The organism is Nocardioides sp. URHA0032, from assembly GCF_000620645.1.
Classification (GTDB): Bacteria; Actinomycetota; Actinomycetes; order Propionibacteriales; family Nocardioidaceae; genus Nocardioides.
Genome location: NZ_KK211161.1, coordinates 299578 through 354699, shown reverse-complemented (window position 1 = coordinate 354699; position 55122 = coordinate 299578). Strand labels below are relative to the sequence as shown.

At 73.2% G+C, this 55122-nt stretch carries 59 protein-coding genes and 1 pseudogene (1 of these 60 only partly in view); 32 read left to right on the top strand and 28 right to left on the bottom strand.

Annotated features, from left to right (window positions below):
- On the top strand, positions 1-2767 hold the 3' portion of the coding sequence (gene cydD, locus N538_RS0122940) for a thiol reductant ABC exporter subunit CydD (protein ID WP_028639229.1). 413 nt of this gene lie to the left of the window's left edge; only the last 2767 of its 3180 coding nucleotides appear in the window; its start codon lies off the left edge, out of view; it ends in the stop codon at positions 2765-2767.
- Positions 2768-2771: 4 nt separating this feature from the next.
- On the opposite strand, the gene N538_RS0122935 is transcribed toward cydD, so the two are convergent.
- Together N538_RS0122935 and N538_RS28800 are read right to left on the bottom strand one after the other, a co-directional pair.
- Positions 2772-3233: an SHOCT domain-containing protein gene (locus N538_RS0122935; protein WP_028639228.1), complete on the bottom strand. Its 462-nt coding sequence runs from the start codon at positions 3231-3233 to the stop codon at positions 2772-2774.
- 5 nt (positions 3234-3238) lie between these two features.
- Positions 3239-3409: a hypothetical protein gene (locus tag N538_RS28800; protein ID WP_155992419.1), complete on the bottom strand. Its 171-nt coding sequence runs from the start codon at positions 3407-3409 to the stop codon at positions 3239-3241.
- A 79-nt stretch (positions 3410-3488) separates the two neighbouring features.
- Between N538_RS28800 and N538_RS0122925 the strand changes: the two genes are divergently transcribed.
- Entirely contained in the window at positions 3489-4118 is a 630-nt protein-coding gene (locus N538_RS0122925; protein WP_028639227.1) for a response regulator, read from the top strand.
- A 59-nt stretch (positions 4119-4177) separates the two neighbouring features.
- Here the strand turns inward: N538_RS0122925 and N538_RS26965 are convergent, their stop codons facing one another.
- On the bottom strand, positions 4178-5725 hold the full coding sequence (locus N538_RS26965) for a GAF domain-containing sensor histidine kinase (protein ID WP_051549563.1): 1548 nt from the start codon (positions 5723-5725) through the stop codon (positions 4178-4180).
- An 11-nt stretch (positions 5726-5736) separates the two neighbouring features.
- The gene (locus N538_RS26960; RefSeq protein ID WP_051549562.1) at positions 5737-6177 is read right to left on the bottom strand and encodes a pyridoxamine 5'-phosphate oxidase family protein; all 441 of its coding nucleotides are present in this window, start codon (positions 6175-6177) and stop codon (positions 5737-5739) included.
- Positions 6178-6283: 106 nt separating this feature from the next.
- Here N538_RS26960 and N538_RS27760 point away from each other — a divergent pair, with 106 nt between their 5' ends.
- Together N538_RS27760 and N538_RS0122905 are read left to right on the top strand one after the other, a co-directional pair.
- Complete coding sequence (locus N538_RS27760) at positions 6284-7012, top strand: universal stress protein (RefSeq protein WP_051549561.1); 729 nt, start codon at positions 6284-6286, stop codon at positions 7010-7012.
- Positions 7009-7890, top strand: coding sequence for a universal stress protein (locus tag N538_RS0122905; RefSeq protein ID WP_028639226.1), 882 nt, complete (start codon positions 7009-7011; stop codon positions 7888-7890). The genes N538_RS27760 and N538_RS0122905 overlap by 4 nt, the downstream gene beginning before the upstream one ends.
- A 7-nt stretch (positions 7891-7897) precedes the next feature.
- On the opposite strand, the gene N538_RS0122900 is transcribed toward N538_RS0122905, so the two are convergent.
- Positions 7898-9028 (bottom strand): SGNH/GDSL hydrolase family protein, encoded by a 1131-nt coding sequence (locus tag N538_RS0122900; RefSeq protein ID WP_036571781.1) that lies wholly within the window; start codon positions 9026-9028, stop codon positions 7898-7900.
- A 47-nt stretch (positions 9029-9075) separates the two neighbouring features.
- Here N538_RS0122900 and N538_RS0122895 point away from each other — a divergent pair, with 47 nt between their 5' ends.
- Positions 9076-9879, top strand: coding sequence for an enoyl-CoA hydratase (locus N538_RS0122895; protein WP_028639224.1), 804 nt, complete (start codon positions 9076-9078; stop codon positions 9877-9879).
- Here N538_RS0122895 and N538_RS0122890 read toward each other — a convergent pair.
- The gene (locus tag N538_RS0122890) at positions 9863-10225 is read right to left on the bottom strand and encodes a YchJ family protein (RefSeq protein ID WP_028639223.1); all 363 of its coding nucleotides are present in this window, start codon (positions 10223-10225) and stop codon (positions 9863-9865) included. The genes N538_RS0122895 and N538_RS0122890 overlap by 17 nt on opposite strands.
- Before the next feature lie 176 nt (positions 10226-10401).
- Here N538_RS0122890 and N538_RS0122885 point away from each other — a divergent pair, with 176 nt between their 5' ends.
- The 3 genes from N538_RS0122885 to N538_RS0122875 are packed head-to-tail and all read left to right on the top strand — an operon-like array spanning position 10402 to position 14178.
- Positions 10402-11790: a magnesium chelatase gene (locus tag N538_RS0122885; protein ID WP_028639222.1), complete on the top strand. Its 1389-nt coding sequence runs from the start codon at positions 10402-10404 to the stop codon at positions 11788-11790.
- Positions 11783-12169: an OsmC family protein gene (locus N538_RS0122880; protein WP_028639221.1), complete on the top strand. Its 387-nt coding sequence runs from the start codon at positions 11783-11785 to the stop codon at positions 12167-12169. Before N538_RS0122885 ends, N538_RS0122880 begins: the two co-directional genes overlap by 8 nt.
- Positions 12166-14178, top strand: a complete 2013-nt coding sequence (locus tag N538_RS0122875) for a vWA domain-containing protein (protein ID WP_028639220.1) — start codon at positions 12166-12168, stop codon at positions 14176-14178. Before N538_RS0122880 ends, N538_RS0122875 begins: the two co-directional genes overlap by 4 nt.
- Here N538_RS0122875 and N538_RS0122870 read toward each other — a convergent pair.
- The 3 genes from N538_RS0122870 to N538_RS0122860 are packed head-to-tail and all read right to left on the bottom strand — an operon-like array spanning position 14175 to position 16132.
- A complete protein-coding gene (locus N538_RS0122870) occupies positions 14175-14552 on the bottom strand; it encodes a DUF2695 domain-containing protein (protein WP_028639219.1) in 378 nt (125 codons plus the stop codon). The genes N538_RS0122875 and N538_RS0122870 overlap by 4 nt on opposite strands.
- A 9-nt stretch (positions 14553-14561) precedes the next feature.
- Positions 14562-15437: an ABC transporter substrate-binding protein gene (locus N538_RS26950; protein WP_231496308.1), complete on the bottom strand. Its 876-nt coding sequence runs from the start codon at positions 15435-15437 to the stop codon at positions 14562-14564.
- 20 nt (positions 15438-15457) lie between these two features.
- Positions 15458-16132, bottom strand: a complete 675-nt coding sequence (locus N538_RS0122860; protein WP_028639218.1) for a hypothetical protein — start codon at positions 16130-16132, stop codon at positions 15458-15460.
- Between the two features lie 162 nt (positions 16133-16294).
- Here N538_RS0122860 and N538_RS0122855 point away from each other — a divergent pair, with 162 nt between their 5' ends.
- Genes N538_RS0122855 through N538_RS0122830 form a run of 6 tightly spaced genes read left to right on the top strand, consistent with a single transcriptional unit; the run spans position 16295 to position 19763 of the window.
- On the top strand, positions 16295-17077 hold the full coding sequence (locus N538_RS0122855; RefSeq protein ID WP_028639217.1) for a sulfite exporter TauE/SafE family protein: 783 nt from the start codon (positions 16295-16297) through the stop codon (positions 17075-17077).
- Positions 17074-17706, top strand: coding sequence for a YigZ family protein (locus N538_RS0122850; protein ID WP_197025435.1), 633 nt, complete (start codon positions 17074-17076; stop codon positions 17704-17706). Before N538_RS0122855 ends, N538_RS0122850 begins: the two co-directional genes overlap by 4 nt.
- Complete coding sequence (locus N538_RS0122845; protein WP_028639215.1) at positions 17703-18017, top strand: hypothetical protein; 315 nt, start codon at positions 17703-17705, stop codon at positions 18015-18017. The genes N538_RS0122850 and N538_RS0122845 overlap by 4 nt, the downstream gene beginning before the upstream one ends.
- The gene (locus tag N538_RS0122840; RefSeq protein ID WP_028639214.1) at positions 18014-18751 is read left to right on the top strand and encodes a VOC family protein; all 738 of its coding nucleotides are present in this window, start codon (positions 18014-18016) and stop codon (positions 18749-18751) included. The genes N538_RS0122845 and N538_RS0122840 overlap by 4 nt, the downstream gene beginning before the upstream one ends.
- Positions 18748-19260, top strand: a complete 513-nt coding sequence (locus N538_RS0122835; protein WP_028639213.1) for a DinB family protein — start codon at positions 18748-18750, stop codon at positions 19258-19260. Before N538_RS0122840 ends, N538_RS0122835 begins: the two co-directional genes overlap by 4 nt.
- A 32-nt stretch (positions 19261-19292) precedes the next feature.
- The gene (locus tag N538_RS0122830; RefSeq protein ID WP_231496307.1) at positions 19293-19763 is read left to right on the top strand and encodes a GNAT family N-acetyltransferase; all 471 of its coding nucleotides are present in this window, start codon (positions 19293-19295) and stop codon (positions 19761-19763) included.
- On the opposite strand, the gene N538_RS0122825 is transcribed toward N538_RS0122830, so the two are convergent.
- On the bottom strand, positions 19760-20146 hold the full coding sequence (locus N538_RS0122825; protein ID WP_028639211.1) for a VOC family protein: 387 nt from the start codon (positions 20144-20146) through the stop codon (positions 19760-19762). The genes N538_RS0122830 and N538_RS0122825 overlap by 4 nt on opposite strands.
- Positions 20147-20198: 52 nt before the next feature.
- Positions 20199-21026, bottom strand: coding sequence for a winged helix-turn-helix transcriptional regulator (locus N538_RS0122820; RefSeq protein ID WP_028639210.1), 828 nt, complete (start codon positions 21024-21026; stop codon positions 20199-20201).
- Positions 21027-21079: 53 nt separating this feature from the next.
- Between N538_RS0122820 and N538_RS28795 the strand changes: the two genes are divergently transcribed.
- Positions 21080-22234 carry an MFS transporter gene (locus tag N538_RS28795; protein WP_036571779.1) on the top strand — a complete coding sequence of 385 codons (1155 nt, stop codon included), beginning with the start codon at positions 21080-21082 and terminating at the stop codon, positions 22232-22234.
- On the opposite strand, the gene N538_RS28790 is transcribed toward N538_RS28795, so the two are convergent.
- Positions 22197-23564, bottom strand: a complete 1368-nt coding sequence (locus N538_RS28790) for an ABC1 kinase family protein (protein ID WP_051549560.1) — start codon at positions 23562-23564, stop codon at positions 22197-22199. The two genes, N538_RS28795 and N538_RS28790, sit on opposite strands and share 38 nt — an antisense overlap.
- Positions 23565-23659: 95 nt before the next feature.
- On the opposite strand from N538_RS28790, the gene N538_RS26940 reads away from it, so the two are divergent.
- Positions 23660-24001 (top strand): hypothetical protein, encoded by a 342-nt coding sequence (locus tag N538_RS26940; protein ID WP_051549559.1) that lies wholly within the window; start codon positions 23660-23662, stop codon positions 23999-24001.
- Between the two features lie 8 nt (positions 24002-24009).
- Here the strand turns inward: N538_RS26940 and N538_RS27755 are convergent, their stop codons facing one another.
- On the bottom strand, positions 24010-25269 hold the full coding sequence (locus N538_RS27755; protein ID WP_197025434.1) for an ANTAR domain-containing protein: 1260 nt from the start codon (positions 25267-25269) through the stop codon (positions 24010-24012).
- Between the two features lie 111 nt (positions 25270-25380).
- Between N538_RS27755 and N538_RS0122795 the strand changes: the two genes are divergently transcribed.
- From N538_RS0122795 to N538_RS29415, 3 genes are all read left to right on the top strand, one after another.
- Positions 25381-26412 carry a chemotaxis protein CheB gene (locus tag N538_RS0122795; RefSeq protein WP_197025433.1) on the top strand — a complete coding sequence of 344 codons (1032 nt, stop codon included), beginning with the start codon at positions 25381-25383 and terminating at the stop codon, positions 26410-26412.
- Between the two features lie 13 nt (positions 26413-26425).
- A complete protein-coding gene (locus tag N538_RS0122790) occupies positions 26426-28264 on the top strand; it encodes a CheR family methyltransferase (protein ID WP_028639207.1) in 1839 nt (612 codons plus the stop codon).
- Positions 28265-28384: 120 nt separating this feature from the next.
- Positions 28385-28807 carry a hypothetical protein gene (locus tag N538_RS29415; RefSeq protein ID WP_028639206.1) on the top strand — a complete coding sequence of 141 codons (423 nt, stop codon included), beginning with the start codon at positions 28385-28387 and terminating at the stop codon, positions 28805-28807.
- A 102-nt stretch (positions 28808-28909) separates the two neighbouring features.
- Here the strand turns inward: N538_RS29415 and N538_RS29750 are convergent.
- The 5 genes and pseudogenes from N538_RS29750 to N538_RS28780 all read right to left on the bottom strand — a co-directional run.
- Positions 28910-29140 (bottom strand): annotated as a pseudogene (locus N538_RS29750) (STAS domain-containing protein); the annotation flags it as partial.
- A 127-nt stretch (positions 29141-29267) separates the two neighbouring features.
- Positions 29268-29627 (bottom strand): YciI family protein, encoded by a 360-nt coding sequence (locus tag N538_RS0122780; protein WP_028639205.1) that lies wholly within the window; start codon positions 29625-29627, stop codon positions 29268-29270.
- A gap of 38 nt (positions 29628-29665) precedes the next feature.
- Positions 29666-29881 carry a MarR family winged helix-turn-helix transcriptional regulator gene (locus N538_RS29180; RefSeq protein WP_197025432.1) on the bottom strand — a complete coding sequence of 72 codons (216 nt, stop codon included), beginning with the start codon at positions 29879-29881 and terminating at the stop codon, positions 29666-29668.
- 140 nt (positions 29882-30021) lie between these two features.
- Complete coding sequence (locus N538_RS0122775) at positions 30022-30774, bottom strand: ZIP family metal transporter (protein WP_028639204.1); 753 nt, start codon at positions 30772-30774, stop codon at positions 30022-30024.
- 204 nt (positions 30775-30978) lie between these two features.
- Positions 30979-31128 (bottom strand): hypothetical protein, encoded by a 150-nt coding sequence (locus tag N538_RS28780; RefSeq protein WP_155992415.1) that lies wholly within the window; start codon positions 31126-31128, stop codon positions 30979-30981.
- Positions 31129-31249: 121 nt separating this feature from the next.
- On the opposite strand from N538_RS28780, the gene N538_RS0122765 reads away from it, so the two are divergent.
- On the top strand, positions 31250-31699 hold the full coding sequence (locus tag N538_RS0122765) for a hypothetical protein (protein WP_028639203.1): 450 nt from the start codon (positions 31250-31252) through the stop codon (positions 31697-31699).
- A gap of 187 nt (positions 31700-31886) precedes the next feature.
- On the opposite strand, the gene msrA is transcribed toward N538_RS0122765, so the two are convergent.
- The gene (gene msrA / locus N538_RS0122760) at positions 31887-32531 is read right to left on the bottom strand and encodes a peptide-methionine (S)-S-oxide reductase MsrA (protein ID WP_028639202.1); all 645 of its coding nucleotides are present in this window, start codon (positions 32529-32531) and stop codon (positions 31887-31889) included.
- Positions 32532-32952: 421 nt separating this feature from the next.
- Here msrA and N538_RS0122755 point away from each other — a divergent pair, with 421 nt between their 5' ends.
- The 4 genes from N538_RS0122755 to ilvA are packed head-to-tail and all read left to right on the top strand — an operon-like array spanning position 32953 to position 37976.
- Positions 32953-34116 carry a cystathionine gamma-synthase gene (locus tag N538_RS0122755; protein ID WP_028639201.1) on the top strand — a complete coding sequence of 388 codons (1164 nt, stop codon included), beginning with the start codon at positions 32953-32955 and terminating at the stop codon, positions 34114-34116.
- On the top strand, positions 34109-35434 hold the full coding sequence (locus N538_RS0122750) for a glutamate mutase L (RefSeq protein ID WP_028639200.1): 1326 nt from the start codon (positions 34109-34111) through the stop codon (positions 35432-35434). Before N538_RS0122755 ends, N538_RS0122750 begins: the two co-directional genes overlap by 8 nt.
- A 9-nt stretch (positions 35435-35443) precedes the next feature.
- On the top strand, positions 35444-36769 hold the full coding sequence (locus N538_RS0122745) for an AI-2E family transporter (protein ID WP_028639199.1): 1326 nt from the start codon (positions 35444-35446) through the stop codon (positions 36767-36769).
- Entirely contained in the window at positions 36762-37976 is a 1215-nt protein-coding gene (ilvA, locus tag N538_RS0122740) for a threonine ammonia-lyase (RefSeq protein ID WP_028639198.1), read from the top strand. Before N538_RS0122745 ends, ilvA begins: the two co-directional genes overlap by 8 nt.
- A gap of 141 nt (positions 37977-38117) precedes the next feature.
- Here ilvA and greA read toward each other — a convergent pair whose 3' ends face one another.
- Together greA and N538_RS0122730 are read right to left on the bottom strand one after the other, a co-directional pair.
- Complete coding sequence (greA, locus tag N538_RS0122735; RefSeq protein ID WP_028639197.1) at positions 38118-38621, bottom strand: transcription elongation factor GreA; 504 nt, start codon at positions 38619-38621, stop codon at positions 38118-38120.
- Positions 38622-38800: 179 nt separating this feature from the next.
- On the bottom strand, positions 38801-39199 hold the full coding sequence (locus tag N538_RS0122730; RefSeq protein WP_028639196.1) for a DUF4307 domain-containing protein: 399 nt from the start codon (positions 39197-39199) through the stop codon (positions 38801-38803).
- A gap of 65 nt (positions 39200-39264) precedes the next feature.
- Between N538_RS0122730 and mca the strand changes: the two genes are divergently transcribed.
- A complete protein-coding gene (mca, locus tag N538_RS0122725) occupies positions 39265-40116 on the top strand; it encodes a mycothiol conjugate amidase Mca (protein WP_036571862.1) in 852 nt (283 codons plus the stop codon).
- 12 nt (positions 40117-40128) lie between these two features.
- Positions 40129-40386 (top strand): hypothetical protein, encoded by a 258-nt coding sequence (locus tag N538_RS0122720; protein WP_028639194.1) that lies wholly within the window; start codon positions 40129-40131, stop codon positions 40384-40386.
- On the opposite strand, the gene N538_RS26930 is transcribed toward N538_RS0122720, so the two are convergent.
- Positions 40370-40957, bottom strand: coding sequence for a class I SAM-dependent methyltransferase (locus N538_RS26930; RefSeq protein ID WP_028639193.1), 588 nt, complete (start codon positions 40955-40957; stop codon positions 40370-40372). The two genes, N538_RS0122720 and N538_RS26930, sit on opposite strands and share 17 nt — an antisense overlap.
- A gap of 63 nt (positions 40958-41020) precedes the next feature.
- On the opposite strand from N538_RS26930, the gene N538_RS0122710 reads away from it, so the two are divergent.
- Positions 41021-41455: a hypothetical protein gene (locus tag N538_RS0122710; RefSeq protein WP_028639192.1), complete on the top strand. Its 435-nt coding sequence runs from the start codon at positions 41021-41023 to the stop codon at positions 41453-41455.
- Between the two features lie 10 nt (positions 41456-41465).
- Here the strand turns inward: N538_RS0122710 and N538_RS0122705 are convergent, their stop codons facing one another.
- The gene (locus tag N538_RS0122705; RefSeq protein WP_081790662.1) at positions 41466-42419 is read right to left on the bottom strand and encodes an alkaline phosphatase family protein; all 954 of its coding nucleotides are present in this window, start codon (positions 42417-42419) and stop codon (positions 41466-41468) included.
- A gap of 44 nt (positions 42420-42463) precedes the next feature.
- Between N538_RS0122705 and N538_RS0122700 the strand changes: the two genes are divergently transcribed.
- The 4 genes from N538_RS0122700 to N538_RS0122680 all read left to right on the top strand — a co-directional run bounded on the left by N538_RS0122700 (position 42464) and on the right by N538_RS0122680 (position 45740).
- Entirely contained in the window at positions 42464-42877 is a 414-nt protein-coding gene (locus N538_RS0122700; RefSeq protein WP_028639190.1) for a hypothetical protein, read from the top strand.
- A 74-nt stretch (positions 42878-42951) separates the two neighbouring features.
- A complete protein-coding gene (locus tag N538_RS0122695) occupies positions 42952-43617 on the top strand; it encodes a response regulator transcription factor (protein ID WP_028639189.1) in 666 nt (221 codons plus the stop codon).
- A 65-nt stretch (positions 43618-43682) separates the two neighbouring features.
- Entirely contained in the window at positions 43683-44915 is a 1233-nt protein-coding gene (locus N538_RS26925; protein ID WP_155992411.1) for a sensor histidine kinase, read from the top strand.
- Positions 44916-44957: 42 nt separating this feature from the next.
- Positions 44958-45740, top strand: coding sequence for a COG4705 family protein (locus N538_RS0122680; protein WP_028639188.1), 783 nt, complete (start codon positions 44958-44960; stop codon positions 45738-45740).
- Between the two features lie 57 nt (positions 45741-45797).
- Here the strand turns inward: N538_RS0122680 and N538_RS0122675 are convergent, their stop codons facing one another.
- The 5 genes from N538_RS0122675 to N538_RS26915 all read right to left on the bottom strand — a co-directional run bounded on the left by N538_RS0122675 (position 45798) and on the right by N538_RS26915 (position 54469).
- On the bottom strand, positions 45798-46892 hold the full coding sequence (locus N538_RS0122675; protein WP_028639187.1) for an enolase C-terminal domain-like protein: 1095 nt from the start codon (positions 46890-46892) through the stop codon (positions 45798-45800).
- A complete protein-coding gene (locus tag N538_RS0122670) occupies positions 46889-48679 on the bottom strand; it encodes a thiamine pyrophosphate-requiring protein (protein ID WP_028639186.1) in 1791 nt (596 codons plus the stop codon). The genes N538_RS0122675 and N538_RS0122670 overlap by 4 nt, the downstream gene beginning before the upstream one ends.
- Positions 48676-51648 (bottom strand): FAD-binding and (Fe-S)-binding domain-containing protein, encoded by a 2973-nt coding sequence (locus N538_RS26920; protein ID WP_036571775.1) that lies wholly within the window; start codon positions 51646-51648, stop codon positions 48676-48678. The genes N538_RS0122670 and N538_RS26920 overlap by 4 nt, the downstream gene beginning before the upstream one ends.
- Positions 51645-52646 (bottom strand): SDR family oxidoreductase, encoded by a 1002-nt coding sequence (locus N538_RS0122660; RefSeq protein WP_028639185.1) that lies wholly within the window; start codon positions 52644-52646, stop codon positions 51645-51647. Before N538_RS0122660 ends, N538_RS26920 begins: the two co-directional genes overlap by 4 nt.
- Before the next feature lie 77 nt (positions 52647-52723).
- Positions 52724-54469 carry a glycoside hydrolase family 15 protein gene (locus N538_RS26915; protein ID WP_036571774.1) on the bottom strand — a complete coding sequence of 582 codons (1746 nt, stop codon included), beginning with the start codon at positions 54467-54469 and terminating at the stop codon, positions 52724-52726.
- A gap of 168 nt (positions 54470-54637) precedes the next feature.
- Between N538_RS26915 and N538_RS26910 the strand changes: the two genes are divergently transcribed.
- On the top strand, positions 54638-55102 hold the full coding sequence (locus N538_RS26910; protein ID WP_231496306.1) for a MarR family winged helix-turn-helix transcriptional regulator: 465 nt from the start codon (positions 54638-54640) through the stop codon (positions 55100-55102).
- Positions 55103-55122: the final 20 nt, after the last annotated feature.

Genomic DNA, 55122 nt, shown 5'->3' with positions numbered 1-55122 from the left:
GCCGCTCGTCACCCTCGTCGCGATCGCCACCCAGGACCCGATCAGCGCGCTGGTCGTGCTCTGCACGCTGCCGCTGATCCCGGTCTTCGGCATCCTGGTCGGCCTCGCGACCCAGGACCGCGCGCGCTCCCAGTGGCGGGCGCTGGCCTCGCTGTCGGGCCACTTCCTCGACGTGATGCGGGGACTGCCGACGCTGGCCGCGTTCCGGCGGGCCGAGGCGCAGTCGGCGACGATCCGGGCGATCACCGAGCGGTACCGCCGCCGCACCGTCGAGACCCTGCGCATCGCATTCGCCTCCTCGGCGGTCCTCGAGCTGGTGGCGACGCTGTCGGTCGCGCTGGTCGCGGTGACGGTCGGCATCCGGCTCGCGGGGGGCAGCCTCGACCTCCGGACCGCGCTGGTCGTGCTGCTCCTCGCACCGGAGGCGTACTGGCCGCTGCGCCGGGTGGGCGCCGAGTTCCACGCCGCCGCCGAAGGGGTGGCGACGTTCGAGGCCGCGAGCGACCTCGTCGACGCCGCCGGCGCGGGTCCGGTACGCCGCCCCGGCGCGCTGCGCGTCGAGCACGTGACGGTGCTGCGCCCCGGCCGCGCCGTACCCGCCCTCGAGGACGTCTCCCTCGACGTCCCGGACCGCGGCGTGCTCGCCATCACCGGGCCGTCGGGCAGCGGCAAGTCCACGTTGCTCGCCGTGCTCGCCGGCCTGCTCGAGCCGACCGGCGGCACGGTCCGAGGTCCGGCCCGGGACCGGATCGCGTGGCTGCCGCAGCGGCCGGTGTTCGTGTCGGGCACGGTGGCCGACAACCTGCGGCTGGCCGTCCCGGACGCGAGCGACGATCGGCTGCGGGCGGCCCTGGCGAAGGTGGCGCTCGGCGTCGACCTCGACACCGTGCTCGGCGAGGACGGCGGCACCCTGTCCGCGGGGGAGCGCGCCCGGCTCGCCCTGGCGCGGGTGGTGCTGGCCGGCAGGCCGTACGTGCTGCTCGACGAGCCGACCGCGCACCTCGACGCGGCGACCGAGCGGGTGATCGCCGAGACGGTGCGGGAGCTCGGGGGCACGAGCGGCGTCGTCGTGGTCGCCCACCGGCCCGCGCTGGCCGCCGTCGCCGACCGGGTGGTCGAGCTGAGCGCGCCGGTGCCGGCCGTCCCGGTCCGGCCGGTGTCCGTGGCGGCCCGCCCGGCCCCGCCCGCGGAGCCGGCCGACGAGCGGCGACGAGGCCTCGCGCTGCCGACGATCCTCGGCGGCCTCGCCTCGGCCTCGGGCGTCGCGCTCACGGCCACCGCCGGCTGGCTGATCGTGCAGGCGTCGTACCGGCCCGCGATCCTCACGCTCCTCGTCGCGATCGTGGCGGTGCGGACCTTCGGCATCGCCCGCCCGGTGCTGCGGTACGTCGAGCGCCTCCGCTCCCACGACGTCGTCCTCCGCCTGCTCGCCGACCGGAGGGTCGAGGTGTACGACGCCGTGGTGCCGCTCACGCCCGGGGCGCTGGGCCGGCGGCGTGGCGACGTGCTCGCGGCGATCGTCGACGACGTCGACAGCGTGCTCGACCGGCAGCTGCGGGTGCGGATGCCCGTGCACGGGTTCGCGATCACCGGCGGCCTCGCGGTGCTCGTCGCCGCACTGGTCGAGCCGCCGGCGGCCCTCGTGGTCGCCGGCGTCTGCCTCGCCGGCGGCGCCGGCTACCTCCTCTCGCGGACCGGCGCCGCCCGTGCCGAGCGCGGTGCGGTCGACGCCCGGGCCCGGCTGTCTGACGCGGTCGTCGAGGCGACCCAGACCGCCGGCGAGCTGGCGATGTGGCAGGCCGAGGAGCGCGCGGTCGGTGCGGTCGCGGCCGTGGGCGCCGAGCTCGGCCGGCGTACCACCGCCTCGGCGACCTGGCTGGCGACCGGCCGGGCGGTGGTGCTCCTGTGCTCCGGGATCGGTGTCGCGGTCGCTGCGATGCTGCTCGCCGGCCAGGTCTCCGGGCCGGTGCTCGCTCTGCTGGTGCTGCTGCCGCTCGCGCTCGGTGAGGTCGCGAGCTCGCTCGCCGACGCCGGCGCGGTCGCCGCGCGGACCCGTGCCGCCGAGGACCGGCTCGACGAGCTGGCGGCGCGGACGCCGGTGGTGTCCACGCCCGCCGCCCCGATGCTGGCCGACGGGGACGCGATCACCGTCGACCACGTCGACGCGGCCTGGGGCGACCGGGTCGTGCTCCGCGGCCTCGACCTGACGCTCGCCCCGGGCGACCGGGTCGCGGTCGTCGGGCCCACGGGGTCCGGCAAGAGCACGCTCGCGTCCCTCCTGCTGCGCTTCGTGGACCCGGCCCGGGGCGTGATCCGGCTCGGCGGCCACGCACTCCCCGACCTGGCGCTCGACGACGTACGCCGCACCGTGGGTCTGGTCGACGACGACCCGCACGTCTTCGCGACCACGCTCGCCGAGAACGTCCGGCTCGCCCGGCCCGGCGCCTCCGACGGAGACGTGGACGCGGCCCTGCGCCAGGCGCGGCTCGGCGGGTGGCTGGACTCGCTGCCCGACGGCCTGGACAGCTGGCTCGGCGACGGGCACGCGCAGGTGTCCGGTGGCGAGCGCGCGCGGATCGCGATCGCGCGGTCCCTCCTGGCGGACCAGCCGGTGCTGGTGCTCGACGAGCCGGCGGCGCACCTGGACGGCGCCACCGCCGAGGAGCTCGCCGCCGAGGTGCTGGACGGCGCAGACGGGCGCACGGTCGTCTGGATCACCCACGCCGAGGCGGGCCTGGACCGCGTGGACCGGGTCCTGGCGCTGTAGGCCGCTACAGGCCGTCGATCACGGCCCGGCGGCGCGTGTCGTACTCCTCCTGGGTGATCAGCCCCTGGTCGAGCAGCGACTGGAGGTTGCGCAACCGGTCCGCCGTACTCGCGCTCGGCTGCGGGGCGGGGACCTGGGGGCGCAGGTTCGACGCCAGGTACGTCGCCTCGAACCCGTCGTCGCTGAGCAGCGTCATCTCGGTCGCGTCCCCCTCGTCCATGCCCGAGCTGCGGGCCATCCGGCGCGCGGTCGACACCTTCCAGACCGTCACGCCGACGCCGACGAGCAGGGCGAGGACGAAGACCACCGCGAACCCGCCCATGCCGTTCCCGCTCCCCATCGAGCCGTCGTCGTAGCTGCGGTGCCAGCTGTCGCCGTCCCACGTGCAGGTCGGCAGCTGGCCGTCGGCGTTCGCCTGGAAGCACCAGTCGGGTGGGTTGTCCGGCCCGGCCAGGAGGTGTGCCACGGCGGTCAGTTCCGGTGCTGGAGGTCCGTGCGGCGCGCCCGCGCGTTCGACCGGACGATGACGAGGACGCCGACCACGACCAGCAGGGCGACCAGACCGAGCACGACGAGGGCCACGACGACGAAGGTGCCGTTGGGCACCAGGAAGTTCGACTCGAGGGCGGCGAGCGGGACCATGGCGGCACTCTAGGCCGGATTCCGCACCGGAGGCACCCAGTCCCTGCCGGAGGGCACCGTTCGTTGATAGGAATGGCCCATGATCCGCGTGTACCTCCTCGACGACCACGAAGTCGTCCGTCAGGGCCTGCGCGCCCTGCTCGAGAGCGCTGGCGACATCGAGGTGGTCGGCGAGTCCGGGACCGCCACCGAGGCCACCAGCCGCATCCCCGCCCTGCGGCCCGACGTCGCCGTCCTCGACGCCCGCCTCCCGGACGGCTCCGGGATCGAGGTCTGTCGCGCCGTCCGCGCCGTCGACCCGTCGATCGGCGCGCTTATCCTGACGTCGTACGACGACGACGAGGCGTTGTTCGCCGCGATCATGGCCGGCGCCGCGGGCTACGTGCTCAAGGAGATCCGCGGCAACGACCTGGTCGACGCGATCCGCCAGGTGGCGGCGGGCAACTCGCTCATCGACCCGAGCCTGATGGCCAAGGTGCTCGAACGGGTGCGCAACCCACCCACCACCGCACCGGAGCTCGCGCAGCTCACCGAGCAGGAGCTCAAGCTGCTCGGCTACATCGCGGAGGGGATGACGAACCGGCAGATCGGCGAGCAGATGTTCCTCGCCGAGAAGACCGTCAAGAACTACGTCTCCAGCATCCTCGCCAAGCTCGGCCTCGAGCGGCGTACCCAGGCCGCGGTGCTGGCGAGCAAGCTGCTGCGCTGAGGCCGGCTGGCCGGCTGGCTGGCTGGATGGTCGGTCGGTCGGCTGGCTCGAGCGGCACCTCAGCGCAACGGCACCCGCCAGACGAACGACGTGCCGCGCGGGTGCCGAGGGGTCAGCTCGAGCGAGCCGCCGAGGGCCCGGGCGCGGCGGCGGGCGTTGCGCAGCCCGCTCTCGGCGACGTCGGCGGCGATCCCGACGCCGTCGTCGAGCACGGTCAGCCGCACCTCCCGGTTGTCGGTCTCGAGGGTGATCTCGCCGTGGTCGGCGGCGGCGTGGCGGGCCAGGTTCGAGAGCGCCTCGCGGAGCACCGGCAGCACCTGCTCCCGCACCTCGGCCGGTACGGCGGTGTCCACCGGCCCGACGGTGTGCACGACGGGGTCGAACTTCAGCAGCGGCGCGTACTCGGTCGCCAGCTTGCGCAGGTCGGCTCGCAGGGACGGTCCGCGGCCGACGTGCTGGAGCTCGAAGATCGTGCTGCGGATGTCGCGGATCGTCACGTCCAGCGCCTCGACCGCCTTGTCGATCCGGTCGGCGACCTCGGGGACGCGTGACATGGCGCCGGCGCCCTGGAGCTGCAGCCCGGTGGCGAACAGCCGCTGGATCACCACGTCGTGCAGGTCGCGCGCGATCCGCTCGCGGTCGGAGGTGACCGCGAGCTCGGCACGGTCCTCGATCGCCTGCGCCCGGTCCAGCGCCAGGCCCGCCTGGTCGGCGAAGGACGCGAGCAGCACGCGCTCGTCGTACGGCAGCGGGGTCGTCTCGGGGTCGACCAGGATCACCAGCAGCCCGGCGCTCACCAGGTGGGTGCGCAGCGGCACCAGGGTCGCGGCGAACTCGCCGAGCCGGGTGTCCAGGGGCTCGGAGTCCAGCCGCGGCCAGGGCTGGTCCTCGAGGCCGGACAGGGCCAGCTCGGCGGCCGCGGTGTCGAGGGCGTCGACGGTGCGGACCGGGTTGCCCTCCTCGAGGTGCAGGACGGCGGTCGCGGCCGCGCCGGTCGCCCACCGCGCGACCCGGGCGACCTCGGCGAGGCCCGGACCCAGCTGGATCGGCGGCTGCAGCGCCTCCGAGAGGGTCGCCGACGCCTCCAGCCACTGGCGCCGGCGCTCGCTCAGGCCGTAGGCGCGCGCGTTGTCGATCACGAAGCCGGCGGCGCTCGCGAGGGCCTCGACGAGCTCCTGGTCCTCCTGGGTGAAGGACGCACCGCCCACCTTCTCGGTGAGGTAGAGGTTGCCGAACACCGTGCCCCGGATCCGCACCGGTACGCCGAGGAACGTGCCCATCGGCGGGTGGTTCGGCGGGAACCCCGCCGACTGCGGGTGCTGGGTCAGGTCATCGAGACGGATCGGCTCCGGATGGTGGATCAGCAGGCCGAGGATGCCGCGGCCGTGCGGCAGGTCGCCGATCTGCGCCCGCGTGTCGTCGTCGAGACCGGTCGTCACGAACTCGACCAGGAACGCGTCGTTGCCGATCACGCCGAGCGCGCCGTACTGCGCGTCGGTGAGCTCGGTCGCGGCCTCGACGATCCGGGTCAGCACCGCCCGCAGGTCGAGGTCGGACGAGATCGCGGTGACGGCATCGAGCAGGGAGCGGGTGGCAGCAGGCAGCACGCGGGCCAGTCTCACACGGTGCGCCGGACCGGCAGCGCTGCAGTGAGGTCCCAGCCGCCCCCGATCCTGCGCCCGGAGATCTCCGTCCAACGCAGGCGCAGGTGGAGCGTGCGGGCACCGGACGCCCACGGTCGCGGCTCCCAGGTCTCGCGGATGTGGTCGAGCTCGTCCGGGCGGACGACGGCCTCGGCGCGGCCGCGCGCGACGACGCTCCAGCCGTGCTGCCGCTCGTGGTCGAACTGGTCGACCTCGAAGGCCAGCATGCTGTCCCGGCCATAGGTCCCCAGCACGCTGTACGGCGAGGTCCGGATGATGATCGCGTCGTCGACGACGGAGTGGTTGACCGGCACGATGTGCGGTCCGTTCGGCGAGGCCAGGGCGACCCGGCCGCCGACGCCGGAACGCAGCAGCCGCTCGCACTCGTCGCGGGTCAGGTCGATTGCCTCGTTCATGCACTCCATGGTGCGTGTCCGTCCGGCCCCGGTGCAGGGCCGATGGTCCCGAACGTGGGGGCGTTCGGCGGTACTCGGCGGGCCGGCGGGCGAGGACGGTGGGGACATGGACAACACCGTGATCCCCGCTGGCACCATCGTCGTCGGCCTCGACGGCTCCCCGTCCGCCGACCGTGCCCTGGACTGGGCCATCGACCACGCCCGGCGTGAGCGCCGGCAGCTCACCCTCGTGCACGGACTGGAGCCGATGCACGAGCGGGCGGAGGCGCTGGCCATGCTCGACCGCGCCCGTCTGCACTGCCTCGAGGTCGCACCGGACCTCGCCGTGCACGTGGCCCTCTGGATGGCGGACCCGAGGGTCGCGCTCCTCGACCTCGGACACAGCGCGGCGACCGTGGTCGTCGGCTCGCACGGCCGCGGACCGGTGAGCAGCGTGCTGCTCGGCTCGGTCGGGCTGTCGGTGACCAGGCACGCCCCGTGCCCGGTCGTCGTGGTGCGGCCGCAGCACCCGGGCGCGGTGCGCAACGGGGTGCTGGTCGCGGCGGACGAGCGGTCGCGGCCGGTGGTCGAGTTCGCCTACCGCCAGGCCTCGCTGCGGGACCTCCCACTGACCATCGTGCGGACGACCGACGACGAGCTCGCGGTCGCCGAGGCAGTGGCCGGGCTGGCCGAGAAGTTCCCGGAGGTCCGGTCGCGCACCGCGGCCGGTGACCTCACCGCCGGGTCGCGGCACCTGGACCTGCTCGTGGTCGGACCGGGTGAGGGCGGCGTCGTCAACCACGCCGAGTGCCCGGTGGCGGTGGTACCGATCGGCGTGGCAGGGTCGCCTGCATGACCGAGGTACCGGCGAACACGGTCGTGGTCGGGGTCGACGGCTCCGAGACGTCGGACCGGGCGGTCGACTGGGCGGCGGAGCAGGCCCGGCTCGAGGGCCGCGCGCTGACGCTGGTCCAGGCCACCGGCGCGATGGGCACGGCGGCCCTGGTGTGGCTCGACCAGGCCGGCGTCGACAGCGAGGTCACCCGCGAGGCGGTGCGCCGGGACGCCGAACAGCTGCTCGCCGCGGCGGGCGAGCGGGTCGCCGCGCTCGCTCCGGACGTGCCGGCGCACGGCGTGGTCGCCGAGCTCGACCCGCGCGACGCCCTGCGCGAGACGGCACGGTCCGCGGTCATGGTCGTCCTCGGCTCGCGCGGCCGCGGCCCGGTGAAGAGCCTCCTGCTCGGATCGGTCGCGCACGCGGTCAGCCGCGACGGCGCCTGCCCGGTCGTGGTGCTGCGGCCGGTGGCCGAGTCCGTCGTACGCCGCGGCATCGTGGTGGGCGTCGACGCGCAGGGCACGTCGACCGCGGCGCTGGCCTTCGCCTACCGCCTGGCGTCGCTGCGCCGACGACCGCTCCGCGTGGTGCACGCGATCTGGGACGCCCACCAGGGTGAGGAGCCGGTCGGCCCGGACGAGGAGGGGTACGACGCCGAGCGGCTGCGCCTCGCCCAGACCGTCGCCGGGATGGCCGAGCAGTACCCCGACGTCGAGGTCGAGACCGTGCTCGCCCGCGGGCTGGTCGACCGCGTGCTGGTGCGGCTCGCCGAGGAGGCCGAGCTCGTGGTCATCGGCCGCCGGAGCCGTGGCGGCATCGCCGGGCTGGTGCGCGGGCGCACCGCGTCGATCGTCGTCGAGCAGTCGTCCGGCACCGTCGCGGTGGTCCCGGAGCCCTAGCGAGCCGCTACAGCACCAGCGCCGCGAAGCGCTCGCCCATCCGGACGTGCGTCGCCGCGTCCGGGTGCAGTCCGTCGGGCAGTGGCAGCTCGTCGTGGTCGGCCGCGCCGTACAGCTCCCGGCCGTCGAGGTAGGACAGCCGGGGGTCGTCCCGCTCGGCGACGACCCGGGCGAGCTCCTCGCGGATCACGGTGAGAGTCAGTTTGCCCGCGGCGACCTCGGCGGGGTCGCCGACCGCGACGAACCGGATCCGCCCCTCCGCCATCTCGGACAGGTCGGGTGTGGCAGGTCCCGGCGTGTCCTCGTGGATCGGGCAGTGGATCGGGGAGACGACGACGAGGGGCGTGTCCGGGTGCCCGTCGCGGATCGTGTCCACGAACCCGTGCACCGCCGGCCCGAACGCCCGGCGCCGCATCAGGTCGTGGTTCACGACGTTGATGCCGAGCTTCAGGCTGATCAGGTCGGCGGCGGTGTCCCGGATCGCGCGGGCGGTGAACTGGTCGAGCAGCGCGCTGCCCGCGAGCCCGAGGTTGACGAGGTCCACGCCGGCGCGCCGGGCGGCGTACGCCGGCCAGGTGGACGTCGGGCTCGCCGCGACCGAGCCGTGGCTGATCGAGCTGCCGTGGTGGACCCAGACCCGGTCCGCGGCAGGCGCCGGCGTCACCGGTGCGTCGGTGCGCAGCGCCACCAGCTCGGTCTGCTCGTCGTGCGGCAGCCACACCTCGACGGTCTTCTCGCCGGCCGGCAGGTCGCCGAATCGGAGCGTGCCGACCGGGCCCGGCCGCAGCTCGCCCGCCCCGGTCATCAGGTCGACGACCACGGTGCTGCCACCGGGCGCGGTCAGCTGGGCGGCGAGCCGGCCGTCGACCACGAGGTCGTAGACGCCGTCGGGGCGAGCCGGTGCTCCGGCGTACTCCCGCCGCGTCGGCAGCACGTCGAGCTCGACGACCGTGGCCCGGGTGCGGAGCGCGAGGCGTACGCCGGAGGGCTGCGCCTCGGCCATCGCCAGCTGCGGGTCGGCGCACTGCGCGCGGGCCCGGGCCGGCAGCCGGTGGGGGAGCAGCCCCGCACCGGTCGGCTCGAGCTCGAGTGCGCCGCGGACCAGGTCGGCGGTGATCGGCACGGACGTCAGCGTCATGTCCCGACCCTAGGGAACGGCCCGGAGCGCTGGCAGACTGCGTCGCCATGCCCTTCGTGCTCGTCGACCGGCCGGACCCCGCCGTCGCGGTGGTGACCCTGAACCGGCCGGAGCGGATGAACGCGATGGCGTACGACGTCATGGTGCCGTTCCGCGAGGCCCTCCTCGGCCTCGGCCAGGACAACGCGGTGCGCGCGGTGGTCGTCACCGGCGCGGGGAGCGGCTTCTGCTCGGGAGCGGACCAGGAGTCGGCGGGCGTGCCGCCCGGCGTCGCCGGGGTCACCCGGCCGACGTACGCGCTCCGGGCGATGGAGGCACTGGAGGAGGTCGTGCTCACGATCCGGCGTCTGCACCAGCCGGTCGTCGCGGCCGTCAACGGTGCGGCGATCGGCGGCGGCCTCTGCCTGGCGCTGGCGTGCGACCTGAGGATCGCGGCACCCGCGGCGCACTTCCGCGCCGCCGGGATCAACAACGGGCTGACCGCGAGCGAGCTCGGGTTGTCGTTCCTGCTGCCACGCGCGGTCGGCTCGACGCGGGCGGCCGACATCATGCTGACCGGCCGGGACGTGGGCGCCGAGGAGGCCGAGCGGATCGGCCTCGTGTCCTCGGTGCACGACGACGTGGTCGCCGCCGCGGTCGGGATCGGGCAGCGGATCGCAGGGTTCTCCCAGCCGGGCGTCGAGCTGACCAAGAAGTCGCTGCATGCCGGCCAGTCGGCCACGTCGCTGGAGACGTACCTGTCCTCGGAGGGGATCGGGCAGCTCTACCTCCGGCTGTTGACGGGCAACTTCGAGGAGGCCACGCTGGCCCGTCGCGAGGGGCGGCCGCCGCGGTTCACGGACGACCGCTGACGTACACCCACCGGCCGCCGCGCCGCTCGAAGAGGCTGTGCTCGCGCAGCTCGCCGGGCTGTCCGTCCCGCTCGTAGGACGCCACGAACTCCACCCAGTCCTCGCCGGCGGCAACGATCCGCAGCCCGGTCCAGGTGAGCGCAGGGTCCGGAGCGAGGTCGTCCGGGCGCGTGCGGGGGTGCCAGGTCCGGAACACGTGGTCGAGGTCGCCGACGGCGTACGCCGAGTAGCGCGAGCGCATCAGCTCCTCGGCGGTCTCCGCCCGCGCGGCACCCCGGTGCAGGCGACCGCAGCAGGCGTCGTACGACGTGCCGGAGCCGCACGGGCAGGGCCGCTGGAGCTGCATGGCGTGAGCCTAGGACGCGGTCGGTACCGCCTACTCCACGGGCACTCCTGTCGCTTCCCGGCCGTTGCTACGCCTGTGAAGCGACGGGATACCCGGCGAGCCGGGTATCCCACCCGCGTCAAGTCCCGGAAACGGAGACGATCCCCATCTGTTGGGGGCGTGGGTAGCGTGAAGGGGTGACTTCCGCCCCCACGGTCTCCACGGTCGGCGAGCTTCGCGCCTCCGGCCACGTCCAGAAGTCCCTGCGCGAGGAGGTCCGCGACAACCTCCTCGACGCCCTGCGGGAGGGCCGCGACCCGTGGCCGGGGCTGCACGGCTTCGAGGACACCGTCATCCCCCAGCTCGAGCGGGCCCTGATCGCCGGCCACGACATCGTGCTCCTCGGCGAGCGCGGCCAGGGCAAGACCCGGCTGCTACGCACCATGGTCGGACTGCTGGACGAGTGGACGCCGGTGATCTCCGGCTCCGAGCTCGGCGAGCACCCGTACGACCCGGTCACCCATGCGTCCCGGGTGGCCGCCGCGACGTACGGCGACGACCTGCGGGTGTCGTGGCGGCACCGCGACGAGCGGTACGCCGAGAAGCTCGCCACGCCGGACACGAGCGTCGCGGACCTGATCGGCGACGTGGACCCGATGAAGGTCGCCGAGGGCCGGTCGCTGGGCGACCCGGAGACGATCCACTTCGGGCTGATCCCGCGCAGCCATCGCGGCATCGTCGCGATCAACGAGCTGCCCGACCTCGCCGAGCGGATCCAGGTGGCGATGCTCAACGTGATGGAGGAGCGGGACATCCAGATCCGCGGCTACGTCCTCCGCCTGCCGCTCGACGTGCTCGTGGTCGCCAGCGCGAACCCCGAGGACTACACGAACCGCGGCCGGATCATCACGCCCCTCAAGGACCGCTTCGGCGCGGAGATCCGCACGCACTACCCGACCGAGCTCGAGGACGAGGTCGCGGTGATCCGGCAGGAGGCGCACCTCGTCGCCGACGTGCCCGACCACCTCGTCGAGATCCTGGCCCGGTTCACGCGCCAGCTGCGGGAGTCCTCCGCGGTCGACCAGCGGTCCGGCGTCTCCGCGCGGTTCTCGATCGCCGGCGCCGAGACGATCGCCGCCGCCGCGCTGCACCGGGCGACCGCGCAGGGCGAGGACGAGGCCGTGGCCCGGCCGGTCGACCTGGAGACCGCGATCGACGTCCTCGGCGGGAAGGTCGAGTTCGAGTCCGGCGAGGAGGGCCGCGAGACGGAGATCCTCACCCACCTGCTCCGCACCGCGACCGCCGAGACGGTCCGCAGCCACTTCCGCGGCCTCGACCTGGGGCTGCTGGTGGAGGCGATCGAGAACGGCGCGATGGTGACCACCGGAGAGCGGGTGACCGCGCGCGAGTTCCTGACCGGGCTGCCGGTGCTCGGCGAGTCCGAGCTGTACGACGACATCTGCGACCGGCTCGACGCCACCAACGACGGGCAGCGCGCCGGCGCCATCGAGCTCGCGCTCGAGGGGCTCTACCTGGGCCGGAAGATCGGGAAGGACACCGACGGTTCGGAGACCGTGTATGGCTGAGGTTCCCGTCGACGTCAGGGTCGCGGCCGGCACCCGGGCCGGCGGCCTGGAGCCGTCGTACGTCGTCCCACATCGCTGGACCGATGGCGGCATCGCCGTCGAGGGCGGCGGCACGGGCGCGCAGCTGCTGCTCACCGCGGTCGCGTGCTGCCTGCTCAACGACGTCTACCGCGAGGCCGACATCCCGGTGCACGGCGTGCTCGTCGACGTGGACGGCAGGTTCGACGACGAGACGTGGTCGACCACGCGCATCACCTACGACGTGGCCGTCGACTCGCCCGAGGCCGGTGACGTCGTCGCCCGGGTCCTCGAGCAGGTGGATGCGCTCGCGGAGATCCCGCGGGTCGTGCGCGGGGAGGTCACGGTGAGTCGACGATGAAGGACCGGACCCGCTTCCGGCGGTACGACGGCGGTGACCCGCTCGCGGCGCCGGTCGACATCGCCGAGGCGCTGGACGCGATCGGCGAGGACGTGATGGCCGGCTACTCGCCGGAGCGCGCGATGCGCGAGTTCCTGCGCCGTGGCGGCCGGGACCAGACCGGCCTCGACGACCTGGCCCGCCGGGTCGCCGAACGGCGGCGCGACCTCGTGCAGCGCCACCACATGGACGGCACCCTCCAGGAGGTCCGTGAGCTGCTCGACCACGCACTGCTGGAGGAGCGCAAGCAGCTCGCCCGCGACGCGATGATGGACGACGGCGAGCGGGCGTTCCGCGAGCTCCAGCTGGAGAACCTGCCGCCGAACACCGCCGCCGCCGTGAGCGAGCTGTCGTCGTACGACTGGCAGAGCCGGGAGGCGCGCGAGGACTACGAGAAGATCAGGGACCTGCTCGGGCGCGAGCTGCTCGACCAGCGGTTCGCGGGGATGAAGGAGGCGCTCGAGGGGGCGACCGACGCCGACCGCGCGGCCGTCAACGCGATGCTCCAGGACCTCAACCAGCTGCTCGAGAAGCACCAGCGCGGCGAGGACAGCCAGGAGGACTTCGAGGAGTTCATGCAGCGGCACGGCGACTTCTTCCCCGAGAACCCGTCGAACATCGACGAGCTGCTCGACTCCCTCGCGCAACGGGCCGCGGCCGCGCAGCGGATGCTGAACTCGATGTCGCCGGAGCAGCGCGAGGAGCTGATGCAGCTCTCCCAGCAGGCGTTCGGCTCGCCCGAGCTGATGGAGCAGCTCGCGCGGATGGACGCGAACCTCCAGTCGCTGCGTCCCGGCGAGGACTGGGGCGGCTCGGAGCAGATGGGCGGCGAGGAGGGGCTCGGGCTCGGCGACGGCACCGGCGTGTTCCAGGACATCGCGGACCTCGACACCCTCGCCGACCAGCTCTCGCAGTCCTACGGCGGCGCCCGCATGGACGACGTCGACCTCGACGCGCTCGCGCGCCAGCTCGGCGACCAGGCCGCGGTCGACGCCCGGACCCTGCAGCGGCTCGAGCAGGCGCTGCGCGACTCGGGCTACATGAAGCGCGGCACCGACGGGCAGTACCGGCTCTCCCCGAAGGCGATGCGGCAGCTCGGCAAGGCGCTGCTCCGCGACGTCGCCGAGCGGATGTCGGGCCGCCAGGGCCAGCGCGAGCTCCAGAAAGCCGGTGCCGCGGGCGACCTGTCGGGCGCGACCCGGGAGTGGGCGTTCGGCGACACCGAGCCGTGGCACGTGCCGCGGACCATGCTCAACGGGGTGCTCCGGCGAGCGGGGGACCCGGCCGGGCCGATGCTCTCCATCGAGGACGTCGAGGTCCAGGAGACCGAGGCCCGCACCCAGGCTGCGGTCGCGCTGCTCGTCGACACGTCGTTCTCGATGGCGATGGACGGCCGCTGGGTCCCGATGAAGCGCACGGCTCTCGCGCTGCACACGCTGATCCGGTCCCGGTTCCGCGGCGACGCGCTGCAGCTGATCGGCTTCGGCCGGCACGCCGAGGTGATGGAGATCGAGGAGCTCACGGCGCTGGACGCGATGTGGGACAAGGGCACCAACCTGCACCACGCGCTGCTGCTCGCGAACCGGCACTTCCGCAAGCACCCCAACGCCCAGCCGGTGCTGCTGATCGTCACCGACGGTGAGCCGACGTCCCACCTCGAGCCGGACGGCGAGGTCTACTTCTCCTACCCGCCGCACCCGCTGACCGTGGCGTACGCCGTGCGGGAGCTCGACAACGCCGGGCGGCTCGGCGCGCAGACGACGTTCTTCCGCCTCGGCGAGGACCCCGGCCTGGCCAGGTTCATCGACTCGATGGCCCAGCGGGTCGGCGGCCGGGTCGTCGCGCCCGAGCTCGACGATCTCGGCGCCGCGGTCGTCGGGTCCTACCTCGGCTCACGGGGTCCCCGTGGCGGCGGGTACGGCGGATACGGCGACTGGTTCGGCGGCCGCGGCTTCTGGGTCGGCGACTAGCAGGCACGCTCCCAGTTCGCGCAGGCACGGGTGCTCGTCCGCCGCACGCCGGCGCACGGGGGCAGGGGGTCCGGCCGCTCGAGCTCGTCGGTGTGCACGTCGCGGACCATCAGCTCGCGCACGGGCCGGTGCGCCTTGTGCACGATCAGGCAGTCGCAGACGACTAGCCGCTGCCCGAACCTCTTCTCCAGCGCGGTCGCGGTCGGCGAGCGCAGGTCGCGGAACCGGCGGGCCCACAGGAACGTCGAGTCACACCCGTGCTCCCCGGTCATCCGGGCGACGAAGCAGACCAGGCACTCGCCCTCCTGCGGCTCCTCCTCGACCACCGCCCGGAGGTAGTGCTCGGCCCCCGCGGCCACGGACGTCTCGCTCATGCCCCGTGTCTACCGGCGGCCACCGACAGTGAAGCGGTCACCGCGGGTGCAGAAGCGCCGCCAGCTCCTCGACCCCGTCGACCAGGCGGGTGCCGGGCCGGGCCCAGGCTGCGTTGGCGTCGACGGCGTGCACGGGTACGCCGCGCGGCAGCACGCCGGAGGCGACCAGCTCGGACGCGAGCAGCGCGCGCCGGCGAGGTCGTAGCCGCAGGGTGCCACGACGACGACGTCGGGTGCGGCCTCGTGGACCGACTCCCACGGCACCCGCTCGGACTTCGCGCCGGGCTTGCCGAGCAGGCACTCGCCGCCGGCGGCCTCGATCATCTCGGGCACCCAGTGGCCGGGGGCGTACGGCGGGTCCGTCCACTCGAGCAGCATCACCCTCGGCCGCGGCCGGCCGGCCACCCGGGCCCGGACGGCCTCGAGCCGGGCGCGCAGCGCCGACGCCAGGGCCTCGGCCGACGCCAGGTGGCCGGTCGCCCGGCCGAGCACGAGGATCGAGGCGAACACCTCGTCCATCGTGTGCGGGTCGATGGTCAGCACCTCGGCCCGGCAGCCCAGGTAGGACAGGGCGTCGTCGACGACGGAGACGTCGACCGCGCAGACCGCGCAGAGGTCCTCGGTGACCACCAGGTCGGCGTCCAGCTCGACGAGCGCGTCGGCGGCGAGGTGGTAGAGGTCCTCGCCCCGGGACATCGCACCCACGACGTACGCGTCGATCTCGGCGGGGGTCAGTCCGTGCGGCATCGCCGAGGTCGACACGATCCGCCGGGTCAGGGCCTCGGCGGGGAAGTCGCACTCGAACGTCACGCCGACGACGTCGTCACCGGCGCCGATGGCGAACAGGATCTCCGTGGTGGAGGGGAGCAGGGAGACGATCCGCACCCCTCCACCCTAGGGAGGGGTCAGACGCTCTTCAGGGCCAGGCCGGTGAGGTCGATCGACTTCGGGATCGACGGGGCCGAGGAGTCCATCGACATCGCGGTCGCGTAGACGATGAACTTGCCCTTGCGGGCGAACAGCATGTTGAACACCGACGAGGTGGTCTGGTCGCCGTTCTTGCAGGTCGACCGGTACTGGTAGCCCCACCGCTCGTCGCCGAGGCTGAACTTGATCTTCTTCATCGACGTCTTGCAGGTCACGCCGCCGCTGCCGCCGCCGTTGCCACCGCCGCCACCGCCGGAGGGGCAGTCCTTGGCGGTCTTGCTGTAGCCGTGCAGGTACGCGATCGCTGCCTTGGTGGTCGGGAACCGCATCGCGGTGACCGACAACATCGGGTGCTCGCCGTCGATGACGTACACGTCCGGGTCCCCGGAGGTGTAGTCGGGGGAGTACGACGCGGAGCGCGCACCGGCGTGGTTGATGGCCTTGCCCGGCTTGCACTTCTTGCCCGGTCCGTAGACCTTGCTGGTGCTCTCGCTCGCGGAGCCACCGTCGAGGTGCGGGTAGATCTTCGCGACGGCGTCGATGGTCGGGACGTCCGGGTACGACGCGGCCGCGGTGGCGGTCGAGGCGGCGGGGACGATCAGGGCGGGGACGGCGAGCGCGATCAGCGTCCGGGTCAGCCAGCGGCGGTGCATGGTGTTCTCTCTTCCGTTCGGGAGGTTGGTGGGAGCACCGTGCCGCGGGGCACTTGGGGTCCGCTGGGAGCCGACTTGGAGTCTCGATACGCTCGCCAGCGCCTGCGGCGCCGACTCGCGACCCGACCACCGAAAGCCCCGACCACCGAAAGCAGAGGGCGGATGGACGACCCCACCGCGACCGTGCTGGCCCTGCTCGGACTCGCAGCGCTCGCGGCGGGCTTCGTCGACGCCGTCGTCGGTGGCGGTGGGCTGATCCAGCTGCCGGCGCTGCTGCTGGGGATGCCCACCGCCGCACCGGTGCAGATCCTCGCCACCAACAAGGTCTCCTCGATCTGCGGCACGACCGTCAGCGCCTCGACGTACTACCGCCGGATCAGGCCGGACCCGAGGACGTTCCTGCCCCTGATGGCGCTGGCGTTCATCGGCTCCGCCTGCGGCGCCGCGGTGGCCAGCCGGATCCCGCGGGACGCGTTCGAGCCGATCGTGCTGGTCGCGCTGGTCGTCGTCGGCGCCTACGTCCTGCTCAAGCCGCAGCTCGGCGAGCTGACCGCGCTGCGGTTCCAGGGCCACCGGCACCTGCTCGCGGCGATGGCGACCGGCCTCGCGATCGGCTTCTACGACGGTGCGCTCGGCCCCGGCACCGGCAGCTTCTTCGTCTTCACGCTGGTCGGCCTGATGGGCTACAGCTTCCTCGAGGCCTCGGCCAAGGCCAGGCTGGCGAACTGGGCCACCAACCTCGCCGCGATCCTCGTCTTCGCGCCGCAAGGAGCGGTCGTCTGGCACGTCGCGGTGGTGATGGGCGCATGCAACGTCCTCGGCGGGTACGTCGGCGCCCGGACCGCCGTCAACCGCGGCACCAGGTTCGTCCGGATCTTCTTCATCGTCGTCGTCTCCGCGTTCATCGTGCGGATCGGCGGGGAGGTCCTCGGGCTGTGGTCGTGAGCAGCTACCTGACGATCGCGCGGTCCGCGGAGGCCGAGATCGAGGTCAAGCGCTCGCGGTTCCTCTGCACGCTCGAGCGGGTCGGCGACGAGCCCGCCGCCCGCGCGGTCGTCGAACGGCTGCGCCGCGAGCACTGGGACGCCCGCCACCACTGCTCCGCGTTCGTCCTGGGTCCCGGCCGCGACCTCGAGCGATCCTCCGACGACGGCGAGCCGGCCGGGACGGCCGGGGCCCCGATGCTCGAGGTGCTCCGGGGCCAGCAGCTCAGCGACGTGGTCGCGGTCGTCACCCGCTGGTTCGGGGGCACCCTCCTCGGCGCGGGTGGGCTCGTCCGGGCGTACGGCGACGCGGTCCGCGCGGCCCTCGTGCCCGCGGGCACCCTGCGCCGCTCGCTGGTGCGCGAGCACCTGCTCGACCTCGGCCACGCCGACGCCGGCCGGGTCGAGAGCGAGCTGCGCTCGCGCGGGATCGCGGTCCTCGACAGCGCGTACGGCGCACGCGTCACGCTGCGCCTCGGCGTACCGCCCGGCCAGGAGGAGCGGCTCGCGGCGGTCGTCGCCGAGCTGACGTCCGGCGCCGCGGAGACGCGGGTGGCGGGCGAGCGCTGGGTCGATAGCCTCGACCCATGAGCATCCCCGTGGAGGTCGCCGACCTCGAGCAACGGCTCGCGGAGTTCGGCCGCGGCTACCTGCTGACCTCGCGGGACGGCACGGTCAAGGCGGTCTCGGTGCGCGCGGTGCCCGACGACGGCACCGTGCTGGTCCCCGCGCCCGGCCGCGGCTCGGTCGCGAACGTCGGGCTCAACCCCACCGTCACGCTGCTGTTCCCGCCGGAGCACGGCGACGCCATGACGCTGCTCGTCGACGGGACCGCGACGGCCGAGGGCGAGGACGTCCGGGTCACCCCGACCGGCGCCGTCCTGCACAGGCCGGTCGCATGAGCACCTCGCCGTTCTGGGTCAGTGCCTTCCTCGACCTCCCGCCCGGCGGCTTCGACCGCGGGGTGGCGTTCTGGCAGGGCGTCACCGGCTACGCGCTGTCGCCCCGCCGCGGGGTCGACGGCGAGTTCGCCACGCTGGTCCCGCCCGAGGGTGACGACTACCTGCGCGTCCAGGCGCTCGGCGGCGGGCCCGGGCGGGTCCACCTCGACCTCCACGTCGAGAATCCGACCGTCGCCGCCGAGGCCGCCATCGAGCTCGGCGCGCACGTGCTGGTGCGGCACGAGCTCGGGTACGTCGTGCTCCGCTCGCCCGGCGGCTTCGTCTTCTGCTTCGTCCGCGCGCAGGCGTCGCGGCGGCCACCGGCGGCGACCTGGCCGGACGGCAGCCGGTCGCAGGTGGACCAGGTCTGCCTCGACGTACCGCCCTCGGCGTACGACGCGGAGGTGGCCTTCTGGCAGGCGCTCACCGGCTGGGACTGGAACCCCGACGTCTCCCGGGAGTTCGCGCGACTGCTCCCGCCGGACGAGCAGCCGCTGCGGTGGCTGGTCCAGCTGCTCGACGACGAGGAGCCCGAGGTGCGTGCGCACCTCGACCTGAGCTGCACCGACCGCGCCGCCGAGACCGACCGGCACGCCGCGCTCGGCGCGACCGTCGGGCCGGCGAACGGCGAGTGGACGGTGCTGACCGACCCGGTCGGGACGACGTACTGCATCACCGAGAGGAAGCCTCGATGACCAGGGTCGACCCGCCGACGCGGGGCGACGAGCGGACGCTGCTGCTGGCGTACCTCGACTACCACCGCGAGACGCTGCGCCAGAAGGCCGGCGGGCTCGACGCAGGCCAGCTCGGCACCGCGCTGCCGCCCTCGGGGATGACGCTCGGCGGGATGGTGAAGCACCTGGCGCTGGTCGAGAACAGCTGGTTGCGCGAGGTGTTCCTCGGCGAGCCGATGAGCGAGCCCTGGGCGTCGGTCGACTGGGACGCCGACCACGACTGGGACTGGCACAGCGCGAAGGACGACACTCCCGAGCAGCTCTGGGCGCTGTACGACGCGATGGTCGCCGACTCCGACGCGGTCGTGGCCGCCGCCGGGCTCGACGACCCGTCCGCGAAGCCGTCCCGGCGTACGGGCGAGCCGTTCAGCCTGCGCTGGATCCTGCTGCACCTGATCGAGGAGTACGCCCGCCACAACGGGCACGCGGACCTGATCCGCGAGTCCGTGGACGGCACGACCGGCGAGTGACCCGGCGCATGGCCCCAGGGACGATCCGGCCGATGACCGAGGCCGACTGGCCGCAGGTCTGGGAGTTCTTCGACGAGACGGTGCAGGCCGGCGAGTCCTACGCCTACCCGCTCGACCTGACGTCCGGGCAGGCGCGCGAGCTCTGGACCATGCGCCCACCCGGGCAGACCGTGGTCCTCGAGGAGTCCGGGACGGTCCTCGGCAGCGCGACGATGGGGCCGAACCGGCCCGGCCGGGGCAGTCATGTCGGCACCGGCTCGTTCATGGTCGCGCCGCTGGCCCGCGGCCGCGGCGTCGGCCGCGCCCTGGGGGAGTACGTCGTGGAGTGGCACCGCGAGGCCGGCTTCCACGCGATCCAGTTCAACGCCGTGGTGGAGACCAACACCGCCGCCGTACGCCTGTGGCAGTCACTGGGCTTCGAGGTCGTCGGCACCGTGCCCGAGGCGTTCGACTCCCGCGCGCACGGCCGGGTCGGCCTGCACGTGATGTTCCTGCGCCTCTAGCCCGGCTGGTGCAGGCAGAGGACGTTCCCGTCGGGGTCGAGGAACCACGCCGCCTTGATGCCGCCGTCGTCGAAGACGTGGTCGACGGTCGTGAACCCGGGCTGGTCGTAGTCCTCGAACGCGACGCCCTTCGACTTCAGGGCGGCGATCTCCGCGGCGATGTCGTGCACCTCGAAGCTCATCGCGGTGTTGGGTGAGGGCTGGGCGTCCGGCAGCAGCCGCAGCACCAGCTTGTTGTCCCCGGCGAGACCGAACATCGTCTCGCCGCTCGCTTCGTTCGTCCCGTCGAAGGCGAGCCCGAGACGGCCTTCGTAGAACTCCTGTGCTCGCGCGGCGTCCCGGGTGGGGAGCATCACCGCAACGGCGCTCTCGGTCAGTGCCATCTCCCCAGCGTGCGCCCGCCGTGCCGTGTCGGCAATGGCACCAACGGGCCGGTCACCCCATCGACCGCACCAGGGCGAGCGCGTCCTCGACGCTGCCGGTGACGTCGCGGATCGGGAACAGCGTCCCGCGCACGACCCGGTCGGCGTCCACGACCAGCGTCAGCCGCTTGAGCCGGGTGGCGCCCGAGTGTCGGAACGTCGGCAGCCGCAGGGCGGTCGCGAGCTCCAGCTCGGCGTCGGAGAGCAACGGGAAGAGGATGCCGTTCGCCGACGCGAAGGCCGCCTGCTCCTCGGGGCGTTGGGTGCTGACGCCGACGACCGCGGCGCCCAGGCCTGCGAACTCGTCGAGCCGGTCGCGGTAGGTGCACTGCTCCAGCGAGCAGCCCGGCCCACCCGGTACGGCGTCGATGGCCGGCAGTGCGGTGCCGGGGTAGCAGTAGACGACCGTGTACGCCGCCGCCGTCACCGGGTCGGTCCGCAGCGGCGGGACCCGGGTGCCGGTGAGCGCCGCCACCCGGTGCGCCTCGGCCCCGTCGGTGCCTGCTGTCGCGGTCGTCGTGCCGTCGCCGAGGACCCAGGTGTCGCCCCACTCCTGGAGTGCGGCGAGCACGGGGAGGAGGGCGCGGCCGCGCTCGGTGAGGCGGTACTCGAACCGGTCCGGTCGCTCCTGGTAGCGCTCCTTCGCCAGCACCTCGGCCGCGACGAGCGACGCCAGCCGCTGCGCCAGGACCTTGCGGGAGATGCCGCTCTCGGCGAGCAGCCGCTCGAAGCGGCCGCGGCCACGGGCGACGTCGCGGAGCACGAGCACCGACCACGCGTCACCCAGGACGCCGAGCGCGTGCGCGACCCCGCAGTCGTCGTCCGGGATGCGCACGGCCATGCCGACATCCTAGAGTGCGTTTCGAAAAGAAACTGACCGGTGAGGAGGCGGACGTGCGGAACGTGCCCCGGGTGGTGTGGGCGCTGGCGGCGGGCCGGTTCGTGAGCTCGATGAGCGCGTTCCTGATGCTGTTCCTGACGCTGTACCTCACCGGCCCCCGCGAGCTGCCGGTCGCCGGGGCGGGCCTGGTCGCCGGCGCGTCGGGGGTCGGGCTATTGCTCGGCAACTTCACCGGTGGCCGCTGGGGTGACCGGCACGGCCACCGGCGGGTGCTGCTCGTGGCCTCGACCGTCGCCGGGCTGGGCGTGGTGTCCGTGCCGTGGCTGCCCGTCTGGGCACTGGTCCTCGGGCTGCCGGCCTTCTCCTACCTGTCCGCGACGGCCGGCGTCTCGACGGGGGCACTCGTGGCCCTGGCGGTTCCGCGCGGCGACCGGCGTACCTCCGTGGCGATCGGGAGGGCGGCGTCGAACGCCGGCTTCGTCATCGGCCCGCCGCTCGGCGCGCTGGTGGTGGCGCACAGCTGGCCGGCGCTGTTCGTCCTCGACGGCGCGCTGACGGTGCTGGTCGCGCTCGCGGTCCGCACGGTGCTGCCTCGCGACGAGCCGGCCGGTGCGGTGGACGGCCCCTCCGGGCTGTGGGGGGCGCTGCGCGGCGACCGCGCGCTGATGACCCTCCTCACCGGGGTCGTGCTCGTCGACCTGGTCTACCGGCAGCTGTACACGACGCTGCCGGTGCACCTGCGCGACGAGGGCCAGCCGGTCGTGCTCTACACGACCCTCATCGCGCTCGGGTCCGGGCTGATCCTGGTGCTGGAGGTGCCGGTCGCCCTCGCGCTCCGGCGGCGGTCGTCGTACCCGATCATCGCGGCGGGCTACGCCCTGGTCGGAGTCGGCACGGCGATGTTCGGGCTGCCGGTCTCCGTGCTGAGCGCGGGTCTCGCGATGGTGGTGCTGACGGCGGGCGAGATCCTCTACAAGACCACCGCGACCGCGCACGTGCTGGACGCGGCCCCGGACCACCTGGTCGGGCAGTACCAGGGCCTCTACACGGGCGCGTCCACGAGCGGCTCGCTGCTCGCGGGGCCGGTCGGCGGCATCGTCTACGCGGTCGCCCCGGCAGCGCTGTGGCCGTTGTGCGGCGTGCTCTGCGTCGTCGCTGCCGGCCTCGTGCTCAGCTCCGCTCGGCGAAGCCCGGTAGCGACTCCGTGAGGATCTGCCGGAACGGCGCCTCGCACTCGAGCTGGCACAGCACCCCGACGCCGGCGAGCCAGGTCCGGTGGATGAGCAGGTACGACGGCGGCAGGTTCAGCTTCATGCCGACCGTGTACGCCGGGCTGCGCGGGTCGTTGACGCGCGCGAACTGCGTGCGCATCCAGGCCCGGCTGAACCGGAACCGCTCGACCTTGGTCGGCTCGACGAACGGCGCGAGGTAGTCGAGGACCTGGGCGGGGTCGACCGTGATCCGGTCCTTGATGAACCCCTCGCGGCGCAGCCCCTCGACCAGCTCGGCCTCGTCCTCGTCCGCGGCGATGCGCAGCAGCCGGCCCATCGCCTCGGGCAGGCCGCGCTCCGGCAGGCGGGCGACCGCCCCGAAGTCGAGGACGCCGAGGCGACCGGGCGCGCCGTCGGGGGTGGGCAGGATCCGGTAGTTGCCGGGGTGCGGGTCGGCGTGCAGCATCCCGGTGCGGGCCGGGCCGGAGAACAGGAACCGCACGAACAGCTCGCCGTAGTGGTTGCGCTCCTCGTGGGTGCCGTCGGCGATGACGCTCGCCATCGACGCGGGGCTCTCGAGCCACTCGGTGACCAGCACGGTGTCGCCGACCTCGACCACGTCGGGCACGACGATGTCCGGGTCGTCGCGGAACGCCTCGGCGAAGGTGTGCTGCGCCTCCGCCTCGAGGTGGTAGTCCAGCTCGTCGGCCGCCCGTGCCTGGAGCTCGGCGACCAGCGGCTTCAGGTCGACGCCCGGCACCAGCGGGGCCGCGGTGCGCGCCAGCCGCGAGAGCTGGCGCAGGTCCGACATCAGCGCCTCGCCGGCGCCGGGGTACTGCACCTTGACCGCGACCTCGCGGCCGTCCGCCCAGTGCCCCTGGTGCACCTGGCCGATCGACGCGGCCGCGGTGGGACCGCCGTCGAGCCAGACCAGCCGTTCCTTCCAGTCCGGCCCGAGGTCGTGCTCGAGGATCTCGCGCACGGTCTGGGTCGGCATCGGGGGAGCGGCGTCCTGGAGCCGGGTGAGCTGATCGCGGTACGGCCCGGCCAGCTCCTCCGGGAACGCCGCCTCCAGCACGGACAGCATCTGGCCGAACTTCATCGCCCCGCCCTTGAGTTCCCCGAGCGTGCGGAACAGCTGCTCGGCGGTGCGCTGCTGGATCTCCGAGAGCACCGCCTCGGCGGGCTTGCCGCCGATCCGCTTGCCGAGCCCGAGGGCGCTGCGCCCGGCGTATCCCAGTGGCAGCGCGGCCAGCTTCGCCGTCCGTGCTGCCGCCTTGCGGGGCAGGGCGGTGCTGGGTGGGGCCTTCCGGGGCTCCTCGGTCACGAAGCCATTGTGACGGCTCGACCCAGGAGACCGTGGTCGGGCCCGGCGACCGGCCGGGCGCCGCCCTGCTGCCGGGCCGGGTGTAGGACTGTCCCATGGGCAGCGCAGGTTCCCAGGACCGATGGGACGACCCGGTCTCGCCACGACTCGCTGCGCTCCACCAGCGGCTCACCGAGCTGCGGGCCGGCAGCCCCGCCACCGGCGCCGGCCTGGAGCACGCGCGGGGGGCCGCCAGGGACGCCAGGGCGCGCGCCGCGTACGCGCACAGAGGTGCGGCCGCAGCTCATCGGCAGGCCGCCCTCCTCCACCGCCGGGCCGCGACCCGCGCCGACGACCTCGGCGACGCGTCCTCGGCGGAGCTCCACCGGGCCAAGGCGGTCGAGCACGACGAGGCCGCGGTCCGCAACCTGTCCGCCGCCGAGGCCGATGAGGCCTGACCCGGCGGTCACGACGTGCCGGTGACTCGGGCGACGATGTCCCGGGCCACGTCCCGGACCTTGCGCTGCTCCGAGCTGCTGATCGCGACCAGGTGCGCCCACGCCTGGTCGGCGTCCATGCCGCGGGCGGCCATCAGCACGCCCTTCGCCTGGTCGATCACCGCGCGCGAGCTCAACGCCTGCTGCATGTCGAGCTCCAGTCGTTCCACTTCCTCGACCAGCTCCACCTCGTGCAGCACGCCCCCGAGGGCGACGGCAAGCACCTCGAGCATCTCCACCGGGACGCCGGGCTCCGGGTGCCCGTAGGCCGCGAGCGTCCCGAGCACCTTCCCACCCGTCTCGATCGACGTCACCGTGGCCGCCGGCGCGGAGCTCGGCCACAGACCATGGAGTGCCGGCCACCGGTCGTCGTCGCCGACCGACGGGCTGGTCACCGTTGCCCGCTCCTCGTGGGCGGTGACGGCAGGACCTGTGCCGGCGGCCACCTGGACGCCGTCGCACTCCTGGGCGACCGCCGACGCGGACGCGACGGCAGCGGGCTCGGCCGGTGGGCCGAGCGCGATCGTGACCTCGGCCGCGGTGAGCCGGGCGCAGATGTCCGCCGCGGCGGACAGCACGCGGGCGCGGTCCCCGCCCCGCCAGGGCAGCAGGGCCAGCTCGGTCAGCGCCCCGGTCAACGACCCGTCGAGCCGGTCCGACCGCGGGCCCGGCTGCAGGAGCAGCCAGCTGATCTCCTCCGTGCCCGCGCCCGGCACCTGGGCAGAGGCGATCAGCTCGACGCCGACCGGCTCGCCCGTGCGCGGCACGAGGGTGGCGGCGTACCGGATCGGTGCGCCACCTCGCCCGAGATCCGAGACCAGCCGACGCAGGGCCGGCCGGTCGTCCAGGGCGATGAGGGCGAACACCGGCTTGCCGAGCAGTCGCGCCAACGGCGCGCCGGCGAGCTGGGCGGCCGCGGCGCTGGCCGACCGGATGACGCCGTGCATGTCGGTGACCAGGATGGGCACCGGCAGCGTGGCCAGCGCCTGCTCCTGCCGCAGCCGGAGGTCCTGGGTCGACCGCACCAGGCGGGCGATCGTCTCCTGCTGGGTACGCACCTCCTCGTCGGCGACCCGGAGCTCCTCGTAGGCGGTCTCCAGGTCGGCGACGAGCTCCGGATCGGAGGACGAGCGGGCGCGGTCCAGCCGCGACTCCAGCTGGCGCAGCTGGTCCCCGAGCCCGCGCAGGTAGGCCAGCTCGTCGGGCGATGATGAGGAGAGTGATTCCATCTCGGACATTCCAGCTCGAGCACCCGTGAGGGGCGTCTGCTTCACCCCGGGTACCGGTCCATTGTCGCGCACGTCGGTGACAGGCGCGAGGCGGTACGCGAGAGTGTTCCCATGACGACGCCCGGGATGCCCTCCCCGCCCGCACTCGTCGTCGTGGGTGCCTCGGCGGGAGGCGTGGAGGCGCTGCGTGACCTGGTCGCCACCCTTCCGTCGGACCTCCCTGCCTGCGTCCTGATCGTCCTGCACATGCCGCCGGACGCCGCGAGCGCGCTCCCGTCGATCCTGCGGCGCGTCGCCCCCCTCCGGGTCCGTCAGGCATCCGACGGCGATCGGGTCCGGGCAGGGGAGGTGCTGGTCGCCCCTCCGGACCACCATGTCGTGGTGATCGACGGGACCGTCGCACTCACGCGTGGCCCCACGGAGAGCGGACACCGCCCCGCGATCGACGTCCTCTTCCGCTCGGCTGCCCGCGCAGCCGGCCCCCGGGTCGTGGGCGTCGTCCTGTCCGGGGCGCTCGACGACGGCGCCGCGGGAGCCTTGGCGGTGGCGTCGCGGGGCGGCCGGGTCGTGGTCCAGGACTTCGACGAGGCCCTCTACGACAGCATGCCGCGATCCGCCGCGAGGGCGGTGCCGGACGCGGTCCGGTCGCCGGTCGCTGCGATGGCGGGGCTGCTGGTGCGTTGGTGCGAGGAGCTGCCGGCGGAGCCGGCGGGCGAGGGCGTGCTGGTCGCGCTGGAGATGGAGGTCGAGATGGCGGAGCTGGATCCCGATGCGCTGCACGACGCCGAGCGGCCGGGCACTCCGTCCGGGTTCGGGTGTCCCGACTGCGCGGGTGCGCTCTTCGAGATCAGCGAGGGGGTGCTGCACCGGTACCGGTGCCGGGTCGGCCACGCCTGGTCGCCCGAGAGCCTGGCGGCGCGGCAGACCGTGGCCATGGAGAGCGCGCTGTGGATGGCGCTGCGCAGCCTGGAGGAGAAGGCCGTGCTGAACACCGACCTCGCCGAGCGGGCCCGGAGGGACAGCCGGGTCCGCACCGCGGCGCGCTTCGCGGAGAGCGCCGACGACGCACGGCGTGCGGCCGAGCTGGTGCGTCAGCTGATCGCCGACGTCGGTCGGGCGATCGAGGAGGAGCGCGAGGCGTGAAGGGAGGCCGAGGATGACCGATGCCGGCTTCGAGGCGTTGCTCCGCCACATCAAGGAGCAGCGCGGATTCGACTTCACGGGCTACAAGCGGGCGAGCCTCGCTCGGCGGATCCAGCGGCGGATGGAGGCGGTCGGACTGTCCGGGTACGACGAGTACCTCGACCACCTGATCCTCCACCCCGACGAGTTCACCCAGCTGTTCAACACGATCCTCATCAACGTCACCGCCTTCTACCGGGACCCCGACTCGTGGCGCCACCTCCAGGACGACCTGCTGCCGGCGCTGCTGCACCGCCGCGAGAACCAGCCGATCCGCGCGTGGAGCGCGGGCTGTGCGTCCGGCCAGGAGGCGTACACCCTCGCCATGGTCCTCGCCGAGCTCCTAGGCATCGAGGAGTTCCGCGAGCGGGTCAAGATCTACGCGACCGACGTGGACGAGGAGGCGCTCGCCCAGGCGCGCCAGGCGATGTACCCCGCGCGCGAGCTGGAGGCGCTGCCCGCGGGGCACCGGGAGAAGTACTTCGAGCCCGCCGGCGACCTCTTCGCGTTCCGCAAGGAGCTCCGGAGGTCGGTCATCTTCGGCCGCAACGATCTGGTCCAGGATGCTCCGATCTCGCACGTCGACGTGCTGACCTGCCGCAACACCCTGATGTACTTCAACGCCGAGACCCAGGCGCAGGTCCTGAACCGGATGCACTTCGCGCTCCGCCCCGACGGGGTGCTGTTCCTCGGCAAGGCGGAGATGCTGCTGACCCACGCGGCGTACTTCCGTCCGATCGAGCTGAAGCGCCGCTTCTTCAAGAAGATCCCGGTCGAGCCGCGTGACCGCCGCTCGCTGTCCACGCCCGGTGCCGCCGGCCCGGCGGTCGAGGAGCGGGCGGAGGTCGGGCTCGCGCACGCCGCCCTGATGTCGTCGGCCGCCGCGCAGATCGTCCTCGACACCGAGGGTCGGCTGGTTTTGAGCAACAACCGGGCGATGCACCTGTTCGGCCTGACTGCCCGGGACGTGGGACGGCCGATCCAGGACCTGGAGGTGTCCTACCGTCCGGTCGAGCTCCGTGCGCACCTGGAGCAGGCGCAGCAGGAGCGCCGAGCGGTCTGGGTCCGCGACGTCGACCAGGTGCGCGGTCCGGGGGAGACGAGCTCCCTGGACATCCAGTTCGTCCCGCTGGCCGACGACGCGGGCAACGACCTCGGGCTGACGGTGATCTTCAACGACGTCACCCAGTACCGCAAGCTGCAGCAGGAGCTCACCTACGCGAACCGGCAGCTGGAGGTCGCCTACGAGGAGCTGCAGAGCACCAACGAGGAGCTCGAGACGACCAACGAGGAGCTGCAGAGCACGGTCGAGGAGCTGGAGACCACGAACGAGGAGCTCCAGAGCACCAACGAGGAGCTCGAGACCATGAACGAGGAGCTCCAGTCGATGAACGACGAGCTGCAGTTCACCAACGACGCGCTGCGCGACGGCCAGGACGAGGTGGAGCGCCTGAACCGGTTCATGAGGGCCGTGCTCGGCAGCATGAACTCCGGGGTCGCCGTCGTGGACAGTGACATGCAGGTCCTGGCATGGAACACCCGGGCGGAGGACCTGTGGGGGGTCCGGAGCGACGAGGCCGTGGGCGCGCACCTGATGAACCTCGACATCGGGCTACCGGTGGAGCAGCTGCGACAGCCGATCCGGGTCCAGCTGAACGACGAGGAGACCGAACCCGCACAGCTCGTGCTCGACGCCGTCAACCGGCGGGGCCGATCCCTGCAGGTCCAGGTGACGCTCACGCGCATCCGCGACCACGGGCAGCTGGCGCCGGCGGCGATGCTGGCGATGGACGTCATGGATGCGGTCGACTAGACCAGTCACCGCACCAGTCACCGGACCGGTCACCGGACCGGTCGTCGCGCTCATGGCCCGTCGCCACCTGGGTACCGCCAGGAGGTCGGGCAGTCAGCCAACTCCCAGCGAGGCACGCCAATGACATCCATCGACATCCCGAGCGGCACCGGCGGACAGATCGCGCTCAGGAGCGAGTCGCTCCGCCAGCACGCAACCACCCTGCGGGCCTGGAGCCGGGCTGCGCGCGCCAGGTCGCAGGCCTCGCGGCGGGTTGCCCGAGGTCGTCGGCCGCCACTGTCGGACCTCGGCGCCCCGCCCGCGCTCCCCCCGCTGCCCGCGGCCCAGGAGGTCGACGTGGAGGATGAGGTTCCCTGTCTCGGGCCGGTACCGATCACGGACCTGTTCGTGATGCTCGTCGACGACCACGGCCTGTCAGTGGGCGACGCCGTGCGCGGCCTCGCCGTCGAGACCGCCGCGGCCGGCTACCCGCTCGACGTCGACGCGATCAGTGCGGCGGACGCCTTCGACGTGATCCTGGCGATCCTGCACCGCCCGGTGTGACGGCGGGGACGCGGCGGACCGAGCGGGAACGGGAGGCGCCGGCCATCCGTAGCCCGCCAGGCCGCTCACCAGTCCGAAGCTGTAGGACGACGCCACGATCTCGAGCCGTGCGTGCCCGCGCTCCAGTCGACGCCGAGCCTCGTCGAGGGTCCGCAGGCACGAGCAGTCCACGAAGGTGACGCCGGAGACGTCGACGAGGAGCGCGTCCAGGCCGATGTCCGTCAGATCGGTCAGCCACCACCGCAGCTGCTCGCGGACCGCGAGATCCAGCTCACCCTGGACGCTGAAGAACGCCGTTCGGTCGACGTACGTCGCCCTGAAGGTTGCTCCCATGACAGGTCGCTTCCGAGAACGGTGCGCATACACCTGGTCTCAGTGGCGGCACCTGTCTTCGAGGCTACCCCCGTCGCATCGTCGGCCGATGCGCCCGAACGGGTGAAAGTCGTGCCCCGACGACCACTCAGGCCCGGCGGGAGAACGGCTTGAACGGGCGGACCTCCTGGGGCCAGCCGCACCCCTCGGCGATCTTGCCGGCCCACGTCCGGGCGGTCTCCAGGTCCGGCACGTCCACGATGGTCAGGCCACCGAGGAACTCCTTGGTCTCGACGAACGGCCCGTCGGTCAGGATCAGCGTCCCGCTGGTGGCGTCGGCGCTGAAGGCCACGTCGAGCTCCTCTTCGAGCCCGCCGGCGTACACGAGCTGGCCCGCGGCCTCGATCTCGTCGACCACCGCCCGGGAGAGCGGACCCCGCTCCCGGAACCACTCCTCGGTGTGGTCGCCGACCCACTGCTGGTTGAAGTAGATGAGGTACTCCGTCATGTCTGCTCCTCGTCTCGGCCGCGGACCTGGCGCCCGCTTCAACCTATCCACGAACGGGGGGCGCCCGGTACGACAGCGTCGGGCCGAGGACTTCGCGGCTGCAGGCTGTCGCAGTACCGGGTGGCGTTGGAGGGGTTGACCCCGAGACCCTCGGCGATGTCTCCGACGGTGAGGTCGCCGCGCGCGGCGAGGAGGACGAGCACGCGGCGTTGGGCGACGGTGACATCGACGGGAGCGTCGAGGATCGGGCGCACGGCGACGCTGATCAGCGCGCGCGACTCGCGGTGACGAACGCGTCTGCCAGCTCCTGGGAGTCGGCCACGGTGAGATTCCTCCGTCCTGGTCGAGGCCTGGACGCCACGTGCTCCGGCGGGCGTGGCCGGGCGGCGGCCCCTCAGCCCAGGTGCTCCAGGGTGAAGGACAGCGCGAACCCGACGGTCGCCACCAGCCCCGCGTAGAGGTGCGTCTGCTCGAACGCCTCGGGGATCATCGTGTCCGCGACCATCGCGAGGATCGCCCCGGCGGCGACGGCGGTGATCACGGCCACCAGCGCCGGTGACGCACCGGCCAGCAGCAGGACCCCGAGCGCGCCGGCGGCGCCGCTCAGGACGGCGATCCCGCCCCACACGCCGAAGACGTAGAGCGGTCGTCGGTCGGCCCGCTTCATGCCCGCGGCACTGGAGAGGCCCTCGGGGAGGTTGGAGATGAAGACCGCCGCCAGGACCGGGATCCCGATGCCCTGACCGGTGAGGAGCGTGAGTCCCAGCACGATGGACTCCGGGACTCCGTCCAGCAGCGCGCCGATCGCGATCGCGGTCCCGCTCCCTGCCTGCTCGCTCTCGGAGGGCTGCTGGTCCTCCGAGCGCTTCCGGTGCTGCGCGCCGTGCCGGGCGAGCGCGACGTTGGCGACGACGTACACCAAGGCGCCCCCGAGGAAGCCGATCAGGGTGGCCGTCAGCCCGCCGGTCGACTCGGCCTCCGCCACGAGGTCGAAGGCCAGCGCCGAGATGAGCACGCCCGCGCCGAAGGACATCACCGACGCCACGACCGGGCGCGGCACGCGGACGAACCAGGCGACCAGTGCGCCCACGACCAGCGCGCCTCCCGCCAGCAACCCCCACAGGCCGGCCTGGAGCCAGATCGGCACGGGCCCGCTCCTTCCGCTCCGGGGCTGCCAGCCCGTCCCAACGTGTTTGCGCATGAGCATATATGCGCAGCGACAGGTGGTGGAGGTCGCCGAAGCTCGACCAGGCGCACGCCGCCTCGACGGTCGGCCTCGCCGTACTCGCACCGACGCAACGGGCCCCGCGTCGTTCGACACGGGGCCCGTCGTTGAAGTCAGGCGTTGAGGTCAGGCGGGGAACTTCACGCCGGTGTTGGCGTGGCAGCGGTACACGAACGGGTTCGCGAGGTACTGCTGGTAGCTCCCCACGTGGAACCCGCGGACGGCACCGGGGCGAGGAGCGATCTGCCGACGGTCGGACGCATCGGTGCCCGGCACGGCTGGGTGTTCGCGGCACCTGGCGGGGCGGTCGGCAACCCAGCCCGAGGGTGCTATTCCCGCACGTGGGCGACCGGTGGGACGATTTCTGGGGTGGTGACTCGACTCCAGGGAGGTGCCAATGACCGTGGCCATGCGGATCGGTCTCGGTCTTGTTGTGGCGGTCGTCGCCGGCGTTCTCGACGGCGGCATGGCCCGGTTGCTGATGCGGGGAGTGGCTCTGGCCACCGAGCAGGTCCCGGCGTTCAGTGTCGAGGCCACTCTCGGGATCATGCTCATCTTCTCGATCACGGCGGTGCCGCTAGGCGTGACGGCGAAGTTGACGTCGCGCCGGGGCGCCCGGCTCGCCGCGGGAGCATTGGGCACGCTGATGCTCGGGTTCTTCACGACCAGCATCGGCATCCAGGAGGTGACGAACGCGAACGGCCTCACGGCCCTCCACCAGCTGGGGCTCGGCGCTTGCGTGGCGGGTTTGGCGGCGGTCGTCCTGCTCCAGCCCTGGGTCATTCTTCGCCTCGTGAACGGGAGCTGGACCAGGCCGGCCCTCGCCGACGCCTTGCCTTCTTCCTGAGTCGCGGCAGCGACCGCGAGGGCGACCGCTGCGCGGCCATGGACCATTCCTCCGAGCACAACCCGCCGGGACATCGCCGCTGTCCGGGCGTTCGAAGTTCCAGGCGCGAACCGACAGGCGGGTAGGAGACGACGACGGGCCCCGCGTCGTTCGACACGGGGCCCGTCCTCGAGGTCAGGCGTCGGGGTCAGGCGGGGAACTTCACGCCGGTGTTGGCGTGGCAGCGGTACCCGAACGGGTTCTTCGCCAGGTACTGCTGGTGGTGGTCCTCCGCGTAGAAGTACGGCGTGTCGGCGGCCGGCCGGATCTCGGTGGTGATGTCACCGAGGCGCCGGCGCGTGAGCTCGTCGCCGTAGACCTTGGTCAGCTCGCGGGCGACCTGCTCCTGCTCGGGCGTCGTGTAGTAGATCGCGGAGCGGTACTGGGTGCCGACGTCGTTGCCCTGGCGGTAGCCCTGGGTCGGGTCGTGGACCTCGAAGAACGTCTTGACGAGGTCGGCGTAGGTGACCTGCTGGGGGTCGAACACGATCCGCACCGCCTCTGTGTGGTTCGTGGCGCCACTGCAGACCTCCTCGTACGTCGGGTGCGGGGTCGTGCCGCCGGCGTACCCGACGGAGGTCGACCAGACGCCGGGGACCTGCCAGTAGATCTCCTCGGCACCCCAGAAGCAGCCCAGGCCGAACAGCGCGACCTCGTAGCCCTCGGGCACCTCGTCGGTGACGAGCGGCGTGCCGAGCACGAGGTGCTTGTCGGTGAGCGCGAAGCGGCGCTCGTCGCGGCCCGGGAGCGTCTGCTCCGGGGCGACCATCTGGGCCTTGCGGGTGAGGAACACGGGGTCTCCTTCTCTCGGAGTGATGTTGCACAGTCTGTAACACCGGCCGAGCCCGTGGCGTTCCCGGCACAGGCCTCCCGGTCGGGCTTGCCGACGTACAGCTCGAGGTGCCCGCAGACCGTGCACCGCAGCGCCTCGACCGGGTACCTCTTCCTGCCCATCCGCTTGGCGCCGCCGAACAGCCCCCGCTCCAGAGGACCCGCGATCCAGCGCGAGTAGCCCTGGGAGCTCTCGCCCATGTCCTCGAGGAGCCCTGCCTCGAGCGCGACGGAGCGGCAGGCGGTGCAGGCGCGGTCACTCACCTCGGTCGATTTCCCCGGGGTTGTCGTGCGAAACCCGACCGACACGCCGTTGTGGCCCGGCGTGTCGCGCGGGTTTCCCCGGTCAGCCGGAGAAACCCGCCCCCGCTAGCCTCGACCGCATGAGCGAGCAGCAGCACCGGAACAAGTCAGGCTTCGAGACCCGTGCGATCCACGCGGGGTACGAGCCGGACGCGGCGACGGGGGCGGTCATCCCGCCGATCTACGCGACCAGCACCTACAAGCAGGACGGGGTGGGCGGGCTGCGCGGCGGCTACGAGTACAGCCGCTCGGCGAACCCCACCCGCACCGCGCTCGAGGGCAACATCGCGGCGCTGGAGGAGGGCGAGCGGGGCTTCGCGTTCGCGTCCGGCCTCGCCGCGGAGGACACCCTGGTCCGCAGCCTCTGCAAGCCGGGCGACCACGTGGTGATCCCGGACGACGCGTACGGCGGCACGTTCCGGCTCTTCGACAAGGTCGAGCAGGTCTGGGGCCTCGAGCACAGCCCGGCGCCCGTCTCCGACGTCGAGAAGGTCGCCGCCGCGATCCAGCCGGGCCGGACGAAGCTGGTCTGGGTCGAGACCCCGACCAACCCGCTGCTCAACATCGGCGACATCGCCGCGCTCGCGGACCTCGCCCACGCGGCGGGCGCCCTGCTGGTCGTCGACAACACCTTCGCCTCGCCGTACCTCCAGCAGCCGCTGACCCTCGGCGCGGACGTGGTGGTGCACTCGACCACGAAGTACTGCGGCGGCCACTCCGACGTCGTCGGCGGCGCGCTGGTCGTCAAGGACCTCGGGCTCGCCGAGAAGGTCGCCTTCCACCAGAACGCGATGGGCGCGGTGGCCGGCCCGTTCGACTCCTGGCTGACCCTGCGCGGCCTGAGGACCCTGGCCGTGCGGATGGACCGGCACTGCGACAACGCCGAGAAGGTCGTGGACTTCCTCACCGCCCACCCCAAGGTCGGCGACGTGATCTACCCCGGCCTCGAGACGCACCCCGGCCACGAGGTCGCCCAGCGCCAGATGAAGCGGTACGGCGGGATGGTGTCCTTCCGCGTCACCGACGGTGAGCAGCACGCCCTCCAGGTGTGCGAGCGCACCGAGGTCTTCACGCTCGGCGAGTCGCTCGGCGGCGTGGAGTCGCTGATCGAGCACCCCGGCCGGATGACCCACGCCAGCGTCGCCGGCACCGACCTCGAGGTGCCTGGCGACCTGGTCCGCCTCAGCGTCGGCATCGAGAGTGCGGAGGACCTGATCGCCGACCTCGAGCGCGCGCTTGACTGACGTCGCGGTCTGCGTCGACTTCGGGTCGACGTTCACGAAGGCGGTGCTCGTCGACCTCGACCGGGGCCGCATCACGGCGCAGGCCGACCACCCGACCACGCTCCCCACACCGGGAGCGGCCGGCGACGTGCTCGACGGGTACGACGCCTGCCTGGCCGTGCTCACCGAGCAGGATCCGCGCGCCGCGACCGCCGAGGTGCTGGCCTGCTCCAGCGCCGGCGGCGGGCTCCGGATCGCGGTCGTCGGCAACGAGGAGCTCGTGACCGCCGAGGCCGGCCGCCGGGTCGCGCTGTCCAGCGGCGGCAAGGTCGTCAGCGTCGTCGCGATGGCCGGCGGGGGCCTGAGCGACCTCGGCGACCCCGACGTCGTGCTGCTGACCGGCGGCACCGACGGCGGCAACAGCGAGGTGCTCCTCGCGGCCGCCCGCGAGCTCGCGACGACCTGGCACGGACCGGTCGTCGTCGCCGGCAACGTGGCGGCGCAGGAGGACGTCGCGGCGATCCTGGCCGGCAACCCGCACGTGCTGGCCGACAACGTCGTGCCGCGCATCGGCGTGCTCGCACCCGAGTCGGCCCGGGCCGCGATCCGCGAGATGTTCCTGGCGCACGTCATCGGCGGCAAGCACCTCAGCACGCGAGCCGACTTCACCGCCATGGTCCGCGGCGCCACCCCGGACGTCGTCCTCACCGGTGTCGAGCTGCTCGCCCGCGGCGCCGGCGACGTGGTGGTCGTCGACGTCGGTGGCGCGACCACCGACGTGCACTCGGTGGTCGACGTCGACCCTGACTCGGTGGGCCGCGAGGTGGTCGCGACCACCCGGGTGACCCGCACGGTGGAGGGTGACCTCGGGATGCGCTGGTCCGCGGTCACGACCGTCGCCGACCTGCCCGAGCTCGCGGAGGCCGCCGCCCGCCGGCACGACGACCCCGGCTTCCTGCCGGACACCGACGACGAGCGGGACGCCGACGAGGCGATCGCCCGGGCCGCGGTCGGCACCGCGCTGCGCCGCCACGCCGGCCGCGCGAAGGTCGTGGTCGGACCCGACGGCCGGGTCGTCGAGCGCACCGGCAAGGATCTCCGCGAGGTCGACCTGCTGGTCGGCTCCGGCGGCGTCCTGCGCAACGGCCGGCCGGGTGTCGCCGACCGGGTGCTGGCCGGCAGCACCGGCGAGGTCGGCGGCGGCTGGCAGCTGCCCCGGTCGCCGCGCGTCGTCGTCGACACCGCGTACGTGCTGGCCGCCGTCGGACTGCTCGCGGACGCCCACCCCGATGCGGCGTACCGGCTGGCCATGACGCTCATCCGGCCGGACGCCGGATAGCCTGTCGCGGTGAGCAACGGCGCTGACGACCCCTCCGAGGGCACCCCCGAGACCAGGCGTCGGCTCCCGATCATCCATCTGCGGCCGCGACCCGCCTCGGACGAGTCCAGCGAGGGCATCGCCGCGCGGCTGGCGCACCAGTGGGCGACCCGGCGCGACGAGCGCATGCCGGCGCCGGTCCCGATCGTGGTCGCCCGCTCGGAGCGGGCGCAGGTGCCGTGGGGCATCGACCTCGCCGCCTCGTGGGCGTGGCGGTTCCTGGTCATCGCGGCCGCGGCGTACGTCATCCTCTGGCTGGTCGCGTTCTTCGCGGTGGTGGCGATCCCGGTCGCGGTCGCCCTGCTCATCTCGGCGCTGGCGGTCCCCGTCGTCGACGGCCTGCATCGCGTCGGCCTGCCCCGCGGGGTGGCCGCGCTGCTGGTGGTCATCCTCGGCCTCGCGTTCGTCGCGGCGCTGCTGACCTTCGCCGGCCAGCAGGTCGCGACCGGGGCGCAGGACCTCGCCGACCAGGCGTCGGCGGGCCTCGAGGAGATCAAGAACTGGCTCAAGACCGGTCCGCTGCACGCGAGCGACTCGCAGATCAACGACTACATCCAGCGCGCCCAGGACGCCCTCAAGAACGCCGGCACGCACGTCGACCTCGGGAACGTCACCGAGGTCGGCACCGCGGTCGGCCACGTCTTCGCCGGCCTCTTCATCGTGCTGTTCTCGACGTACTTCTTCCTCGCCGACGGCGAGCGGATCTGGGCCTGGGCGGTCCGCATCGCCCCCCGCGCGGCTCGTCCGCACGTCGACAGCTCGGGCCGGGTGGCCTGGATCTCGCTGACCCAGTTCGTGCGAGCCACGGTCATCGTGGCCGCCGTCGACGCGATCGGGATCATGATCGGCGCGGCGATCCTCGGCGTGCCGTTCGTCCTGGCGATCGGCGTGCTGGTGTTCCTCGGCGCGTTCGTGCCGCTGGTCGGTGCCACCGTCGCCGGCACCATCGCGGTCCTGGTCGCCCTGGTCGCGCAGGGGCCGTTCACCGCGCTGCTGATGCTCGCCGTGGTGATCGGCGTCCAGCAGCTCGAGGCGCACGTGCTCCAGCCCTTCCTCATGGGCCGCTGGGTCTCGCTGCACCCGCTCGGCGTGATCGTGGCGATCGGCTGCGGCGTGATCGTGGCCGGCATCGCGGGCGCACTGGTCGCCGTGCCCCTGGCCGCGGCGCTGAACGCTGTCGTGCAGCACCTGGCGGCGAACACCGAGCCGGGGGACGATCCTGTCGAGGAGCTGGAGGAGGACTACGTCGAGACCGGTGCGACCGTCGAGGCTCCCGAGGAGGGTGACGATGACTGACGTGGAGACCGTCGGGCTGGCCGAGATCGAGGCCGCCCGCGAGCTGCTCCGGGGGGTGGCGATCGAGACACCGATGGAGGAGTCGCGCTGGCTCTCCCAGCTAGCCGGCGGGCCGGTGCAGCTCAAGTGCGAGAACCTCCAGCGCACCGGCTCGTTCAAGGCGCGCGGCGCCTACGTGCGGATCTCCCGGCTCTCACCGGAGGAGCGCGCGCACGGGGTCGTCGCGGCGTCCGCGGGCAACCACGCGCAGGGGGTCGCGCTGGCCGCCCAGATGCTCGGCATCCGCGCCACCATCTTCATGCCCGAGGGCGCTCCGATCCCGAAGGAGAAGGCCACCCGCGGGTACGGCGCCGAGGTGTCGTTCCACGGCCGCTACCTGGAGGACGCGATGGTGGAGGCGAAGGCGTTCGCCGAGCGCACCGGCGCGGTGCTGATCCACCCCTTCGACCACGTCGACATCGTGGCCGGCCAGGGCACCTGCGGGCTGGAGATCCTCGAGCAGGCCCCCGACGTCCGGACGGTGCTCGTGTCGCTCGGCGGCGGCGGGCTGCTCGGCGGCATCGCGATCGCGGTCAAGGCGCTGCGCCCGGACATCCGGGTCGTCGGCGTGCAGGCGGCCGAGGCGGCGGCGTACCCCGCGTCCCTGGCGGCGGGCTGCCCGGTGCCCCTGGCGTCGATGAGCACGATGGCCGACGGGATCGCGGTCGGGCTGCCGGGCCAGATCACGTTCGCGGCGGTCCGCGACCACGTCGACGAGGTCGTCACGGTCTCGGAGGAGTCGCTCTCGCGGGCCGTCCTCGCCGTGCTCGAGCGAGCGAAGATGCTGGTCGAGCCGGCCGGAGCCGCAGCCGTGGCCGCGATCCTCGAGCGCCCCGACGCGTTCGAGACGCCGGCCGTCGCGGTGCTCTCGGGCGGCAACATCGACCCGCTGCTGCTCGGCAAGGTGATCACCCACGGCATGGCCGCGGCCGGTCGCTACCTGAACCTCCGCGTCTGCATCCCCGACCTGCCCGGCGGCCTCGCGCAGCTGCTCGGCGACATCTCGGCCGTCGGCGCCAACGTGCTCGAGGTCGTCCACGAGCGGATCTCCCCGTCACTGCACCTCCACGAGGTGGAGGTGCAGCTCCAGCTGGAGACCCGCGGCGAGCCGCACACCCAGCAGCTGCTGGCCCGGCTCCGCGAGCGCGGCTACCGGGTCTACGAGTAGCGCGAGTCGGCGCAGTCTCAGCTGAGACTGCGCCGACTCGGCGGTGGGTCGGCTGAGACTGCGCCGACTCGGCGGTGGGTCAGCTGAGACTGCGCCGACTCGGCGGTGGGTCGGCTGAGACTGCGCCGACTCGGCGGTGGGTCAGCCGGTGTACGGCACCGCGTCGAGGATGACGACCTTGAGCTCCTTGCCGTTCGGCGCCAGGTAGCTCACGGTGTCGCCCTTGCTGCGGCCGTTGATGGCCGCGCCCAGCGGCGACTCGGGGGAGTACACGGTGAGGCCCTCGGGCTCGATCTCCCGGGCACCGAGCAGGAAGGTCTCGGCCTCGTCGTCAGCGTCGCCGACGAACTTGTAGGTGACCTTCATGCCCGGCTCGACGATGCCGTCGTCCGGCGGGGTCTCGCCGACCTCGGCGCGCCGCAGCATGTCCTCGAGCTGGCGGACCCGGCCCTCGAGCTTCCCCTGCTCCTCGCGGGCGGCGTGGTAGCCGCCGTTCTCCTTGAGGTCGCCCTCGTCGCGAGCGGCGCTGATCCGGGCGATGACCTCCTGGCGGGCGGGGCCCTTGAGGTGCTCCAGCTCCGCCGTCAGCTTGTCGTGGGCCTCCTGGGTGAGCCAGATCGTGCCCTGCTCGGTCGACTGCGTCATGGGGTTACTCCTGCATTGCTTCGAGGTACGACGGATCCGTCCGCCGGTCGTCGGGTGGTGCCCAGCGCGGCACCGTCCGAAACGGGTGTGCGTCAGTGCGCGGGGCCGGTTTCGGGACGGCCCTGCGGGACAGTCGGATCGACAAGTCTAACCACAGGTGCCGCCGGGACGCAGATCGGTCAGCGCGGTCGGTTCTGGCCCGGGGCGGTGCAGCCGATCAGCTCGACCGACGTCGCCTCGCGCTCGGTCCGGACCGTCTGGTCGGTGCGCCCGCTCGCGTCGGGGGTGAAGCTGAGCTCGCCGACGACCGAGTGGTCCTCGGCGTACGCCCGCAGCGTGCAGGTCGCTCGCACGTCCTCGTCGGTCAGCCGGACCTGCACGGTCGCGGTCGCGGCGTGCTCGTCCGTGACGTGCCAGCCGAGCAGGTCGGAGGTGACCTGCGGCGTCGACTGCGACCAGATCGTCCAGCCGAGCCAGCCGAGGAACGCCGCGACCATCACGACGACAACGCCGAGCAGCGCCCGGGTGCGCCAGGCGGACGGCGCGCCGTAGCGGTCGTCGAGGTCGGTCGAGGTCACCGCGAAATGGTCCCACCTAGGATGTCCGGGTGACGCAGCACCCCTCCCGCGCCGGCCTCCGCCTCATGCACGTGCACGCCCACCCCGACGACGAGTCGAGCAAGGGTGCGGCGAGCACCGCCATGTACGTCGCGCAGGGGGTCGACGTGCACGTCGCCACCTGCACCGGCGGCGAGCGCGGCTCGATCCTCAACCCCAAGATGGACCGCCCGGACGTCCTGGCGAACATCACCGAGATCCGCCGCCAGGAGATGGAGCGCGCCCGCGACATCCTCGGCATCCGGCAGGACTGGCTGGGCTGGGTCGACTCCGGCTGGCCGGAGGGCGACCCGAAGCCGCCGCTGCCCGAGGGCTGCTTCGCGCTGGTCCCGCTGGAGGAGGCGGCCGCACCGCTGGTGCGGCTGATCCGGCAGTTCCGGCCGCACGTGATGACGACGTACGACGAGCGCGGCGGCTACCCGCACCCGGACCACATCAAGTGCCACGAGATCAGCGTCCTCGCGTTCGAGGCGGCCGCCGACCCGGACTGGCACCCCGAGCTCGGCCCGGCGTGGCAGGTCCTCAAGCTCTACTACCACCACTCGTTCAACCGCCCCCGGATGCAGGCGATCCACGACGCGATGCTCGAGCACGGTCTCGAGTCGCCGTGGGCCGAGCGGCTCAAGGAGTGGAAGGAGGAGCCGGAGTGGGACGCCCGGATCACCACCCGGGTGCCGTGCGCCGACTACTTCGGCGTGCGCGACCAGGCACTGCTGGCGCACGCGACCCAGATCGACCCGGACGGCTTCTGGTTCGCGATCCCGCGGGAGCTCCAGGAGCGGGTCTGGCCGACCGAGGACTTCGAGCTCGTGGAGAGCAAGGTCACCAGCCCGTTGCCCGAGGACGACCTCTTCGCCGGCATCCACGACCCCGCCTGACACACTGGTCGCATGCAGTTCCTGACGCTCGTGGTCTCCTTCGCCGACGAGGTGCCGAAGGACGAGGACGTGAAGGCCGGCTGGCTCGCGTTCGCGATCTTCATCGGCCTGATCCTCGCGGTCGCGTTCCTCGGGTTCAGCCTGGTCAAGCAGCTGCGCAAGGCACAGGCCGCCGAGGACGCCGGGCTCTACGACCCCTCGGACAAGAAGAAGCCCGTCGAGCTCCCCGTGGACCAACCGAGCGAGCAGCCGCCTACCCCGGGCGCCTGACCAGCCGAACCAGGCAGTCCCAGGCCGTCAGGTCGCCGACGCTCCGGCCGACCCGGCCCGCGTGCAGCACGTCGAAGGGCAGGTCGTCGAGGTCCTCGAGCACGTCCGCGGCCGTCATCAGCACCCGCGGATCCTGCGGGCCGCCGGTGCCCTCGTCGAGGTTCGAGGAGTCGTGCGCGACCAGCAGCAGCGTGCCGCCCTCGACCAACGAGTCGTACGCCGCCCGCAGCGCGGCCCGGCGCTCGGGCGCCGCGAGCTGGAGGTAGGCCACGACGGCGAGGTCGTACGCCGCGGGCTCATCCCACCGGGTCGCGTCCGCGCGGACCCAGCGCACCGGGGTCTCGCCGGCGAGACCCCGGCCCTTGTCGAGCGCGACCTGGGAGAAGTCGGCGGCGGTGACCTCCCAGCCCCGGCGGGCCAGCCAGATCGCGTTGCGGCCCTCGCCGGCAGCCAGGTCCAGGGCCCGGCCGGGCTCGAGGTCGGCCAGCTCGGACGCCACGAAGAGGTTCGGCTCCGCCGACCAGACCAGGTCGCTGGCGGCGTACCTCTCGTCCCACGCGTGTGCGTCCACGGACCGAGTCAATCACGCATTCCGGGTGACCCGTCGACGCCGGAGCGATGGTTGCGTGACCGCATGGCCACCACCTCTGCGAACCGCGGCATCCGCGTCGTCGGGATCATCATCGCCGTCCTGGGCGTCGTGTTCCTGGTCGCCGGTGTCGTGACCTACGCCACCGTCTCCTCGACGCTCGCCGACCAGCACATCACCGTGTCGGACGACGCTGCGCACTTCGCCGGCAAGGACGTGAAGGGGCCGTTCACGGCCTACGCGCAGGCAGACATCATCAACAAGCACGCGCTCGAGATCGGCGGCGGCAAGACCTACGCGGAGCTGCCCCAGGACGACCCGAACCGCGACACGGTGATGACGGCGTCGTTCCTCCAGGCGAGCCTGTTCACCTCGGTCGTGGCGTTCGGGGTGGCGGCGTTCGTGTCCGTCATGGGCGTCGTGCTGATGCTGTTGGGGTGGGTCCTGGTCAGGATCGGGAGGGCTCCGGCGGCCGGCTGAGCCCGCCGGCCTACTCCAGCCCGAACACCCGCAGCAGCGAGCGGGCGTCGGCCGCGTGGCCGACCGGGTCGACTCCAGCCACCTCGGCGTAGGAGCGCGACAGGGCGTAGTGGGTGAGGGCGCGACCGACGATCACGCCGTCCAGGCTGGGATGGGCGACGACCGTGAGCACCCGGTTGCCGTGGTGCCGGTCGTCCTCGTCGGCGGTGACCACGACCGCGAGCCGCCCGGAGGTGAAGTCGGGGCCGTCGAGCACCCGGCCGACGTGCCGCCGCAGCCACACGTCCGCGGTCGCCAGCGTGCAGTCGTGCGCGTCGTTGCACACGTCGGGCACGACCAGGCCGACCTGGGGCAGGGTCCCGCCGTCGATGTCGCCTTGCAGCGCGCGCAGCGGGACGTCGTGCTGGCGGCAGAGCCGGCGCTCGGAGCGGAAGTACGCCCACGGGTTGTGCCGGACGGCGTACTCCCCGCCGTCAGCCTGCTGGCACCTCGACGTCATGCCCTCGGCGTACGTCGTGGCGGTGCTCCCGGCGCGCACGGCGCGGCCGAAGACGCTCGGCCTGCGGATCGGGTGGTCGGCCGGGCGGCTGTCGTCGGCGATGCCGAAGGTGTCACCGCCGGCGATCGCGAGGTAGTTCGGCAGCGAGGGGTGCGTGATGGCGCCGTACCGCGTGGCGTAGCCGTACTGGTCCGCCAGGTCGCTCAGCCAGGGCATCCCCGCCCGCATCTGGTGGAGGGAGTGGTTCTCGACCACGAAGACCAGGAGCTTGGTGACGGACGTGGCGGCGGGCGCGTCCCGGCCGGCGGCCCGGGCGGTGGTGGGGGCGGCCGGAGCCGCGTCGGTCGTGGTGGCAGACGCGCAGTCGGCCAGCGCGGCGGCCGCGGCCAGCGCGATCAGGACCGGCACCAGTCGTGTGGCCAGCGCGGTCCACCGACGTGTCCGGGCAGCTGCTGGTCGTCGCATGCGACCGAGGGTAACCGGGACCGACGGTCGCCTAACCTGACGGGGTGGAGCTCGCCGTCGCCGCAACGTTCGTCTGGCTCGGCATGGTTGTGGGCATCTCGTTCCTCGAGGCGCCGCTGAAGTTCCGGGCACCCGGGGTCACCCTGCCCATCGGGCTCGGCATCGGGCGGCTGGTCTTCCGGGCGCTCAACGCCGTCGAGGCCGTGCTCGCGGTGCTGGTGGTCGTCGGCCTGCTCGCGGGGTCGCCGGGCCGGGCGGCGGTCGTCGCGTTCCTGGTGGCGGCCGCCGCGCTGGTCGTGCAGGTCCTCGCCGTACGACCGTTCCTCTCGCGCCGGTCCGACGCGGTGCTCGCGGGCGACGACGGGCCGCGCTCCCGCGCCCACCTCTGGTACGTCGGGCTCGAGCTGGTCAAGGTCGCCGCGCTCGTCACCGCGGGGGTGCTGCTGCTCGGCCGCTGACCGGGTGGGGTCAGGTCGCGGTCAGGTACCTTGCAGGTTCGTCGGCGCATCCTCGCGCCGAGAGGGGGTCCCTGGTGGCCAGGATCGGGCTGTGCGAGGACGACCCCGCGATCCGCCGGGTCGTGCTGGCCGCACTGCGGCACGCCGGCCACGACGGGGTGGCCGCGCACGACGGGCGCGAGGCCCTGCGGCTGTTCGCCGACGACGACGACCTCGACGTGGTCGTGCTCGACATCGGGCTGCCCGACGCGGACGGCCGCGACGTCTGCCAGGCGCTGCGCTCGGCCGGGCAGTCGGCCCCGGTGCTGTTCCTCTCCGCGCTGGGCGACGTCCACGACCGGCTGGCGGGCTTCAGCGCGGGCGCCGACGACTACCTGCCCAAGCCGTTCGACGTGAAGGAGCTGATCGCCCGCGTCGAGGCGCTGGCCCGGCGCGGACGCCTCGTCACGGGTGGCTCGGACGCCGACCTGCTCCTCGACCCGGCCCGGCACGCGCTCGTCTGCCGCGGCCGCGAGGTGCTGCTGACGCCGACGGAGTTCCGGATGCTCGCGGCGATCACGTCCCGTCCGGGGGAGGTCGTGCGCCGCCGCGCGGTCGTCGCCGCCGCGTGGCCGGACGGCGCGGTCGTCAGCGAGAACACGGTCGACTCCTACGTCCGGCGGATCCGCGTGAAGCTCGCCGAGGTCGAGTCGCCGCTGCACCTCAAGACGGTCCGCGGCGTGGGGTTCGCGCTGCGGTGAGTGCGCAGCGCAGGTTCGCACCCCGGACCTTCCGAGGCCGGATCACCGCGTCCACCGTCGCGCTGATGACCGCGGTGATGCTGGTCGTCGGCGTCGGCCTCCAGCTGCTGCTCGGGTACACCGCTCAGCGCGACGTCGACCGGGTGCTGGCGGACCGCGCGGACGCGGTCGTGAGCGTCCTCGAGGCCGGGCCCGTCTCCTCACGCGACCTCGACCCCGGCGTGCGGGTCTACGACGAGAACGGCGACCTCGTGGCCGGCTCGATCGAGCAGGGCGCCCGGGACGAGGCCGACGACCTCTCGACGGTGACGACTCCGACGAGCGTCGACGTCGACGAGGCCCTGCGGCTGCTCGCCCGCCCCTTCACGACGACGGACGGCCGGTCCGGGGTGGTGGTGGTCAGCCAGGACACCGCGGCGTACGAGCGCTCGGAGAAGTACGCGCTGCTCGCGACCGTCCTCATCGGGATCCTGGTGATCGCGGCCGCCGCGTGGATCGCGCGCCGGGTGACCGCCCAGGCGCTCGCGCCGGTGACCCAGATGGCCGAGCGCGCGGCGGACTGGAGCGAGCACGACCTCGCGCACCGGTTCGACCTGGACCCGGCCGACGACGAGCTGGCGCAGCTCGGCGAGACGCTGGACCGGCTGCTGGACCGCGTCGCGATGGCGATCCGGTCCGAGCAGCGGCTGACCTCAGAGCTCGCGCACGAGCTGCGCACTCCGCTGACCGCGATCCAGGGATCGGCCGACCTGGCGCTGATGCGTGGCGGCGCCGACGCGGAGACGCGCGCCGACCTCGTCGAGATCTCGCGCGCGGCGCGCACCATGGCCGAGGTGATCACCACCCTGGTCGACGTGGCCCGTGACGCGGCCGCGACGGACGCCGCCGCGACCTGCCACGTCGCGGAGCTGGTCGACGCCCTGCGTCCCGCCGTTCCGGCGCACCTCGACCTCGTCGACGGGACCGGTACGTCGTCCGCGCGGATCGCCGGGCCGCGCAGCCTCGTGCTGCGAGCCCTGGCGCCGGTGCTGGACAACGCGGTCTCCCACGCCCGCTCGCGGATCACGCTCACCGCCGTGGACCTGCCGCACGCCGTGGTGATCACCGTCGCCGACGACGGGCCCGGGGTCGACCACCGGCTGCGCGAGCACCTCTTCGACGTGGGCGCCTCGGGGACCGGCGGCACCGGCCTCGGCCTCGGCATCGCCCAGCGGGTGGCCCGCTCGCTCGGCGGGGAGATCGTGGTCGGGACGCCCGGGGTCGGGGCGGAGTTCGCCGTCCGGCTGCCGCGCGCCTGAGCCGGTCAGGTCGGCTGCAGGTGCGGCAGCGAGGGTGCCGCCATGGACAACGCCACCACGGTCCGCCGCCGCGACGCGGTCACGCTGCTCAACAAGGTGCCAGAGGTCACCCTGCTGTTCTGGGTCGTGAAGATCCTGTCCACGACGGTGGGGGAGACCGCTGCGGACTTCCTCGCCGACGACGTCGGGCTCGGCCTGACGACCACCTCGCTGCTGATGGCGGTGCTGCTCGGGGACGCGCTCGTGATCCAGTTCCGCACCCGCCGCTACGTGCCCTGGGTCTACTGGCTCTCGGTGGTGCTCATCTCGATCGTCGGCACCCTCATCTCCGACAACCTGGTCGACAACCTCGGGGTCAGCCTCTGGACGACGACGATCGCCTTCGCGGTGTGCCTCGCGGTGACGTTCGTGATCTGGTACCGCTCCGAGCGCACGCTCTCGATCCACACGATCGTCACCCGGCGCCGGGAGACCTTCTACTGGCTGGCGATCCTCTTCACGTTCGCGCTCGGCACCTCGGCCGGCGACCTGGTCTCCGAGCAGCTCGCGCTCGGCTACCTGACGGCCGCCGTGATCTTCGGCGCTGTGATCGGCGCGGTGACGCTGGCCTACTACGCCGGTGCGAACGCCGTGCTCACCTTCTGGGTCGGCTACGTCCTGACCCGCCCGTTCGGCGCCTCGATCGGCGACCTGCTGACCGCCGACCCCGGCGACGGCGGGCTCGGCCTCGGCACGAACACCGTGAGCGCGGTGTTCCTCCTGGTCATCCTGGCGTGCGTCGGCTGGTTCACCGTCCAGGACCGGCGCGTGCCGGCCGGCGCCTGATCGGCACCGACGCGGTCCGGTCGGTGGCAGGTCCGCCCGCAGGGACCCGGCGCTCCGTCACGCAACGCGGAAGCGCGCCGCGAGCCCGGCGTCGAGCCGCAGCCCGTGGCCGGCCCCGTCGCCCACCGGCAGTGCCCCGTCGACCGGGGCCGTGTAGCCGTCCACGAGCTCGCGGACGATGCGGACGTGGTCGTGGAACCACTCCAGGTGGCGCAGCCGGGGGGTCGCCGCGGCGACCGGAGCCGTGAGGTACGGCGCGCAGTGACCGGAGACGTCGAGCCCGTGCGCGGCCGCGACCGCGGCGATCCGGAGCCACTCGGTGTAGCCGCCGCAGCGGGTGACGTCGACCTGCAGGCAGTCGACGGCCGGGGCCATCCGGTGGAAGTAGGCGAGGTCGTGCCCGTACTCGCCGGCCACGACGTCGGCGTCGAGCGCGTCGCGCAGCACGCCGAGCCCGTGCAGGTCCTCGGAGCTCACCGGCTCCTCGAACCAGGTGACGCCGAGCTCGTCGAGGCGCCGGCCGACCCGGCGGGCCTGTCCCACGTCGTACCCGCCGTTCGCGTCCACGAACAGGTCGGTGCCGTCGCCCACGACCGAGCGGGCGAGCTCGACGCGGTGCAGGTCGCGGTCCTCGGCGCGACCCCACGACTCGCCGATCTTGATCTTCACGCGTCGGAGCCCGCGCGCGAGCCAGCCCTCGAGCTCCGTGGTGAGCTCGTCGTCGCCGTACGTCGTGAAGCCGCCGCTGCCGTAGACCGGCACCGGCGCGGGGGCGGCCCCGAACCAGCGCGTCAGTGGTACGCCGAGGAGCCGGGCACCGAGGTCCCACACGGCGATGTCGACCGCGGAGAGCGCCATGCCGACCAGGCCCGCACGCCCCGCGTTGCGCACCGCCCGCACCATCGCGGCGTGTGCGTCGACCGGGGCCAGCGGCGAGTGGTGCCCGACCAGCGTGGGCGCGAGCAGGCCGTCGACCACGCCGACGGCCGCCGCGGGCGCGTACGTCCAGCCGGTGCCGGTCCCCCCGCCGGCACGGACCTCGACCGCCACCAGCGTGGTCGAGTCCCAGGCCAGCGTCCCGTCGGCCTCCGGCCGATCGGTCGGGACGGTGTAGGCGCGCGCCTCGACCGCGACGATCGGCGGGTCGGTCACGTCAGCAGCTCCTGGGCCTTGGTCTTCAGCCCCTCCTTGATCACGCCCCAGCGACTGGTGTCGCCCTTGATCAGTGCCTTGGCCATGTCGGTCATCTGCTCGAGGGTCGCGTGCGGCGGGATCGGGGGTACGTCGGGGTCGCAGTGCACATCCAGGAGGTACGGCCGGTCGGCGCCGAGTGCGGTCTCCCACGCCCCGGCCAGCTGGTCGGGATCGGTCACGACGGTCGCACCCAGCCCGGCCGAGCGCGCGAAGTCGGCGTACGAGACGTCGGGCAGCGCCTGGGACTCGACGAACTTCGGCGTACCGCCCATCGCGCGCAGCTCCCAGGTGACCTGGTTGAGGTCGTTGTTGTGCAGCACCACGACGACGAGCCGCGGGTCGTCCCACTCCTGCCAGTAGCGGGAGATCGTGAGGAGCTCGGCCATGCCGTTCATCTGCATGGCGCCGTCGCCCTCGAAGGCGATCACCGGCCGATCCGGGTGGGCGAACTTCGCACCTATCGCGTACGGCACCGCGGGCCCCATCGTCGCGAGCGTGCCGGACAGCGAGCCGCGCATGGTGCCCCGCATCCGGACCTGGCGGGCGTACCAGTTCGCGGCCGAGCCGCTGTCGGAGGTGAGGATCGCGTTCTCGGGGGCGATCCGGGAGAACTCGTGGAAGATCCGCATCGGGTTGATCGGGTCGGCCTCGACGAGCGCCTCGGCCTCCATCGTCCGCCACCACTCGTCGACCTTGGCGCACAGGCCTTCCTGCCAGCCCCGGTCGTCCTTGCGCTCGAGCAGCGGGATCAGCGCGCGCAGCGTCGAGGCGGCGTCGCCGACCAGGTTGACCTCGTACGGGTAGCGCATCCCGATCATCGAGCCGTCCAGGTCGATCTGGACCGCGCGGGCCTGGTCCAGCGCCGGGAGGAACTGGGTGTAGGGGAAGCTCGAGCCGACGGTCAGCAGCGTGTCGCAGTCGCGCATCATCTCGTAGCTGGGGCGGGTGCCGAGGAGACCGATGGAGCCCGTGACCCAGGGCAGCTCGTCGCTCAGCACGTCCTTGCCGAGCAGGGCCTTGGCGACACCGGCGCCGAGGAGCTCGGCGACCTGGCTGACCTCGGCGGCCGCGCCCCGGGCGCCCTGGCCGACGAGGATCGCGACCTTCGAGCCGGCGTTCAGCACGTCGGCGGCGCGCCGGACGCCCTCACCGTCCGGGTCGACCGTCGGCCAGCTGATGCCCAGGCTCGACGGGACCATCTTGAACGCGTGCTCGGGCGGCGCGTACTCCAGTTCCTGCACGTCGTTGGGGATGATGATCGCGGTCGGCGCGCGCCGGGCCATCGCGACGCGGATGGCCCGGTCGAGCACGTTCGGCAGCTGCTGGGGCACGGTGACCATCTGGACGTAGTCGCTCGCGACGTCCTTGAACAGGCTCAGCAGGTCCACCTCCTGCTGGTAGCTGCCGCCCATCGCCGTGCGGTTGGTCTGCCCGACGATCGCGACGACCGGGACATGGTCGAGCTTGGCGTCGTAGAGCCCGTTGAGCAGGTGGATCGCGCCCGGACCTGACGTCGCCATGCACACGCCGGGCAGGCCGTGGCGATCGCTGAACTTGGCATGCCCGACTGCCTCGAAGGCGCTCATCTCCTCGTGTCGCGACTGGATGAACCGCGGCTGGTCGTCGGCACGGGAGAACGCGCCCAGGATGCCGTTGATGCCGTCGCCGGGGTAGCCGAAGACCTGCTTCACGCCCCATTCGCGCAGTCGCGCGAGCAGTTGGTCGGCCACGGTCGTGGTCGTCATGTGGTGCTCCTTTCTCGTGGGTCGGTCGTGTGGTTCGCGCGGATCGTCGCGGTGCGGAGGTCGTCGAGGAGCTGCGCGAGGTGCAATGCCCGGTGCCCGCCGCTGTCGAGCTCATGAATCTGGGTCCGGCAGGAGAACCCGTCGGCCAGCACCACCGTCGAGGGGTCGTGGGGGTCGGCCTCGCGGAGCCGGGGCAGCAGCACCTGCTCGGCGCACGCCTCGCTGACCTCGCCGTGCCCGGCGGTGAAGCCGAAGTTGCCGGCCAGGCCGCAGCAGCCCGACTCGAGCTGCTCGATGTCCGCGCCCGCCCGCTCGAGGAGCGTGCGGTCGGCGTCCCACCCGAGGACGGCGTGCTGGTGGCAGTGCACCTGGGCGAGGGCGGTCACCCCGGCGGCGGACGGCGGCTCCCAGCCGTCGGTGTGCTCGCCGAGCAGCTCCGCCAGGGTGACGGTGTGGTCGCGGACCCGGCGGGTGTCGAGGTCGTCGGGCATCAGGTCCACGGCGTCCGAGCGGAGCACGGTCGTGCAGCTCGGCTCGAGGCCGACCACCAGGCCGCCGGCCCGCACGTGCGGCGCGAGCTCGCGGATCGTGTGGCGCACCCGGAACCGGGCCACGCCGAGCTGACCGGTCGAGATCCAGGTCAGCCCGCAGCAGACCGGCCGGCTCGGCATGGTGACCGCCCAGCCCGCGTCCTCGAGCACCCGGACGGCGGCGATGCCGACCTCGGGGTGGAAGTGGTTGGTGAACGTGTCCGGCCAGAGCAGGACGGTGCCGCGACGGCCCGCCCCGGGCGCCGGCCGGTGGTCGCGCAGCCAGCGCTGCAACGACCGGTGGGCGAACCGCGGCACCTCACGGTCCTCGAGGCCTGCGGCACGGGTGCCGAGCCGGCGCACTCTCGGCATCGCCGCGAGTAGGTTCACGGCCGGTGCGATCCGGAGCCGGTCGATCACCATCGCGGCCGACGGCAGGAAGCCGGTGGCGTAGTCGGCCCGGGGCCGCAGCCGGTGCCGGTAGTGCTGGTGCAGGAACTCGGCCTTGTACGTCGCCATGTCCACGTGCGCCGGGCAGTCGGACTTGCAGCCCTTGCACGACAGGCAGAGGTCGAGCGCGTCGCGGACCTCGGTGGACCGCCACCCGTCGGTGATCGTGCCGTCGCCGTGGCCGTCGAGCATCTCGAACAGCAGCCGGGCGCGGCCCCGCGTGGAGTGCTCCTCCTCGTGCGTCACCTGGTACGACGGGCACATCACCGTGCCGCCGGTGTGCTCGAGCTGGCGGCACTTGCCGACGCCGACGCAGCGGTTGGCCGCCTGGGCGAAGGAGTGACCGTCCTCGGGGTAGCCGAAGGCGACCGGCAGCAGCCGCTTCGGCTCCCAGTGACCGCCGAGCCGCAGGTGCTCGTCGAGACGCGCCGGGTGGACGACCTTGCCCGGGTTCATCAGGTCGTCGGGGTCGAACAGCCCCTTCACGACCTCGAACAGGCCGACGACCTCGTCGCCGAACATCTTCGGCAGCAGCTCGCCGCGGGTCTGGCCGTCGCCGTGCTCGCCCGAGAGCGAACCGCCGTACGAGACGACGAGATCGGCCGCCCGCTCCAGGAAGCGGCGATAGGTCGCGACGCCCTCGGTGGAGTAGAGGTCGAACGGGATCCGCGTGTGCACGCACCCCTGCCCGAAGTGGCCGTAGAGGCTGGGTCCGGTGTCGCTGGCGTAGCCGAACTCCTCGTACAGCCCGCGCAGGTCGCGCAGGTAGTCGCCGAGCCGGTCGACCGGCACCGCCGAGTCCTCCCAGCCCTCGAACGTGTCCGGCCGGTGGGGGACGTGTGCCGTGGCCCCGAGCCCGGACTCGCGCACCAGCCAGAGCTCGTGCTCCTTCTGCGGGTCGTCGTAGAAGGCGACGTCCGGGGAGTGGTCGCCCTTCCCGAGGTCGTCGAGCATGTCCTCGGCGTGCCGGTCGGCCTCCTCGGTGTCGTCGCCGCCGAACTGCACCATCAGGAACCCGGTGCCGTCGGGCAGCTCCTCGAGCGCATCGGGGTTCATGCCCTTGAGCTGCTGGTCGCGGACGAGGTAGTGGTCGACGCCCTCGAGCGCGATCGGCTCGTGCCGCACGATCGCCGGCACGGCGTCCGCGGCCGCCGCGATGTCCGGGTACCCCAGGACGACCAGGGTCCGGGCGCGGACGACCGGCACCAGCTCGAGCTCGGCGGCGAGCACCGTCACCAGGGTCGCCTCGCTGCCGACCAGCATGCCGGCGACGTCGAACCCGTGCTCGGGCAGCAGCGAGTCGAGGTTGTAGCCGGACACCCGCCGCGGGATCTGGGGGTAGCGCTCCCGCAGCAGGTCGGCGTGATCGTCCCGGAGCCGCCGCAGCGCCCGGTGGATCTCGCCCACCCGGTCGGTGCGGGACGCGACCTCGGCGTACCGCTCGTCGGTGAGCTGCGCGGCCACGAATCGGGTCCCGTCGTGGAGCAGCACGTCCAGGGAGGTGACGTTGTCGACGACCTTGCCGGTCCGCTGCGCCGTGGCGCCGCAGGAGTTGTTGCCGATCATCCCGCCGAGGGTGCAGTTCGGGTGGGTCGCGGGCTCGGGTCCGAACCGCAGCCCGGTCGGCGCGAGCTGCCGGTTGAGGTCGTCGAGGACGATCCCGGGCTCGACGACGCAGCGGCGGTTCTCGACATCGACGGAGAGCAACCGGTGGCAGTACTTGGAGAAGTCGAGGACCACGGCCTCGTTGGTGCACTGCCCGGCGAGGCTGGTGCCGCCACCGCGGGAGACGATCGGCAGTCCCAGCTCGTGGCAGACGGCGACGGCCTCGGCCGCGGCGTCGGTCGTGCGCGGGACGACCACGCCGTACGGGACCTGGCGGAAGTTCGACGCGTCCGTGGAGTACGCCGCCCGGCTGCCGGCGTCGAAGCGGACCTCGCCGTCCACCCGCTCGCGCAGCAGCCGCTCGGCCCCGCCCAGGTCCCTCATGCCGCGCTCCTGAGCCAGGCGAGGGCGCCGGCCGCCAGGGCCGTGCCCCCGACGGCGGCCAGGAGACCGTGGTGCTGCGACGCCCACACCTGCGGCGAGCCGCGGTGGGAGCGGTCGTCGAAGGCGCCGTGGGCACCGAAGTCACGTCGCGTGTCGGCCGGCTCCCACAGGTTCTCGGGCTGGTCGGGATCACGCGGCTGGTCGGTCTGCTGGGAGTCGAACCCGGTCCGCGCGAGGTAGCGGTCGAGCAGCCCGGGCGCGACCGCGTTGGCGATCAGCGTCGCCGCCGTGGTCTCGCCGACCCAGTACTCCCGTCGGCGGGGGTGGTCGGCGGCGTACGCGACGGCGCGGGCCGCGACCTCGGGCTGGTAGATCGGCGGCACCGGTTGCGCGTGCCGGGGCAGGCGCGACAGCACCCACCCGAACTGGGGCGTGTTCACCGCCGGCATCTGCACCATCGTCACGCGGACCGAGCTCTTGTCGTGGAGCAGCTCGGTGCGCACCGCCTCGTTGAAGCCCTGGATCGCGTGCTTGGCGCCGCAGTACGCCGACTGCAGCGGGATGCCCCGGTACGCCAGCGCGGAGCCGACCTGGACGACGACGCCGCGGTCGCGGGGCAGCATCCGGCGCAGCGCGCTGCGGGTGCCGTTCGCGTAGCCCAGGTAGCTGACCTCCGTGACCCGCCGGAACTCCTCGGGCCCGATGTCCACGAAGCGCGCGAACACCGAGGTGAAGGCGACGTTCACCCAGACGTCGATCTCGCCGAGCTCGACCTCCACCCGGTCGGCGGCCGCATCGAGCGCCTCGTGGTCGGCGACGTCCACCGGGATCGCCAGGGTCCGCACCCCGGCGGCCCGCACCTCCTCGGCGGCGGCCTCCAGGCCGGCGTCGCCGCGGGCGAGCAGCGCGACGGCGTCCCCCCGCCGGGCGAACTCCCGCGCCGACGCCCGTCCGATCCCGCCGGACGCGCCGGTCACCACGACCACTCGCTTGCTCATGGGGTCTCCTTCCTCCTGTCCTGCCGGGTGTCCTGCCGGGTGTGGTGCTGGGTGTCGTGCTGGGTGTCGTGCTGGTGTCACCTGTCCTCGGCCGCGAAGCCCTCGACGCCGACGCCGGCGCGGCCGAGCTCGTGCGCGGTCTCGAGCAGCAGCGCGTGCACGAATGCCTGGGGGAGGTTCCCGCGGAGCTGTCGCTCCACGACGTCGAACTCCTCGGTGAACAGGCCGGGGGGACCCAGCGAGCCGCGGTTCCGCTCGAACCAGCGGGCCGCCTCGGTCACCCGGCCCTGACCCAGGCTGGCCAGGCTCAGGTGGAAGCCGCTGAGGACGAACGCGCCCTCCGCCTGGTGCATCGGGAGCTCCGGGTCGTGCCGGAACCGGTAGACGTAGCCGTCGTCGGTCAGCTCGTCGACGACGGCCCGCCACGTCCGCACGTGGCGCGGGTCGTCGGCCGGGACGGCGCCGCGGATCCCCGGCAGCAGGAGCGCGGCGTCGACGAGCGGGTCGTCGGGGGAGCGCTGCCAGCGGCCGCTGGAGTGCAGGCAGTCGGCGTCCACGGACGCGACCAGCCGGTCGGCCTCCTCGCCGCGCCCGACCGCACGCAGTCCGGCGGCGCAGATCAGCCGCGAGTGGGCCCAGCGCCGGTCCTCGAGCTCCCAGATGCCGGCATCCGGCTCGGTGTGCCGCTTCTCGATCGCGGCCACGACCTGCTGGACGGCGTCGTGGGCGTCGCGGTCGAGGCGGTCGACCCGGTCGGCGGCGGCGAACAGCAGCAGCGCCTCGCCGAGCGCGTCCAGCTGGAACTGCTCGTTGACGTGGTTGCCGACCTGGACCGGCGCGCCGGGGTAGCCGGGAAGCGGCAGCCGGCGCTGGTCCGGGACGCGCCCGCCCGCCACCCGGTACGCCGGCTTCAGGTCGGGCCCGTCGGCCAGCACGCGTTCGGTGACGAAGCGGACCGCGGCGTCCAGCAGGTCGTGCGCGCCGGCGACGGCGGCCGCCTGGCCGGTGTAGCACTGGTCGCGGATCCACGCGTAGCGGTAGTCGTAGTTCCGCCCGGCCTCGGCGCGCTCCGGCAGGGACGTGGTCGCCGCGGCGACCATCCCGCCGTCGCCGCTGGTGAGCCCGCGCAGCACCGCCCACGAGTGCCGGGCGTCGCCCGGCGCGGCGGAGCTCGTCAGGTCAGGGGCGGTGTCGCGCCACGCCTGCTCGGTCCGCGCCCACAGGTGGTCGGGGTCGGGGAGCTCGTCCGCGAGCCCGGTGCCCAGCTCGAGGACCAGGTCGCGGCTCTCGCCCGCCGGGACCACCAGCTCCAGTGCGAGCCGGTCGTCGTCGAGCCGGGCGTGCTCGGTCGCGCCCGACCAGCGGTAGCTGAGGTCGCCGGTGCGGCCCTCCCAGGCCCCGCTCGAGCGCCGGCAGACGGTCATCGCCCGGGTCCCGAACCCGGCGCGGCAGTCCAGTGTGACGTGCACGTACGCGTCGCCCTCGTGGGCCTCCACCCGGCGCATCAGCACGGCGTGGCCCGGATCTCCCGGGAACGCGAGTGCCTCGCGGGACTCGATCACCGAGCGGGTGGTGACCCACCTGCTACGCCAGACCAGGCTGTCCTGCTCGTAGTGCCCGCCCCACACGAACCGGCGGTCGATCGGCGAGACGGTGTACTCCCCGCGGCCCCCGAGCAGGCTGCTGAAGACGGCGTCGTCGTGCCACCGGGGTGCGCACATGAACGCGAGGTCGCCGCGGGGGCCGATCAGGGCGCCCCGCTCGCCGTCGGCCACCAGCGCGTACTGGCGCAGCGTCACGGGATGCGTGATCGGACGGGTCACCTGGTCCTCCGTTCGTGATGTGATGCGCACGCAGCAGCGCGAACCGCGCTACGCTCCCTGTATCCATGCGCTTGCGCAAATATGCGCTGGTGCAACCACAGCACGGCACGTCGTGAGGGACAAGCGGGCGGCGACGCCGGCCCAGGAGAGTGAGGAACGATGGGACACGTGGCCGGATCGGCGCTCAGCGAGCTCGCCGAGGAGCTGGGCACCACGAGCCGTGCCCTCGTGGCGATCGCCATCGACTCGGTCGGAGCGGCGCCGGTCGAGGTCACCGTCGCCCAGCACCGCCTCCTCGTCCTCCTGGCGGCGCACGGACCGCAGAGCATCGGCGCGATCGCCGCCCGGATGGGGGTGAACCCCTCCAACGCGACCCGGCACTGCGACCGGCTCGAGCGCCTCGGGCTGCTCGCCCGCCGTCGCTCGCCCGAGGACGCGCGCGTGGTCCGCGTGGAGATCTCGGGCGCCGGTACCCGCCTCCTGGACGCGGTCATGGCCCGGCGGCGCGAGGACATCGTGCAGGTGCTCGAGCGGATGGGCCTGGCCGACGCGGCGGCCCTCACCGCAGCCTTCCGGGCGTTCAACGACGCCGCCCAGGAGCTCAGTAGGGACCAGTGGCGCGAGCCGTCCTAGCGCCCAGCATCGCCACGGAG

Bases quoted from the DNA above. Each gene is read 5' to 3' on its own strand.
- N538_RS29415 (WP_028639206.1), top strand. From the start codon at position 28,385: ATGACATCCATCGACATCCCGAGCGGCACCGGCGGACAGATCGCGCTC.
- N538_RS0122845 (WP_028639215.1), top strand. From the start codon at position 17,703: ATGAGCATCCCCGTGGAGGTCGCCGACCTCGAGCAACGGCTCGCGGAG.
- N538_RS0122705 (WP_081790662.1), bottom strand. From the start codon at position 42,419: ATGCGACGACCAGCAGCTGCCCGGACACGTCGGTGGACCGCGCTGGCC.
- N538_RS0122790 (WP_028639207.1), top strand. From the start codon at position 26,426: ATGACCGATGCCGGCTTCGAGGCGTTGCTCCGCCACATCAAGGAGCAG.
- N538_RS0122680 (WP_028639188.1), top strand. From the start codon at position 44,958: ATGGACAACGCCACCACGGTCCGCCGCCGCGACGCGGTCACGCTGCTC.
- N538_RS0122895 (WP_028639224.1), top strand. From the start codon at position 9,076: ATGCCCTTCGTGCTCGTCGACCGGCCGGACCCCGCCGTCGCGGTGGTG.
- N538_RS0122780 (WP_028639205.1), bottom strand. From the start codon at position 29,627: ATGACGGAGTACCTCATCTACTTCAACCAGCAGTGGGTCGGCGACCAC.
- N538_RS0122755 (WP_028639201.1), top strand. From the start codon at position 32,953: ATGAGCGAGCAGCAGCACCGGAACAAGTCAGGCTTCGAGACCCGTGCG.
- N538_RS0122890 (WP_028639223.1), bottom strand. From the start codon at position 10,225: ATGCAGCTCCAGCGGCCCTGCCCGTGCGGCTCCGGCACGTCGTACGAC.
- N538_RS0122670 (WP_028639186.1), bottom strand. From the start codon at position 48,679: ATGACGACCACGACCGTGGCCGACCAACTGCTCGCGCGACTGCGCGAA.
- N538_RS0122825 (WP_028639211.1), bottom strand. From the start codon at position 20,146: ATGGCACTGACCGAGAGCGCCGTTGCGGTGATGCTCCCCACCCGGGAC.
- mca (WP_036571862.1), top strand. From the start codon at position 39,265: ATGCACGTGCACGCCCACCCCGACGACGAGTCGAGCAAGGGTGCGGCG.
- N538_RS0122840 (WP_028639214.1), top strand. From the start codon at position 18,014: ATGAGCACCTCGCCGTTCTGGGTCAGTGCCTTCCTCGACCTCCCGCCC.
- N538_RS0122900 (WP_036571781.1), bottom strand. From the start codon at position 9,028: ATGACGCTGACGTCCGTGCCGATCACCGCCGACCTGGTCCGCGGCGCA.
- N538_RS0122720 (WP_028639194.1), top strand. From the start codon at position 40,129: ATGCAGTTCCTGACGCTCGTGGTCTCCTTCGCCGACGAGGTGCCGAAG.
- N538_RS28800 (WP_155992419.1), bottom strand. From the start codon at position 3,409: ATGGTCCCGCTCGCCGCCCTCGAGTCGAACTTCCTGGTGCCCAACGGC.
- N538_RS0122765 (WP_028639203.1), top strand. From the start codon at position 31,250: ATGACCGTGGCCATGCGGATCGGTCTCGGTCTTGTTGTGGCGGTCGTC.
- N538_RS0122835 (WP_028639213.1), top strand. From the start codon at position 18,748: ATGACCAGGGTCGACCCGCCGACGCGGGGCGACGAGCGGACGCTGCTG.
- N538_RS27760 (WP_051549561.1), top strand. From the start codon at position 6,284: ATGGACAACACCGTGATCCCCGCTGGCACCATCGTCGTCGGCCTCGAC.
- N538_RS0122820 (WP_028639210.1), bottom strand. From the start codon at position 21,026: ATGGCCGTGCGCATCCCGGACGACGACTGCGGGGTCGCGCACGCGCTC.
- N538_RS0122795 (WP_197025433.1), top strand. From the start codon at position 25,381: ATGACGACGCCCGGGATGCCCTCCCCGCCCGCACTCGTCGTCGTGGGT.
- greA (WP_028639197.1), bottom strand. From the start codon at position 38,621: ATGACGCAGTCGACCGAGCAGGGCACGATCTGGCTCACCCAGGAGGCC.
- N538_RS27755 (WP_197025434.1), bottom strand. From the start codon at position 25,269: ATGGAATCACTCTCCTCATCATCGCCCGACGAGCTGGCCTACCTGCGC.
- N538_RS26940 (WP_051549559.1), top strand. From the start codon at position 23,660: ATGGGCAGCGCAGGTTCCCAGGACCGATGGGACGACCCGGTCTCGCCA.
- ilvA (WP_028639198.1), top strand. From the start codon at position 36,762: ATGACTGACGTGGAGACCGTCGGGCTGGCCGAGATCGAGGCCGCCCGC.
- N538_RS0122880 (WP_028639221.1), top strand. From the start codon at position 11,783: ATGGCTGAGGTTCCCGTCGACGTCAGGGTCGCGGCCGGCACCCGGGCC.
- N538_RS0122660 (WP_028639185.1), bottom strand. From the start codon at position 52,646: ATGAGCAAGCGAGTGGTCGTGGTGACCGGCGCGTCCGGCGGGATCGGA.
- N538_RS0122875 (WP_028639220.1), top strand. From the start codon at position 12,166: ATGAAGGACCGGACCCGCTTCCGGCGGTACGACGGCGGTGACCCGCTC.
- N538_RS26960 (WP_051549562.1), bottom strand. From the start codon at position 6,177: ATGAACGAGGCAATCGACCTGACCCGCGACGAGTGCGAGCGGCTGCTG.
- N538_RS0122710 (WP_028639192.1), top strand. From the start codon at position 41,021: ATGGCCACCACCTCTGCGAACCGCGGCATCCGCGTCGTCGGGATCATC.
- N538_RS0122855 (WP_028639217.1), top strand. From the start codon at position 16,295: ATGGACGACCCCACCGCGACCGTGCTGGCCCTGCTCGGACTCGCAGCG.
- N538_RS0122860 (WP_028639218.1), bottom strand. From the start codon at position 16,132: ATGCACCGCCGCTGGCTGACCCGGACGCTGATCGCGCTCGCCGTCCCC.
- N538_RS0122905 (WP_028639226.1), top strand. From the start codon at position 7,009: ATGACCGAGGTACCGGCGAACACGGTCGTGGTCGGGGTCGACGGCTCC.
- N538_RS0122870 (WP_028639219.1), bottom strand. From the start codon at position 14,552: ATGAGCGAGACGTCCGTGGCCGCGGGGGCCGAGCACTACCTCCGGGCG.
- N538_RS26925 (WP_155992411.1), top strand. From the start codon at position 43,683: ATGACCGCGGTGATGCTGGTCGTCGGCGTCGGCCTCCAGCTGCTGCTC.
- N538_RS0122925 (WP_028639227.1), top strand. From the start codon at position 3,489: ATGATCCGCGTGTACCTCCTCGACGACCACGAAGTCGTCCGTCAGGGC.
- N538_RS26920 (WP_036571775.1), bottom strand. From the start codon at position 51,648: ATGAGGGACCTGGGCGGGGCCGAGCGGCTGCTGCGCGAGCGGGTGGAC.
- N538_RS0122830 (WP_231496307.1), top strand. From the start codon at position 19,293: ATGACCGAGGCCGACTGGCCGCAGGTCTGGGAGTTCTTCGACGAGACG.